This is a genomic window from Croceicoccus bisphenolivorans, from assembly GCF_001634625.1.
Classification (GTDB): domain Bacteria; phylum Pseudomonadota; class Alphaproteobacteria; order Sphingomonadales; family Sphingomonadaceae; genus Croceicoccus; species Croceicoccus bisphenolivorans.
Map to the genome: position 1 here is coordinate 57,498 of NZ_LRSE01000011.1, position 52,328 is coordinate 109,825.

General features: G+C 62.1%; 55 protein-coding genes (1 of these 55 only partly in view). 38 read left to right on the top strand and 17 right to left on the bottom strand.

Annotated elements, in window-relative coordinates; all coding sequences use genetic code 11:
• From A7A77_RS12495 to A7A77_RS12545, 11 genes are all read left to right on the top strand, one after another.
• Nucleotides 1-673, top strand: the 3' portion of a protein-coding gene (locus A7A77_RS12495) for an ArdC family protein (protein WP_066558649.1). 257 nt of this gene lie to the left of the window's left edge; 673 of the gene's 930 nt are visible here — the last part of the coding sequence; its start codon lies off the left edge, out of view; the stop codon is at nucleotides 671-673.
• 11 nt (nucleotides 674-684) lie between these two features.
• Nucleotides 685-1,125: a hypothetical protein gene (locus A7A77_RS12500; protein ID WP_066558652.1), complete on the top strand. Its 441-nt coding sequence runs from the start codon at nucleotides 685-687 to the stop codon at nucleotides 1,123-1,125.
• A gap of 220 nt (nucleotides 1,126-1,345) precedes the next feature.
• Complete coding sequence (locus A7A77_RS12505; RefSeq protein ID WP_066558654.1) at nucleotides 1,346-2,284, top strand: DUF2493 domain-containing protein; 939 nt, start codon at nucleotides 1,346-1,348, stop codon at nucleotides 2,282-2,284.
• 131 nt (nucleotides 2,285-2,415) lie between these two features.
• The gene (dmeF, locus tag A7A77_RS12510) at nucleotides 2,416-3,369 is read left to right on the top strand and encodes a CDF family Co(II)/Ni(II) efflux transporter DmeF (RefSeq protein ID WP_066558657.1); all 954 of its coding nucleotides are present in this window, start codon (nucleotides 2,416-2,418) and stop codon (nucleotides 3,367-3,369) included.
• Between the two features lie 123 nt (nucleotides 3,370-3,492).
• Nucleotides 3,493-3,867: a hypothetical protein gene (locus A7A77_RS12515; RefSeq protein WP_123880465.1), complete on the top strand. Its 375-nt coding sequence runs from the start codon at nucleotides 3,493-3,495 to the stop codon at nucleotides 3,865-3,867.
• A gap of 18 nt (nucleotides 3,868-3,885) precedes the next feature.
• Complete coding sequence (locus A7A77_RS12520) at nucleotides 3,886-5,184, top strand: TolC family protein (protein ID WP_245638473.1); 1,299 nt, start codon at nucleotides 3,886-3,888, stop codon at nucleotides 5,182-5,184.
• Between the two features lie 11 nt (nucleotides 5,185-5,195).
• Nucleotides 5,196-6,344 carry an efflux RND transporter periplasmic adaptor subunit gene (locus tag A7A77_RS12525; protein ID WP_066558662.1) on the top strand — a complete coding sequence of 383 codons (1,149 nt, stop codon included), beginning with the start codon at nucleotides 5,196-5,198 and terminating at the stop codon, nucleotides 6,342-6,344.
• Nucleotides 6,345-6,381: 37 nt separating this feature from the next.
• Nucleotides 6,382-9,645 (top strand): efflux RND transporter permease subunit, encoded by a 3,264-nt coding sequence (locus A7A77_RS12530; protein ID WP_156500560.1) that lies wholly within the window; start codon nucleotides 6,382-6,384, stop codon nucleotides 9,643-9,645.
• Nucleotides 9,646-9,667: 22 nt separating this feature from the next.
• Entirely contained in the window at nucleotides 9,668-10,039 is a 372-nt protein-coding gene (locus tag A7A77_RS12535) for a SpoIIAA family protein (RefSeq protein ID WP_066558670.1), read from the top strand.
• Entirely contained in the window at nucleotides 10,036-10,674 is a 639-nt protein-coding gene (locus tag A7A77_RS12540) for a cation diffusion facilitator family transporter (protein ID WP_066558672.1), read from the top strand. The genes A7A77_RS12535 and A7A77_RS12540 overlap by 4 nt, the downstream gene beginning before the upstream one ends.
• Nucleotides 10,671-11,624, top strand: coding sequence for a cation diffusion facilitator family transporter (locus A7A77_RS12545; protein WP_066558676.1), 954 nt, complete (start codon nucleotides 10,671-10,673; stop codon nucleotides 11,622-11,624). Before A7A77_RS12540 ends, A7A77_RS12545 begins: the two co-directional genes overlap by 4 nt.
• A 38-nt stretch (nucleotides 11,625-11,662) precedes the next feature.
• Here the strand turns inward: A7A77_RS12545 and A7A77_RS12550 are convergent, their stop codons facing one another.
• Nucleotides 11,663-12,061, bottom strand: coding sequence for a MerR family transcriptional regulator (locus A7A77_RS12550; RefSeq protein WP_066558680.1), 399 nt, complete (start codon nucleotides 12,059-12,061; stop codon nucleotides 11,663-11,665).
• A gap of 75 nt (nucleotides 12,062-12,136) precedes the next feature.
• Between A7A77_RS12550 and A7A77_RS12555 the strand changes: the two genes are divergently transcribed.
• Together A7A77_RS12555 and A7A77_RS12560 are read left to right on the top strand one after the other, a co-directional pair.
• The gene (locus tag A7A77_RS12555) at nucleotides 12,137-12,754 is read left to right on the top strand and encodes a cation efflux transmembrane domain-containing protein (RefSeq protein ID WP_066558686.1); all 618 of its coding nucleotides are present in this window, start codon (nucleotides 12,137-12,139) and stop codon (nucleotides 12,752-12,754) included.
• Nucleotides 12,755-12,849: 95 nt separating this feature from the next.
• On the top strand, nucleotides 12,850-14,802 hold the full coding sequence (locus A7A77_RS12560; protein ID WP_066558688.1) for a cytochrome c/FTR1 family iron permease: 1,953 nt from the start codon (nucleotides 12,850-12,852) through the stop codon (nucleotides 14,800-14,802).
• 17 nt (nucleotides 14,803-14,819) lie between these two features.
• Here A7A77_RS12560 and A7A77_RS12565 read toward each other — a convergent pair whose 3' ends face one another.
• The 15 genes from A7A77_RS12565 to A7A77_RS12635 form a co-directional block, all read right to left on the bottom strand.
• Nucleotides 14,820-15,296, bottom strand: coding sequence for a hypothetical protein (locus A7A77_RS12565; protein WP_066558795.1), 477 nt, complete (start codon nucleotides 15,294-15,296; stop codon nucleotides 14,820-14,822).
• 44 nt (nucleotides 15,297-15,340) lie between these two features.
• A complete protein-coding gene (locus A7A77_RS12570) occupies nucleotides 15,341-17,680 on the bottom strand; it encodes a heavy metal translocating P-type ATPase (protein ID WP_066558690.1) in 2,340 nt (779 codons plus the stop codon).
• A gap of 13 nt (nucleotides 17,681-17,693) precedes the next feature.
• Nucleotides 17,694-19,235, bottom strand: a complete 1,542-nt coding sequence (locus tag A7A77_RS12575) for a multicopper oxidase family protein (protein WP_066558692.1) — start codon at nucleotides 19,233-19,235, stop codon at nucleotides 17,694-17,696.
• A 58-nt stretch (nucleotides 19,236-19,293) separates the two neighbouring features.
• Nucleotides 19,294-19,680: a copper-binding protein gene (locus tag A7A77_RS12580; protein ID WP_245638474.1), complete on the bottom strand. Its 387-nt coding sequence runs from the start codon at nucleotides 19,678-19,680 to the stop codon at nucleotides 19,294-19,296.
• Nucleotides 19,659-22,826: an efflux RND transporter permease subunit gene (locus A7A77_RS12585; RefSeq protein WP_066558697.1), complete on the bottom strand. Its 3,168-nt coding sequence runs from the start codon at nucleotides 22,824-22,826 to the stop codon at nucleotides 19,659-19,661. The genes A7A77_RS12580 and A7A77_RS12585 overlap by 22 nt, the downstream gene beginning before the upstream one ends.
• Nucleotides 22,823-24,319: an efflux RND transporter periplasmic adaptor subunit gene (locus A7A77_RS12590; protein ID WP_066558700.1), complete on the bottom strand. Its 1,497-nt coding sequence runs from the start codon at nucleotides 24,317-24,319 to the stop codon at nucleotides 22,823-22,825. The genes A7A77_RS12585 and A7A77_RS12590 overlap by 4 nt, the downstream gene beginning before the upstream one ends.
• A gap of 8 nt (nucleotides 24,320-24,327) precedes the next feature.
• A complete protein-coding gene (locus tag A7A77_RS12595) occupies nucleotides 24,328-25,563 on the bottom strand; it encodes a TolC family protein (RefSeq protein WP_066558702.1) in 1,236 nt (411 codons plus the stop codon).
• A gap of 592 nt (nucleotides 25,564-26,155) precedes the next feature.
• The gene (locus A7A77_RS12605; protein WP_245638475.1) at nucleotides 26,156-26,800 is read right to left on the bottom strand and encodes an NAD(P)-dependent oxidoreductase; all 645 of its coding nucleotides are present in this window, start codon (nucleotides 26,798-26,800) and stop codon (nucleotides 26,156-26,158) included.
• On the bottom strand, nucleotides 26,688-27,143 hold the full coding sequence (locus A7A77_RS17525) for a DUF6692 family protein (protein ID WP_245638476.1): 456 nt from the start codon (nucleotides 27,141-27,143) through the stop codon (nucleotides 26,688-26,690). The genes A7A77_RS12605 and A7A77_RS17525 overlap by 113 nt, the downstream gene beginning before the upstream one ends.
• On the bottom strand, nucleotides 27,140-27,604 hold the full coding sequence (locus A7A77_RS12610; protein WP_008603933.1) for a DUF305 domain-containing protein: 465 nt from the start codon (nucleotides 27,602-27,604) through the stop codon (nucleotides 27,140-27,142). Before A7A77_RS12610 ends, A7A77_RS17525 begins: the two co-directional genes overlap by 4 nt.
• A 70-nt stretch (nucleotides 27,605-27,674) precedes the next feature.
• Nucleotides 27,675-28,091, bottom strand: a complete 417-nt coding sequence (locus tag A7A77_RS12615; RefSeq protein WP_008603934.1) for a potassium channel family protein — start codon at nucleotides 28,089-28,091, stop codon at nucleotides 27,675-27,677.
• Nucleotides 28,088-28,819, bottom strand: a complete 732-nt coding sequence (locus A7A77_RS12620) for a glutaredoxin family protein (RefSeq protein ID WP_009823997.1) — start codon at nucleotides 28,817-28,819, stop codon at nucleotides 28,088-28,090. The genes A7A77_RS12615 and A7A77_RS12620 overlap by 4 nt, the downstream gene beginning before the upstream one ends.
• A 130-nt stretch (nucleotides 28,820-28,949) precedes the next feature.
• Nucleotides 28,950-30,302: an APC family permease gene (locus A7A77_RS12625; RefSeq protein ID WP_009823996.1), complete on the bottom strand. Its 1,353-nt coding sequence runs from the start codon at nucleotides 30,300-30,302 to the stop codon at nucleotides 28,950-28,952.
• A 286-nt stretch (nucleotides 30,303-30,588) separates the two neighbouring features.
• Nucleotides 30,589-31,053, bottom strand: coding sequence for a DUF411 domain-containing protein (locus tag A7A77_RS12630; protein ID WP_008603937.1), 465 nt, complete (start codon nucleotides 31,051-31,053; stop codon nucleotides 30,589-30,591).
• The gene (locus A7A77_RS12635; RefSeq protein WP_066558708.1) at nucleotides 31,050-31,754 is read right to left on the bottom strand and encodes a methyltransferase domain-containing protein; all 705 of its coding nucleotides are present in this window, start codon (nucleotides 31,752-31,754) and stop codon (nucleotides 31,050-31,052) included. Before A7A77_RS12635 ends, A7A77_RS12630 begins: the two co-directional genes overlap by 4 nt.
• A gap of 133 nt (nucleotides 31,755-31,887) precedes the next feature.
• Between A7A77_RS12635 and A7A77_RS12640 the strand changes: the two genes are divergently transcribed.
• The 25 genes from A7A77_RS12640 (at nucleotide 31,888) to A7A77_RS12760 (ending at nucleotide 52,058) form a co-directional block, all read left to right on the top strand.
• Nucleotides 31,888-32,184 carry a hypothetical protein gene (locus A7A77_RS12640; RefSeq protein ID WP_009823994.1) on the top strand — a complete coding sequence of 99 codons (297 nt, stop codon included), beginning with the start codon at nucleotides 31,888-31,890 and terminating at the stop codon, nucleotides 32,182-32,184.
• Nucleotides 32,185-32,187: 3 nt separating this feature from the next.
• Nucleotides 32,188-32,622: a Spy/CpxP family protein refolding chaperone gene (locus tag A7A77_RS12645; RefSeq protein WP_066558710.1), complete on the top strand. Its 435-nt coding sequence runs from the start codon at nucleotides 32,188-32,190 to the stop codon at nucleotides 32,620-32,622.
• A 6-nt stretch (nucleotides 32,623-32,628) separates the two neighbouring features.
• Entirely contained in the window at nucleotides 32,629-33,189 is a 561-nt protein-coding gene (locus A7A77_RS12650; protein ID WP_066558712.1) for an RNA polymerase sigma factor, read from the top strand.
• A gap of 55 nt (nucleotides 33,190-33,244) precedes the next feature.
• The gene (locus tag A7A77_RS12655; protein ID WP_066558715.1) at nucleotides 33,245-35,053 is read left to right on the top strand and encodes a copper resistance system multicopper oxidase; all 1,809 of its coding nucleotides are present in this window, start codon (nucleotides 33,245-33,247) and stop codon (nucleotides 35,051-35,053) included.
• A complete protein-coding gene (locus A7A77_RS12660; RefSeq protein WP_066558717.1) occupies nucleotides 35,050-36,366 on the top strand; it encodes a copper resistance protein B in 1,317 nt (438 codons plus the stop codon). Before A7A77_RS12655 ends, A7A77_RS12660 begins: the two co-directional genes overlap by 4 nt.
• A gap of 24 nt (nucleotides 36,367-36,390) precedes the next feature.
• Nucleotides 36,391-36,909, top strand: coding sequence for a YybH family protein (locus A7A77_RS12665; protein WP_082836112.1), 519 nt, complete (start codon nucleotides 36,391-36,393; stop codon nucleotides 36,907-36,909).
• A 27-nt stretch (nucleotides 36,910-36,936) separates the two neighbouring features.
• Nucleotides 36,937-37,668, top strand: a complete 732-nt coding sequence (locus tag A7A77_RS12670; RefSeq protein WP_066558720.1) for a PepSY domain-containing protein — start codon at nucleotides 36,937-36,939, stop codon at nucleotides 37,666-37,668.
• A gap of 223 nt (nucleotides 37,669-37,891) precedes the next feature.
• Complete coding sequence (locus A7A77_RS12675) at nucleotides 37,892-38,563, top strand: DUF2231 domain-containing protein (protein ID WP_066558723.1); 672 nt, start codon at nucleotides 37,892-37,894, stop codon at nucleotides 38,561-38,563.
• A gap of 14 nt (nucleotides 38,564-38,577) precedes the next feature.
• The gene (locus A7A77_RS12680) at nucleotides 38,578-38,985 is read left to right on the top strand and encodes a hypothetical protein (RefSeq protein WP_066558726.1); all 408 of its coding nucleotides are present in this window, start codon (nucleotides 38,578-38,580) and stop codon (nucleotides 38,983-38,985) included.
• Nucleotides 38,986-39,267: 282 nt separating this feature from the next.
• A complete protein-coding gene (locus A7A77_RS12685; protein WP_066558732.1) occupies nucleotides 39,268-39,621 on the top strand; it encodes a hypothetical protein in 354 nt (117 codons plus the stop codon).
• Between the two features lie 71 nt (nucleotides 39,622-39,692).
• Nucleotides 39,693-39,962 (top strand): hypothetical protein, encoded by a 270-nt coding sequence (locus A7A77_RS12690; protein ID WP_066558734.1) that lies wholly within the window; start codon nucleotides 39,693-39,695, stop codon nucleotides 39,960-39,962.
• 273 nt (nucleotides 39,963-40,235) lie between these two features.
• Nucleotides 40,236-40,622 (top strand): single-stranded DNA-binding protein, encoded by a 387-nt coding sequence (locus A7A77_RS12695; protein WP_066558736.1) that lies wholly within the window; start codon nucleotides 40,236-40,238, stop codon nucleotides 40,620-40,622.
• 400 nt (nucleotides 40,623-41,022) lie between these two features.
• A complete protein-coding gene (locus A7A77_RS12700; protein WP_010240235.1) occupies nucleotides 41,023-41,244 on the top strand; it encodes a hypothetical protein in 222 nt (73 codons plus the stop codon).
• Nucleotides 41,245-41,817: 573 nt separating this feature from the next.
• Nucleotides 41,818-42,090, top strand: coding sequence for a helix-turn-helix transcriptional regulator (locus A7A77_RS12705; RefSeq protein ID WP_010240237.1), 273 nt, complete (start codon nucleotides 41,818-41,820; stop codon nucleotides 42,088-42,090).
• 9 nt (nucleotides 42,091-42,099) lie between these two features.
• Nucleotides 42,100-42,981: a replication initiator protein A gene (locus tag A7A77_RS12710; RefSeq protein ID WP_066558743.1), complete on the top strand. Its 882-nt coding sequence runs from the start codon at nucleotides 42,100-42,102 to the stop codon at nucleotides 42,979-42,981.
• A gap of 161 nt (nucleotides 42,982-43,142) precedes the next feature.
• Complete coding sequence (locus tag A7A77_RS18475) at nucleotides 43,143-43,670, top strand: DUF2840 domain-containing protein (RefSeq protein ID WP_425388571.1); 528 nt, start codon at nucleotides 43,143-43,145, stop codon at nucleotides 43,668-43,670.
• On the top strand, nucleotides 43,667-44,248 hold the full coding sequence (locus tag A7A77_RS12720; RefSeq protein ID WP_066558746.1) for a S26 family signal peptidase: 582 nt from the start codon (nucleotides 43,667-43,669) through the stop codon (nucleotides 44,246-44,248). The genes A7A77_RS18475 and A7A77_RS12720 overlap by 4 nt, the downstream gene beginning before the upstream one ends.
• A complete protein-coding gene (locus tag A7A77_RS12725; protein ID WP_047822807.1) occupies nucleotides 44,245-44,577 on the top strand; it encodes a DUF736 domain-containing protein in 333 nt (110 codons plus the stop codon). The genes A7A77_RS12720 and A7A77_RS12725 overlap by 4 nt, the downstream gene beginning before the upstream one ends.
• Before the next feature lie 43 nt (nucleotides 44,578-44,620).
• A complete protein-coding gene (locus A7A77_RS12730) occupies nucleotides 44,621-45,262 on the top strand; it encodes a lytic transglycosylase domain-containing protein (RefSeq protein ID WP_066558805.1) in 642 nt (213 codons plus the stop codon).
• A 234-nt stretch (nucleotides 45,263-45,496) separates the two neighbouring features.
• Nucleotides 45,497-47,245, top strand: coding sequence for a relaxase/mobilization nuclease domain-containing protein (locus A7A77_RS12735; RefSeq protein WP_066558749.1), 1,749 nt, complete (start codon nucleotides 45,497-45,499; stop codon nucleotides 47,243-47,245).
• 73 nt (nucleotides 47,246-47,318) lie between these two features.
• Complete coding sequence (locus tag A7A77_RS12740) at nucleotides 47,319-47,750, top strand: antitoxin Xre-like helix-turn-helix domain-containing protein (protein ID WP_054523324.1); 432 nt, start codon at nucleotides 47,319-47,321, stop codon at nucleotides 47,748-47,750.
• Entirely contained in the window at nucleotides 47,737-48,438 is a 702-nt protein-coding gene (locus tag A7A77_RS12745; RefSeq protein ID WP_054523325.1) for an RES family NAD+ phosphorylase, read from the top strand. The genes A7A77_RS12740 and A7A77_RS12745 overlap by 14 nt, the downstream gene beginning before the upstream one ends.
• A gap of 100 nt (nucleotides 48,439-48,538) precedes the next feature.
• Complete coding sequence (locus A7A77_RS12750; RefSeq protein ID WP_066558751.1) at nucleotides 48,539-50,533, top strand: conjugal transfer protein TraG; 1,995 nt, start codon at nucleotides 48,539-48,541, stop codon at nucleotides 50,531-50,533.
• Nucleotides 50,530-51,000, top strand: coding sequence for a CopG family transcriptional regulator (locus A7A77_RS12755; protein WP_066558753.1), 471 nt, complete (start codon nucleotides 50,530-50,532; stop codon nucleotides 50,998-51,000). Before A7A77_RS12750 ends, A7A77_RS12755 begins: the two co-directional genes overlap by 4 nt.
• A gap of 134 nt (nucleotides 51,001-51,134) precedes the next feature.
• A complete protein-coding gene (locus A7A77_RS12760) occupies nucleotides 51,135-52,058 on the top strand; it encodes a HEPN domain-containing protein (protein WP_066558754.1) in 924 nt (307 codons plus the stop codon).
• 23 nt (nucleotides 52,059-52,081) lie between these two features.
• On the opposite strand, the gene A7A77_RS18260 is transcribed toward A7A77_RS12760, so the two are convergent.
• Nucleotides 52,082-52,328 (bottom strand): hypothetical protein (locus A7A77_RS18260; protein WP_066558756.1); only part of this gene is annotated, 247 nt, incomplete at its 5' end.

Consider the following 52,328-nt stretch of genomic DNA (forward strand, 5'->3'; position numbering starts at 1 on the left):
CCGCAAGGGCGAGAAATCGACCATCGCGATCTTCTACAAGAGCTACACCAAGGAGGTCGAGAACGCCGAGGGCGAAGCGGACACCGAGAACCGGCGCGTGCTCAAGGCCTATGCCGTGTTCAATGCCGATCAATGCGACGGTCTCCCTGCATTCTATCATCCAACGCCGCTGGTTGCTGCGCTTGAGCCCGAAGGACGCGAAGACCGGCTCGATGCCTTCTTTGCCCATGTTGGCGCAGACCTGCGCCACCATGGCGCGCAAGCCTATTACGAGCCGCTGCGCGACCGGGTCACCATGCCACCAGCCGAACTCTTCGAAGCCTACGACCACTACTACGCGACACTCGCACACGAGTTGTCGCACTGGACGGGTCATTCTTCGCGGCTCGACCGCGACCTCAAGAACCGCTTCGGCAGCGACGCCTATGCTGCCGAAGAACTGATCGCCGAACTGTCCTCCGCCATCCTAGGCGCTGAACTGGGTCTTCCGGTCACCCACCTCGACCATCACGCCAGTTACATCGCGTCCTGGCTCAAGATCCTCAAATCGGACGAGCGCGCGATCCTCACTGCTGCGGCCAAGGCCGAGGAAGCGGCCAGCCTGCTCCTCGAACTGGGTGGTCACCAATCCAGCGAAAGCGAGCCCGACATTGATCTCGCTGATGCAGCCTGAGGAGCGATGAGATGGGACGTTCCGTCAGCTATCCAACCGGCTCCGTGGTTGCCTTTCGCCTGCTTGATGACGGCGAAGGCGACGATGTCGACTGGATCTACGAGTGCCTCGTCGACGAGGTCATCGATACCACGAAGGCGACCTTTCCTTCTTTCGAGCGCTTCGATGGATGGCGCGGTCGCGAGGACCGTATCCTCCTGCGCAACGCCTTCGCCGATTGCGGCATATCGACCTATTGTGGGCTCGCCGCGATCTGGCTCGCCGAGCGCGACGATGCCCGGTACTGGGAGGCCGATTTCTACAACCCTCGAACGGCGAGGGCACGGCACTGGCTTGGCCAGGTGTCGGGAAAGTTCATCGGCCTGTTTGGTGAGTTGCGCCTGGTCGGGCGGTTCTCGAATGGCGAAGCGATCTTCGAGCGCTCCCGATCCGCCTGCGACACCGGGCCCTGATCCTGCCTCATCCCTGACCGCCGGGAGAGGCCCTTGGGCCGGTCGGGGCGTGCCGCAACCTGCGGCCCGTCGGCCCGTGTTACCCGCACCAGCCTTAGGGCCGTAGGTTTCCCGCTACGCGGTGCGTCACGCCCCTTGTCCCGGCCCTGATCGGGCTCCGGCGGACAGGGCCGAGGCAATGGTGCCTCCTCTCCTTGTCCCCGCGATCAGGAGACACCCCATGTACGACAGCTTCATCGACCAATTGAACGGTCTCGATCTCTCGGGCCTTAGCATCAGGCCAACCCCCTTCAACGAGACCGACTTTCCCTGCGAGGATGCGATCGAGCAGACCCTCGCTGCAGTCTGGTCCGATCTTTTCGCGATGTTTTCCGACACGGCCCTGGAAGCCGATGCCGAGGATATTGCCTGGGGCATGGTCAATCTGTTCCACCGCGCCGCCAGCCGCAAGTCGGCTCAACTTGATCGGGCCAGCGACGAGATCCGGGTCCTCCTCGCATCAGCCGACGGGTCCGAAGTGCATTCGAGCAATCTTGAAGAGCAGGTTGAGCGCGCGCAGGCTGCCGAAGCCAGCATGCTTGCCTTTGAGCAGATGCGCGAGGCGGCGGCAGCACTTTACCGCGACGAGACCGGCTCCTCTTGGAAGCCCGTTTCGGGCTCGCGCACGAGCCATTCGCGCCACTTCACATCGGCCGTGATCGATGCCCGCGATTTTCTACGCGCACGCGCTGAGAACCGTCGTCACGCCTTGATCCCTGAAGGAACTCCAGTCGTCTTTGCGGGTGGTCGCCAGAGCTTTGAAAGCGCCGAGGACGCGCGCGCCTACGCCGAGAACATCTGGGCGACGCTGGACAAGGTTCGCGATGCGGTTCCCGATCTCTTCCTGGTCCATGGCGGCGACGGCAAGGGTGCCGATCGTCTGGCAGCGAGTTGGGCCGAGCGCCGCGAAGTCCAGCAGCTGACTTATTCGCTCGATCGTCGTCTCGGTGCCCGCGCCGGGTTCAAGCGCAACGAGCAGATGCTCTCGCTCAATCCGCGTTACGTCGTCGCCTTTCCGGGCAATGGCGTAACCGAACGGCTGGTGATCGATGCCAAGACGCGCCGGATCACCGTGGTCGATCGCAGGACCGTCACGTTCCGATCCAAGATTAAGGGATAATAGTCTGTTGGTCGCCGCAGCATTTCTATGATCGGTTGGCTGCGGCGATCATCACAGACAATCGTCGTCGATTGCCTTTTCGGTTGGAGAGGGGATTTCTTGGAAAGGGCATCTCGGGGTATCAGCCTCGCATGCATCACGCCGACTCCAATCCGCTCGCCCATGATCACAACTTCCTGAGCGCCTCGCACGACGCCCATGAGCGGCGCACGCGTTATGTCGTTGCCTTGACCGCCGCGATGATGGTGGTCGAAATCGTCGCTGGCCTGTGGACCGGATCGATGGCGCTTCTCGCCGATGGTATCCACATGGCGACCCATGCAGGTGCCTTGGGCGTCGCGGCCTTCGCCTACTGGTTTGCCAGGCGCCATGCGAACAACCCGCGTTTCACATTCGGTACCGGCAAGGTAGGCGACCTGGCCGGCTTCGCGAGCGCGCTTGTCCTCGCCATCTTCGCCATCGGGATCGCGGTTGAATCGGCCCAAAGGTTCGTCAGTCCGCTCACGATTGCCTATACCGAGGCGATCTGGATCGCCGTGCTCGGCCTCGTGGTGAACCTCGCGAGTGCCTGGCTGCTTGGTGCCGATCATCACCATGGGCATGATCACGACCATCATCATCACCACGACCATGCGCATGCCGACAACAATCTGCGCTCCGCCTATTTCCACGTGCTTGCCGATGCCCTGACCTCCGTCCTGGCTATCGTGGCCCTTCTCGCCGGCATGTACCTCGGCTGGGCATGGATGGACGCGGCAATGGGGCTGGTGGGTGCATTCGTGATCGGGCGCTGGTCATGGTCACTGCTGCGCGATACCGCTGCCGTGCTTGTCGACGCCGAAGCGGCCTCTGAACGGTACACAGAGGTGCGCGAGGCGCTCGAGGACCGGGACGCCGCGATCGGCGATCTGCACATCTGGCGGATCGGTCCCGGCAAGTATGCAGTCATCGCCTCGCTCATCGCCGATGATCCGCTCGCGCCCGACAATTATGCCAGCCGACTTTCAGAGCATGCAGAATATGTGCACGTCACGATCGAAGTTCATCGCTGCGAGCATCCGCATCCCGAGCTTCGCGCGGCCTGATCGCGCCGTTCTAACAGACCGAAACAGTATTCGAGGACTGTTATACTGTAACAAAAGACTTATACTTCATCGTGTTACGGAACTTGCAATCTTGATGCGGTTTGCTAGGAGCCGTTGGAATCCATGACTACAAGCTATCGTCGCCTTGTCCTGCACCCTTTCGTCGTCCTGCTCATGCTGGTCGCGATGGTGTTCGTGACGGCGGCGGATGCTGCTGCTTGCGGTGCCGAAGTGGCGCCCGGAAGCACGCCCGTTCTGGCTTCGCTCGATAGCGCGTCTGCGTCATCCGCAGCCGCCGATGAAGTGCCGGGCGATCCGGATGCGCCGGCCGAGCAACACGGCGTGTGTGGACACGGCCATTGCCATCACGGGGCGAGCTTTGCCGGCACCGTGCAGAAGAATTCGGTCCCTCACTTGGTCGTGGTTCCCGATGCGCCTCCCGCCGAAGCGCTCGCTTCCGAAATTGCCGACCGACTGAAGCGCCCCCCTCGCGCCTGACGACCGTCACCGCGCTGCATGCCGCAGCGCAGTTCGGATCGTCAGCAGAGGAATTTTCGAAAAATGTCAGCCATTCATTGGCGAGGGGTCCTCCTTGGAGGGCTGTTCCTCGCCGCTCAAGCCACGACCGTGGCGGCGCAGGAGCGTGAGCTTCTGACGCTCGAAGCTGCGCTCGCTCGTGCGGGCATCGTCGACAGCGCAGATGAGCCCCTGGATAATCCGCGCCTGATCGGACCGCGGGCCGAAGCCGACGCGGCGCGGGCCCTGGTCGACCAGGCGCGGCTGCGGCCCAACCCCGAAATTGCTTTCGAAGCCGAAAACATTGCCGGAAGCGGCGCATTTTCGGGATTGCAGGCCACCGAGTACACTTTGTCCCTGAGCCAGCGGCTCGAATTGGGCGGCAAACGAGGAGCGCGCGTCCGCGCCGCCCAGGCGGAGGCGCGCGTCGCGACCCTTTCAGGAGCGCTCTCGGTTGCTCAGCTCGGGCGATCGGTGCGCGAACGCTATGTGGAAGCCGTCGCTGCGGCAGCCCGATTGGAACTCGCGCGGGACATAGTCGAGCGCAACCGCGAGCTTGCCAGGATCGCAGGGGTACTGGTCGATGTCGGGCGGGAGCCTCCCTTGCGTTCGCTTCGTGCCGAAGCGGCACTTGCGGAGGCGCTCGCGGAGCTTGAAGCGGCCCTGGCTGCCGACAGTGCGGCGAGGAATGCGCTGGCCGCGCTTTGGGGCGAGGCAGCACCTGCTGCGGACGTGCCTTCGGTGTTCCCCGAGATCGAACCTCCGGCAACGCTGCTCGCCTCGCCTTCGGCCTTACGTCTCCAGATCGCCCGTGCCGAACGCGAGGCTGCAGATGCCGCGATCGCCCGGGAACGCTCTTTAGGCATTCCGGATCCGGCGATATCCGCCGGTGTCCGACGGTTCGAGGAAAGCAGAGACCAGGCGTTCCTCGTAGGCGTTTCGATCCCGTTTCCATTCCGTAATCGCAACCAGGGAAACATCGCCGCTGCCGAAGCGCGGCTTCGTGCCGCGACGGCGCGGGAAGCAATTGCCCGCACCGATTTCGAACTCGAGGTCACGCAGGCCCGCGGACAATTTCTTGCAGCCGAAGCGCGGGTCGAAACCCTCGCGGAGACCTCCTTGCCTCAAGCCGAAGAAGCCTTGCGCCTCGTTCGGATTGGCTACCGCAACGGCAGGTTTCCGCTGATCGAAGTTCTGGCTGCGGCCGAAGCGCGCGACACCATCCGTGAAGCTTTGATTCAAGCTCAGGAAGATCGTGGCCGCCTGGCGGCGACGCTGATCTGGCTCGGCGCACAATGAGGTATTTCCAAATGAACCGTAAACGTCTGGCCGTCTTAATCGGCGTAATCGTTTTAACTGCCGCCACAGTGCTTATGCTGTGGCCGGGTGACGGTGCAGACCAGCACATCGAGGAGACGCGCGAAGAGGCTGAGCTTCCCGAAGGACTTGTCTTGCTTGGCACCGAACAAATCGAAGCGTCCCAGATAGTGGTCGAAACCGTCGGCCAGGGATCGGCGGTCGAGCTGGTCTTCCCGGCCACCGTCGCGGCAAGCCCGACGGCAAGCGCCCGCATCGATGCCCGCGCGGCCGGCGTGGTGCGCAGTGTCGGCAAAACGCTGGGTGACTACGTGCGGCAGGGCGAAACGATTGCCCGCATCGAGAGCGCCGACGCGGCCGCCCTCGCAGCGCAGTTGAGCGCAGCGCGCGCGCGGGTCAGCGAACTGTCCGCTGCCTATGATCGAGAGCGCCGCCTGTTCGAGGCCAATGTCACCGCACGGCAGGATCTCGAGGCCGCACGAGCCAATCTGCAGGTTGCTCAATCGGAACTTGCGCGTGCCCGGGCGGCAGTCTCGGCGGCGGGTGTTAGCGGCGACGGGCGCTCCCTCGCGGTTACGAGCCCGCTCGCGGGCCGAGTGACCTCGGCGCCTATCGTTCTCGGGTCCTTCGTCGAGGCCGGAGAAGAACTCTATCAGGTCGTGAATCCGAGCGGCATGCAGGTCGAGGTTGCCCTCCCGTCGGCTGAAGCAAGCCGCATCCAGCCTGGCGACGAGGCGACGCTGGAATTCGCGGGCAATCGTGAAGTCGGCGCGCGCGTGCGCTCCGTCACTCCCTCGCTCGATCCCGAAAGCCGCAGCGCGACGGCGGTCCTGTCGCTGGCAAGGCCGATCCCCGGCCTGCAACCCGGTGCGTTCTTGCAGGCACGTATCCGCCCCTCGGGTGAGGTCGATACCGGCCGCATGTCGGTGCCGGAAAGTGCCGTCCAGACAATCGATGGCGCAGAGGTGGTCTTCGTTCGCACGCGCCGCGGGTTTCAAGCCCGTCGAGTGGTCACCGGTGCGCGTTCGGGAGGACGGGTGGTCATCGAGTCCGGTCTCGAAGCAAATTGGCGGATAGCCACCGCCAACGCCTTCTTGCTGAAGGCTGAACTCGAGAAGGAGGAGGCCGAGCATGGACACTGATCACATGCAGGACGCGGATCGCCCCCACCGCCATGGTTTGATTGGCATGATCCTCGACGTCGCCGTGCGCTTTCGCTGGGCGATGGTCGTGCTGACCCTCGGTGTGGCAATCTTTGGCGTGGTGAATTTGCTCCGCCTGCCCATCGATGCTGTGCCCGATATCACCAACGTACAGGTGCAGATCAACACCGAGGCACCAGCCCTTTCGCCCTCGCAAGTCGAGACGCAGGTCACCTATCCTGTCGAAACCGGGCTTGCTGGCATCGAGGGTCTGGAAATGACACGCTCGATATCGCGCAACGGGTTCAGCCAGGTGACCGCGATTTTCGAGGAAGGGACCGACATCTATTTCGCGCGTCAGCAGGTCAACGAACGGCTGACGCCCATAAGCGCTTCGCTGCCCGAGGGTGCCGAACCGGTGATGGGACCCATCTCGACCGGCTTGGGCGAAGTGCTCATGTATACCATCGAGTACGAATATCCTGACGGCAAGGAAGCGCCGCGGGGCGGAGCGGTCGGATGGCAGTCCGACGGGAGCTTCGTGACCGAACGTGGCGACCGGCTCGACAGCGATGTTGCCAAGGCTGCCTATCTGCGAACCATTCAGGACTGGGTGGTTGCACCGCTCATGCGGTCGGTCGACGGTGTGGCAGGTGTCGACTCCATCGGCGGCTTCGAAAAGCAATATCTCGTCCAACCCGATCCCGCACGATTGACCGGTTACGGTTTGTCGTTCGACGAGGTGATCGACGCGCTGGAAGCGGCCAATCTCGCCGAAGGGGCCAATTTCGTCGAACGGGCCGGTGAAGCCCTCCTCGCCCGGGTCGATGCGCGCCTCGGCAGCGTCGAGGATATCGAGCAGGCGGTCGTTTCCACCCGCGAGGGAGTGCCTATTCGCGTAGGGGACATCGCCACGGTCAGCATCGGCGGTGACCTTCGAACTGGCGCGGCGTCGCTGAATGGCGATGAAGCGGTCGTGGGCACCGTGCTCATGCGCGCGGGCGAGAATAGCCGCACCGTTTCGGCCCAGGCGGCCGAACGGCTTGAGGAAGTCCGCAGCTCCCTGCCGGAAGGAATTGTCGCGGAGATCGTCTACAACCGGTCTTCCCTGGTCGATGCGACGATCGCGACCGTTGAGAAGAATCTCGTCGAAGGCGCGCTTCTGGTGATCGCGATCCTGTTCTTGCTGCTGGGCAACATCCGGGCAGCGATCATCGCGGCGCTGGTCATTCCCTTTTCCATGCTGATGGCATCGATCGGAATGAACCGGCTCGGCGTTTCTGGCAATCTCATGAGTCTGGGTGCGCTGGACTTCGGCCTGATCGTCGATGGTGCCGTCATCATCGTCGAGAACAGCGTCGCGAGGCTCGCGGCCCGGCAGGAACACGAAGGCCGGCTTCTTAGCCTTGGTGAAAGGCTGACGGAAACGCGGCTTGCCGCGCAGGAAATGATTAAGCCGACCGTGTACGGCCAGGCGATCATACTCCTCGTCTTCGCACCGCTTTTGACCTTCACCGGGGTCGAAGGCAAAACCTTCTCGCCCATGGCGATCACGGTCATGCTCGCGCTCGCCTCGGCGTTCGTGTTGTCGCTGACCTTCGTCCCGGCAATGATCGCCATCCTGCTCAACAAAAAGCTGACCGAAAAGGAGGTCAAGCCGATCCGGATCGCCAAGGAGCGATACGGACCGCTGGTCCGCAGGGCGATCACCCGCCCCTGGCCGGTCATCGGCGTCGGCGTCGGCATCTTCGCGTTTGCGGCCGTCGTGTTCAGCTTCCTTGGGAGCGAGTTCACACCGCAATTGGACGAGCGTGACATCGCCGTGCAATCGCTGCGTATTCCTTCGACCTCGCTCGAACGCTCGCTCGCGATGCAAAGGCGGGTGGAGGACCAGCTCGAGCAGTTTGAGCAAGTCGAGCTCGTCTTTTCGCGGACGGGCACGGCGGAAGTGGCCAGCGACCCGATGCCGCCGAACGCTTCCGATGCGTATGTGATCCTCAAACCCCGTGAGGAATGGCCCGATCCAGACCTCGCCAAGGACGAGTTGGTCGCACAAATGGAGAGCGCCCTCAGCAGTCTCGTGGGCAATCTTTACGAGTTCAGCCAACCGATCGAATTGCGGTTCAACGAATTGATCGCAGGCGTTCGCGGAGATGTTGCCATCAAGATCTACGGAGACGATCTCAGCGCCATGACCTCGGCGGCGAACGAGGTCGCAGGCGTGCTGCGCAATGTCGACGGCGCAGCGGATGTCAAGGTCCAGCAAGTGACCGGGTTCCCCACCCTCGATATTGCCTTCGATCGGGCAGCGATTGCCCGTTACGGGCTCAAGGTCGAAGACGTTGCGCAATCGGTGGCGATCGCACTGGGCGGTCGGCCTGCGGGCCTCGTTTTTGAAGGCGATCGCCGCTTCGATGTGGTTGTCAGATTGTCGGACGCGGGCCGCGACGATTTCGACCAGCTCGGTGCTTTGCCGGTGCTTCTCCCGAACGGGGCAACCATACCGCTACGCTCGGTTGCCGAGTTCCTTGTGGTGGATGGTCTCGCGGAGGTTCGCCGGGAACAGGGACGCAGACTGGTGATCGTTTCGTCCAACGTGCGAGAACGCGACCTCGGGTCTTTTGTAGAAGAGGCCCAGGAAAGGGTTGCGGCGCAGGTCGAACTGCCCGCTGCCGCGTTTATCGAGTGGGGCGGTCAATACCAGAACCTCCAAGCTGCCCAGGAAAGACTTCAGATCGTTATTCCTATCGCTTTCGCGGTCATTCTCCTGCTGCTTTACATGGCGGTTGGGGGCTGGGTGCCGGCGCTCGCCGTATTCAGCGCGATCCCGTTGGCCCTGGCAGGCGGAATATTCTCCTTGGCCCTGCGCGGGATGCCATTCTCCGTTTCTGCGGCGGTAGGCTTTATCGCCCTGTCGGGCGTGGCGACCTTGAATGGCCTCGTGATGGTGACTGCGATCCGTCAGCGGCTCGACAGGGGCATGGCGCTCGATGACGCCATCGTCGATGGTGGATTGGCGCGCGTAAGGCCGGTTCTCATGACCGCGCTCGTTGCATCGCTCGGCTTCGTGCCGATGGCGATTGCGACCGGGACCGGCGCGGAAGTGCAGCGTCCCTTGGCGACAGTCGTCATCGGAGGATTGATCACGGCCACCGCGCTCACCCTCTTCGTCTTGCCCGCAATCTTGAAGCTGGTTTTCGGGACCAGAGAAGATGACCGGACCTGGCGACAGCGCTGGTGGGACCGGCTGCGGCGCAACGTCACAACCGATGAGCAGCGCGAGCTGAAGGACATCGCATGACCGATCGGGAAAGGAAAAAGCGGTGCTGGCACTGGAGGAAGAGAACGGACTGCTCTGGATATGCGCCGGAGGCAGGCTGGGGGATGAAGCCTATGAGCGCTTTGTTCCCCAATTCGAACATATCGCAGAGCGCGAGGCCGGTACCGTCCCGGTGGTGATCGAGCTCGCGCGTGACTTTTCGGGTAGGGACCTTGGAGGTCTCTGGCGCGATCTCAAGTTCGACATCCGGCATAAGGATTGTTTCGGCCGGATCGCCATAATCGGCGACAGCAAATGGGAAGAGTGGGGCACGAAATTGTCATCCTCGCTCTTCCGCGCCGAAATGAAGTTCTTCCCGCCAACACAGCGTAGTCATGCGGAAAGCTGGGTGCGAACCGTGGAGGACGCAGCATGAGTGGCGGACATGAGGTCGATGCCGGGTCGCCCGAAAAGCGCAAGACCCTGTGGGTTGTCCTGTGGCTTAACGTCGCTATCGCGATCGGCTTCTTCGCGGTCGGATATTTTGCCGATTCCAACGCGCTGTTGGCAAACGGCCTCGACAATTCATCGGACGCGATCGTCTATGCGCTGAGCCTTCTTGCCTTGACGCGCTCGCGTGTCTGGCAGCGTGGCGCGGCACGCTTCTCCGGCATCATGCTATTGGTGTTTGCCGCTGGCGTGATCTTCGATGCTGTCCGCCGGTTCGTCGAAGGATCGGATCCAGGCGGCTTCATGATGCTGGCGATGGCGGCGGTCGCGGCGATCGTGAACCTGATCTGCCTGCGGATGCTGCAGCGGACGAAGGAGAAAGACGTCAGCATGCGCGCCGCGACGACTTTCAGCTTCAACGATTTCATCGCCAATGGCGGCATCATTATCGCCGGAATCATTGTGATGCTGACGGGTGCCAACTGGCCCGATCTCGTAGTGGGCATCGCCGTGGCGTGCATCGCACTATACGGCGGCGTCCAGATCCTTCGGGATGCTCATCACGATATCCATGACGAAAAAGGAACCGAGCACGAGGGAGGCGATCAGTTTCGACTATGAGCGCGCAGCACGACCACAGCAGTAACTCCGGGCATAGCCACGGTGAGGGAAAACTGAGCGATCGCCAGTTGATCTTCGCGGTCGCGATAAATGTTCTGCTTACGCTGGCGCAAATCGTCGGCGGCATAGTGTCCGGCTCGCTCGCGCTCATCGCCGACGCAATGCACAACTTCAGCGACGCAGCCGCGCTTGGTATCGCGTGGTTCGCCCGCAAGATAGGCAGGCGCCCGGCCGACAAGCTGATGACATTTGGTTACGCGCAGGGGGAGGTTGTCGCCGCGCTGATCAACCTTACCACGTTGCTTATCATAGGCTTTTACCTCCTTGTGGAGGCGATCAATCGGTTCGCAGATCCGCAGCCAGTCGAGGGATGGACCGTGATCTGGGTCGCTGGCGTCGCTCTGGTGATCGACCTCGCCACCGCCTTCATCACGCACCGCGGTGCCAAGGACAGCATCAACATGAAAGCGGCGTTCCTGCACAACGTGTCGGACGCGATGGCGTCGGTCGGAGTGATTGTGGCCGGGGGCCTGATCCTGCTTTACGAACTCTACGTGGCGGACCTTGTCATAACCGTGATCATCGCCGGCTACGTGATCTGGCAGGGCGTGAGCCTTCTTCCACGAACTGTACGTCTACTGATGGGCGCAGTACCCGACGAGTTGGAGTTCGATCGGATCGTTGCCTTTCTCGAAAATCAGAAAGGTATCGAGAGCGTCCACCACGTTCATGTCTGGAACCTTGGTGAGCATCATCGTGCGCTTGAGACGCACGTCGTCTTATCGTCAACCTCGCTAGATGCTTTCGAGGACCTCAAGGTTCAACTGCGAAGCCTTCTTGCCGAACGGTTTGCAATCGGACACGCGACCTTCGAGGCGTGCAGAGCGCCAGACTGCGATAACGCGCTTGTCCCCCGAGCACCGCGTTCCCTCGATGACAAATTAAAATGAAATCCGCAGGCGCTGACTGTCGCGGGCTCCCCTGATCGTCAGGGGCCATGCGAAGCGGCAAGAGTATCGATTATCCTGCAATCGCTGATGGTATCCTGTTCACAGCTTGCGATCATGCGCGAGAGTTCATCGCGCATGATCTGCAGGGCGGCAATCTTTCGTTCTACCTGATCAAGATGCGCACGCGCCAAGGAATCGACCGCAGCGCAGGATCGATCGTCCTCGTTCGATAACTCGAGCAGTTCGCGGACATCCGGCATCGAAAAGCCGAGATCGCGCGCCCGGCGAATGAAGGTCAATGTCGCCGCCTCGTCAGGTCCGTAATCGCGATAGTTGGATCGGGTGCGGGGCGGGGCAGTTAAAATGCCTTCGCGCTCATAGAAGCGGATCGTCTCCGCCTTGACGCCGGTTTTGCGCGCGACCTCACCAATTCTCATACCATCATCCCCAATCGCTTGACCTTGTAGTGGCTACAAGGTGCATAGGCGGTCTTGAAACCAGGAGTCGAGTGGATGGCGAAGAATTGTTGCGATGCCGCCGATGTCGGCGATGCCCATAACAATCCGCAATGGCGCCGGATCCTGTGGGTGGCCCTCGCTCTCAACGCCATCATGTTCGCTGTTGAGATCGTGGCCGGGATAGCAGCTGATTCTCGCGCGCTTCAGGCCGATGCGCTCGATTTTCTGGGCGATTCAGCCAATTACGCCATCAGCCTCGGAGTTGCCGGAATGGCCATTGCGTGGCGCGCACGCGCGGCGCTCGCGAAAGCGGCGACCATGCTGGGCTTCGGAATTTGGGTCCTGGGCTGGGCTCTGTGGGGCGTCTTTGCCGGCGCCTCTCCGGATGCCGGCACGATGGGAATCGTCGGTTTTCTTGCGCTCGCAGTCAACCTCGCGGTCGCGGCGATGCTCTTTCGGTATCGAACCGGGGATGCGAACATGCGCTCTGTGTGGATCTGTTCGCGCAATGACGCGATCGGTAATATCGCCGTGCTGGCGGCAGCGATTGGCGTTTTCGGCACCGGCCGTGCGTGGCCCGATCTGGTTGTGGCGAGCATCATGGCAGGACTGGCGGTGTGGGGAAGTGCCGAGGTCTTCAAACAGGCACGTGGCGAACTGCGCTCTACCTGAACTCCAAAATATCCCCGCAATTGCGGATTGGAGAAAATAAGCTTCGCTCCTGCAATGCTATTGCGAATTAATTGCATCTAATATAGAGGCCCCTCATGCATCGCATCGTCTCCGCCACCGTCCATCCGGTAATGCGGCTCATTCTCCTGGCGCTTGCGCTGTGTCTGTCCGCCACCGCGAGCGCGGAAGAACCCGATGTGCGTACGACTTGGCGTCTGCTCGATTATATCGCTGTCGATTACTCCGCAGCGGTGTCGAACGGGCAGGTCATCGACGATTTTGAATACAGCGAAATGGTCGAGTTTTCTTCGACCGTCGGCGGTCAAATAGCGGCGCTCCCGGGTTCTTCGGCCAAACCTGGCCTCATCGCGATGTCGGTGGACCTGCGTCAGGCGATTGAGAAGAAAGCCTCGATCGAGCGCGTTTCCCGGCTGGCCCGTGCCTTGGGTGGATCGCTGTTGGAGGCGTACCCGGTTCCGCTGGCTCCCCGAAGCCCGCCAGATTTGTCTCGGGCAGCGTCGCTCTTTGCGCAAAACTGCGCCTCGTGTCACGGCGCTGCCGGAAGTGCGCCACCGGCCGCAATGCAGGCGCTTGATCCCCCGCCAATCGACTTCACCGATATCGACCGGGCACGGCAGCGCAGTGCGTTCGGGCTTTACCAGGTCATCACGCAGGGGCTGGAAGGAACGTCCATGGCCAGCTTCGCATCGCTGCCCGACGACGATCGCTGGGCGCTTGCATTCTATGCCGGCAGCATTGCTTTTGAAGATGTGGCCAGAGGCGAGCGCATCTGGCGTGAAGATGATGGCGTACGCCAGCTTGTCCCCGATCTCGAGACGCTCGCCGCGCTCACGCCGGAAAGTCTGGCCGACCAGATCGGCGAGGACCGCGCGCTCGCTCTCATGGCCTATCTTCGCGCCAATCCCGATGAGGTGGTACAGGCAAATGACGCAGGTTCGCTCGCCCATGTTCGCGATACGCTCGATCGCAGCCTGTTAGCCTATCAGGCTGGCGACCGTGAAGAAGCGCGGGAGCTTGCCCTGTCTGCCTATCTCGACGGGTTCGAACCCCTGGAGGCCCTCTTGGCAACGCGCGATGGCGGTTTGATGCGGGAGGTAGAACAGGCGCTCGGGCAATTTCGGGCCGGAATAGAGTCCGGTGCGGACCCATCCGAACTACAACAACAGAGGGCTCGCATCGATACTCTGCTGGCCAGAGCCGAGGGAGCGTTGGCTCCTGAGGCGGCCAGCGAAATCTCGACCTTTCTCGGGGCGTTCACCATTCTCCTGCGCGAGGGGATCGAAGCAATTCTGGTTGTGATCGCCATGATCGCCTTTGTGAAAAAGTCGCAGCGCTCCGAGGTATTGCCTTATGTCCATGGTGGGTGGATCGCCGCTCTTCTTGCAGGTGTCGCCACTTGGGTCGTAGCAACCTACTTCGTGAGCATCAGCGGTGCGAGCCGCGAAATGACCGAAGGTATCGGCGCGCTGCTTGCGGCTGTCATTCTCGTATCGGTCGGCATCTGGATGCACGGCAAATCCCAGGCCGAGGAATGGCGGCGCTATATCCAGGAAAAAATGGGCAAGGCGCTCTCGCGCGGATCGGCATGGTTTCTCTTCGGTCTCGCCTTCGTGGTCGTCTACCGGGAAGCGTTCGAGACTATTCTGTTCTACGCTGCCCTGTGGAACCCGCAGAGCAGCGGCATCATATTGGCAGGTGCCTTGTCCGCAGTCGCGCTGCTGGCGTTCATCGCATGGGTTATGCTGCGCTACAGCCGCAAACTGCCGATCACCCAGTTCTTCCGCTATAGTGCTATCCTGATTGCGATCCTTGCGGTCATTCTCGCGGGCAAGGGCGTGGGCGCTTTCCAGGAGGCCGGAGTTCTTTCCGCCACTTTCATTGCCGGCTTGCCGCGCCTCGCCGAACTCGGCTTCTTCCCGACTGTCGAGACGATCGGCGCGCAATTGCTCACGCTGCTCGCTCTGATTGCCGGATTTCGGATAAGTCGATCACCATCGGGACCGCAGCCGGCAGCTGTCGAGGGATAGGTGATCCCGGTTTGCGATCAGCGGGGTCCGGTGCCGAGACGGCGCGCGAGCCACAAGGAGGCTGTGGGAACCGCGACCCACATCACGATCGGTACCAGGCCGATTTTGGTTCCGGGCACCAGCGGCATGATTGCACTATAGGACCACCCCCATTCGGCACCGACCGCCAGCACTTCGACCATGGCGGTAATGGCCAGGCCGATTCCCAGGAACACGACAAAACGCGAGATCGGCCAGTCTACGAGCCACGGCGTTTTACCACTGCCGACAGAGGCGCCGAGATAAGCGGCAACCATGATCCCGGCATCGCCGAACGAGGCCAGGCCGCAGCGAGTTGCTGCCTCGGCAGGCGACAGACCGGCTGACTGGTAGAAAGGAAGCTGAAGCATTTCCCAGGCGAAAGCGATGAGAATTCCGAATAAGGCGATCCAGAGCGCTGGATGAGCACCGCGCCATTCGCGCGATTTCTCAGAGATTTGGTTTTGATCCTGCATCGTCTTATCCGTCGCTCTTGCCATCTCCGTCCCGTCCCCATCGCTCAGGTATCGAATTTGGGAAGAGCGAGGCCGCGCAGGCGCAGGGCGTTGCCGATCACCGATACCGAAGACAGGCTCATCGCTGCGGCCGCGATCATTGGGTTCAAGAGCAACCCGGTCCATGGATAGAGAACACCTGCCGCGACCGGAATGCCGAGCGCGTTATACGCAAAAGCAAAGAACAGGTTCTGCCTGATGTTGCGCATAGTCGCCCGAGACAGGACGAGCGCCTGAACAACGCCGACGAGGTCCCCGCGCACCAGTGTCACGCCCGCGCTTTCAATCGCGACATCGGTACCCGTTCCCATCGCAATCCCGACGTGCGAAGCGGCAAGCGCGGGTGCGTCGTTTATGCCGTCGCCGGCCATAGCGACCCGGCGACCCTCGCTCTTCAACTGCTCGATCTTGCGATGTTTGTCCTCGGGCGAGACGTTCGCTTCGACTTCGTCGATACCGACCTGGCTTGCTACCGCACGCGCGGTGGCTTCGCTGTCGCCGGTAAGCATCACGATTTTGATGCCGCGCTCATGCAGCGCGGCAATAGCGGTGCGGCTGGTTTCCTTGATCGGATCGGCGACAGCGATAAGGCCTGCCGGTGCCCCGTCCACGGCCACGAACATCACCGTCTGTCCGAGGCTTCGGCCTTCGTCCGCCGTTGACCGCCAGCCTTCTTCGAGCGCCCCTATACGCTCCATCATCTTTTCATTCCCGATCGCGACCCTGCGCTTGTCGACATTTGCCTGGATGCCTTCGCCGGTCACGGACTCGATATCGGAAGCGTCGAGAATGGCAGCGCCCCTGTTTTGAGCCCCTTCCACGATCGCGTGGGCGAGCGGATGCTCGCTTCCTCTCTCAACGGCAGCGACAAGGCTCAGCAATTCCTGTTCGTCGAACTCTGGCTGCGGTTTTACATCGACAAGATCGGGCTTGCCCCGGGTCAGCGTGCCGGTCTTGTCGACAACCAGCGTATCGATCTTTTCCAGCGTTTCGAGGGCTTCGGCGTTCTTGATCAGGATGCCGTGCTGGGCTCCCTTGCCGGTACCGGTCATGATCGACATCGGCGTTGCCAGGCCAAGCGCGCAGGGACAGGCGATGATCAGAACGGCGACCGCGTTGACGAGTGCGTAGGCAAGAGCCGGTGCGGGCCCCCAGATGGCCCAGACGACAAAACTCACGATAGCGACAAGGACGACGATGGGTACGAACCATCCGGTGACCTGGTCGGCGAGCCGCTGGATCGGTGCCCGGCTGCGCTGGGCCTCCGCGACCATCTGCACGATCTTCGAGAGCATGGTGTCCGCGCCGACCTGCGTCGCGCGCATGGTAAAGCTGCCGGTCTGGTTGACAGTGCCGCCGATCACCGGATCGCCCGCGCTTTTCTTGACGGGAATGGGTTCGCCACTGATCATGGATTCGTCGATGGCACTGCTTCCATCCTCGAGCGTGCCATCGACGGGGACCTTGTCGCCCGGACGCACGCGCAGCAGGTCCCCCGACGTCAATTCATCGAGCGGTACTTCGCGCTCGTCTCCGCGACCGAAGATCTTCATCGCGGTCGGGGGTGCGAGTTCGAGAAGCGCTCGCAAGGCGCTCGATGTCGATCCGCGCGCCTTGAGCTCGAGCACCTGCCCGAGCAGCACGAGGGTCGTGATAACCGCTGCGGCCTCGTAATAGACGCCGACCCGGCCCGTATGATCGCGGAATGCCTCGGGAAAGATGTCCGGGGCGAGGGTTGCCACAAGGCTGAACAGATAGGCGATGGCGACGCCGAAGCCGATCAGGGTGAACATGTTGAGGTTCATGGTCCGGACCGATTGCAGCGCGCGGGTGAAGAAGGGCCAGCCGCCCCAAAGCACCACCGGAGTTGCCAGCAGGAGCTGCAGCCACTGCGCGATAGCGGGTTCGATGACCTGATCGAACGGTCGCGACGGGATCATGTCGCCCATCGCATAGGCGAAGAGCGGCAGCGTGAAGAGCGCGCTCCACCAGAACCTTCGCCGCATGTCGACGAGTTCGGGATCGGGGCCCTCGTTCAGAGTGATCGTTTCGGGTTCGAGGGCCATCCCGCATATCGGGCAAGAGCCCGGCCCCGGCTGCCGGATCTCCGGATGCATCGGACAGGTGTATATGGTACCTTCCGGGACATCCTCGACAGCATCGAGGTGCGCCTTCGAAAGATACATCTCCGGATCCGCGCGGAACTTGTCGAGGCAGCGCGAGGAGCAGAAGTAATGGTCGCCACCCTCGTGTCGATCGACGAAGCGGGCGCCGTCCATCTTCACGCTCATTCCGCAAACGGGGTCGGTCGCCATACCCTCGATTGCATTGTGCCCATCGCTCATCTGTCGTTCTCCCCTAATTGGCCATCACCACGAACTGCCCCATCATGCCTGCGTCCTCGTGCTCGAGGATATGGCAGTGATACATGTAGGGAGTGTCGGGATCGGTATTTTCTTCGAACCGCAACAGCAGCCTGACCTGTTCACGCGGGTTGACGATTACGGTGTCCTTGAAGCCCGCCTCTTCCGCCCGCGGAGGCCGACCGTCCCGGTCGAGCAAGCGGAACTGCACGTTATGAATATGAAAGGGATGGGCCATCATCGATGCGTTGGCGATTTCCCATATTTCCCACTGACCCACCGGTACGCGCTGATTGATGACGTCCATGTCCATGGTTTCGCCGTTGATCGACATGCCCCGGCCCATCATGCCCATATCGAGCACGAAACGGCGGCTGCGAACGGCGAGTGAGGGGTCTGGCGCAGCAAGCGCGGCCAGAGTGGGCGGGAGCATTACTGGAGTTGACGCGCCTGAGGGGCGCATATCGAGGATCGAAAACGTGCGCCCCTGCCTCTCGCGATCGGCCCGGTTTCCCATCATTCCGCCGCCCATCATACCCCCGCCTTGCCCGCCCATCATGCCCATGGCGTTAGCAGGGCTGCTGGCAATCAGCCGGAGCGGGCGCCCTTCGGAAAGATCGACGATCACTTGTGCGCGTTCGCCTGGGGCAAGGGTAAGACTGCGAACCTCGCTTGGCGCGGCAAGCAGGCCGCCATCGCTTGCGATGAGTTGCATCGGACGATCACCTTCGAGCGAGAAGGTGTAGAACCGCGCATTCGATCCATTGAGAAGCCGCAGGCGCAGCGGACCGGCGGCGGCCTCGAAAACGGCATTGGCCGTTCCGTTCACATAGATGCGCTCACCCATCACCCCCATCATCCGCGAGTGCATATCGAGCGGGTAAACAAGGCGGCCCGCGCCGTCGATCACGCGATCCTGCACGACGAGCGGTATGTCATCTACACCGTACCGGCTCGGCAGATCGAGGCGATCCTCTTCCTCGTCGCGCACGTAGATCGGGGCAGCAAGTCCGGCATAGACCTGTGGTCCGGCCCGGCGATGCAGATGCGAATGATACCAGTATAACGAAGCGCGCTGGCGTATTTCGAAGGACGGGCTCCAGCGCTCACCGGGCCGTATGAGCTGGTGCGGCCCGCCATCCGCTGTGGCGGGAAGTTCGAAACCATGCCAGTGAACGGTCGCATCTTCGGCAAGCTTGTTGTCGATGTGAAAGCGAACCTGTTCGCCGCGGCGCATTTCGAGGGTCGGGCCGAGATAGGATGCGTCGATACCGAACGTCGGTGACGGCGTGCCTGACACGAATTCCTTCTCGCCCGGTGTCAGGGACAGGCGAAAGACACGCTCGCCCCGTTCGATCGTTCCGGCCTGTAGCCGAGGTATGGCAAGAGGATTGCTTGCTCCTCGCTGATCGAGCGACATCCTTCCTTGCGTGTCGCAACCCACCAGCGGCAGCGCCGCGAAACCCGTCGCCGCGAGGCCGGCGCTCTTGATGAAGTCGCGGCGATCCTTAAAGTCGGGCCTGTCGATACCTGGCATATTCACCTGTTTTTGCGTGGGAGGCACCGGCGCAACCGAGCGCCTCCCACCCACCGTCCTATCGCGGCGTTACCGAGGTAACGACGCTGCCTTCGGTTCCAGTACGAAATTCAAAGGCTATTCCCTCACCGACACTGACCTGTTCGAGGATTTGCGCGTCGGCTTCGAAGGTCATCGTCATCGCGGGCCATCCGATACTTTCGACCGGACCATGCTCGATGGTCACCGTGCCAGCCTCGGCATCGATGGCTGTAACCGTTCCCTCCGCGCTGGCGCTCTGCTCGCCGCCGGTCTCCTCCGCCATCGGCATTTCGCCTGACATGGGCATGCTGTCCGAGTTCGCCATGTCGTCTGACATCATGGTCTCTGAGCTGTCGTCTGCAGCGTCGCAGGCTGCAAGCGCCAGCGGTGCCGCGAGCAGGATCATGTAGGTTGGGGTACGCACTCTTCTTCTCCTTGAGGGTTGGCCGGTTTTTCCGGACGGGGGCGCCGCAACAACAGATAGGCGGCGGGAAGCAGGAACATGGACAGGAGCGGGGCGGTGATCATGCCGCCAACCATCGGCGCGGCGATGCGGCTCATGACTTCCGAGCCCGCGCCGGTGCCGATCAGGATCGGAAAGAGACCCGCAAGGATGACTGCGACGGTCATCGCCTTGGGCCGCACGCGCAGGAGCGCGCCTTCCCGGATGGCCTCGTCTACTTCTTCGGCGCTCAGATCACCGCGTCGCCGCTCCAGTGCGGCTTTCAGGTAAATCAGCATCACTACGCCGAATTCGGCGGAGACGCCGGCAAGCGCGATGAAACCGACCGCAGTCGCCACCGACTGGTTGTAGCCCATCAGATAGAGCAACCAGTATCCGCCCGTCAGCGCGAAGGGCAGCGTGCCCATGATCAGCAAGGCTTCGTCCCAGCGCCGGAAAATGAGATAGAGCAGCAGGAAAATGATCGCAAGCGTCGCGGGAACCACGACCTTCAGTCGCTCATAGGCGCGCGTCAGATATTCGAACTGGCCCGCATAGGACAGGCTGACGCCGGCAGGAAGATCGACACCCGCGGCGACGACCTCCTGCAGATCGGCGACCACCGAAGTAAGATCGCGGCCCCGGACGTCGACGTAGATGTAGCTGGTCAGTCGGCCCTGTTCGCTCTTGAGCATGGGCGGACCGTCGCTGACGGCGATACGGGCGACAGTGCCAAGCGTGATCTGTTGGCCGGACGGCGTCAGAACCGGCAAGGCCCTGAGTTCATCGACGCTGTCCCTGATTTCGCGGGGATAGCGCACATTGATCGGATAGCGCGCCAGCCCCTCGACGGTCCGTGCGACATTGGCGCCGCCTATTGCACCAGAGACGATCTGCTGGATGTCGGCAATGTTGAGCCCGTATCGCGCGGCAGCCATCCGGTCGATATCGACATCGACATAGCGACCGCCCGACAGGCGCTCGGCCAGCGCGGAACTCACGCCAGGCACGGTCTTGGCGATACGCTCCACATCGAGTGCAACGCGTTCGAGTTGATCGAGATCGTCGCCTGACACCTTGACCCCGATCGGGCTCTTGATCCCGGTCGCGAGCATGTCGATCCGGTTGCGGATCGGCGGCACCCAGACATTGGCGAGGCCCGGCACCTGAACGACCCGGTCGAGTTCCTCGACCAGCAGATCGGGCGTCATTCCCTCGCGCCATTCTTCGCGGGGCTTGAAGCGGATCGTCGTTTCGAACATCGTCAGGGGCGCCGGATCGGTTGCCGTATCGGCGCGCCCCGCCTTTCCGAACACCGTTTCCACTTCCGGGACCGACTTGATCAGGCGATCGGTGCGCTGCAGCAGCGCCGACGCCTCGCCGGGCGAAAGCCCGGGCAATGCACTCGGCATATAGAGCAAATCGCCTTCATCGAGCGGCGGGAGGAACTCGCCGCCAAGCCGGGTGAAGGGGATCGCGGTGGTAAGGAAGATTACTGCCGCGATAGCCAGTGTCGCCTTGGGGCGCCGCATGACCCAGTCGAGCCCCGGACGATAGATTTTCGTCAGCCAGCGGTTGAGAAAATTGGCATCCTCCGAAGGGATCCTCCCTCGGATCAGCCATCCCATCATCACCGGCACCAGAGTTACCGAGAGAATGGCCGCGGCAGCCATCGCATAGGTCTTGGTGAAAGCGAGCGGTGCGAACAGACGCCCCTCCTGCGCCTGGAGGGTGAAGACCGGTAGGAACGACAGGGTAATGATCAGCAGACTGAAGAACAGCGCCGGCCCCACTTCCTTCGATGCATCGGCGATGATCCGCCAGCGTTCCTTCACCGCGAGCGCGGTATCAGGATTATCGTGTTCCCATCGCTCGAGATGCTTGTGCGCGTTCTCGATCATGACGACGGCGGCATCGACCATCGCACCGACTGCGATGGCTATTCCACCCAGCGACATGATGTTGGCATTGACGCCCTGGAAGCGCATCACGATGAAGGCTGCGAGCACGCCCAAAGGCAGGGTGATGATCGCCACGAGTGCCGAGCGTGCGTGCCAGAGGAACAGCGCGCATACGAGAGCCACGACAATAAACTCTTCGATAAGCTTCGTGGTGAGGTTCTCTATCGACGCATCAATGAGCTGGGATCGGTCGTAGGTCGTGACGATCTCGACGCCTTCGGGAAGGCTTGCCTGCAGCTCGTCGAGTTTCTGTTCCACGGCCTGGATCGCGCTTCGCGCATCAGCTCCCTGGCGCAGGACGATGATGCCGCCGGCAACTTCGCCTTCGCCATTGAGCTCGGCGATGCCTCGGCGCAGTTCGGGTCCTACCTGGATTGTCGCTACGTCGCCAAGCGTGACCGGAATGCCGCCGCTCGCAGTGCGTAGTGGAATCTGCCGAAAATCCTCGAGGTCGCCGAGATAGCCCGAGGCGCGGACCATATATTCGGCTTCGCCCATCTCGACGATCGAGCCGCCCGCTTCCTGGTTGGCGGCCTGGATTGCGCTCACGATCTCGGCGTGAGTCACGCCGAGCGATGCCATCCGGTAAGGTTCCAGCACGACCTGGTATTGCTTGACCATTCCGCCGACGCTGGCGACCTCGGCAATGCCGGGAATCGTCTTGAGCTCGTAGCGCAGGAACCAGTCCTGCAGGCTGCGCAGTCCTGCAAGGTCATGTCCGCCGGTCCGGTCGACCAGCGCATATTCGTAGATCCACCCCACACCGGTTGCATCGGGTCCGAGCGTGCTCGTGACGCCATCGGGCAGGCGGTTCTGCACCTGGTTGAGATATTCGAGCACTCGCGAGCGTGCCCAGTAGAGGTCGGTACCGTCCTGGAAGATGATATACACATAGCTGTCACCGAACATCGAATAGCCGCGGACGGTTTTCGCCCCCGGCACCGAGAGCATGGTCGTCGCCAGGGGATAGGTGACCTGGTCCTCGACGATCCGGGGGGCCTGCCCCGGATAGTTTGACCGGACCACAACCTGCACATCGGACAGATCGGGCAACGCGTTGACCGGCGTCGTGCGCACCGCCCAGAAACCGGCCAGCGTCACCGCGACGGCGGCGAGAACGATAAACAGGCGGTTGGCGATCGAGGCATCGATTATCCGAGCAATCATTGTCCGGCCCTCGTGATAGACTCGATCCGGGGGCCGGCATCCTCCTGGGTGAAGGTGAAGCGCACCCTGCCTCCCGTCTCGAGGCCGCGCATTTGCGCCGCGCTCTTCGTGCGGAAGGTCATGGTCATCGCGGGCCAATCGAGCCGGGGCACAGGACCATGCCGCAGCGTCACCGAACCATTGGCGATCGCTTGGATCGTGCCGGTGGCACTGAAGGTCGCTGGCTCGTCCCCGCCGCTGTTTGGCGCGTCCTCCGACTGATCGATCGGACGGACGTCTAGCCCGGTGAGGCTTGCTTCGGAATCGAGCAGGAACTGACCCGATGTCACGACCTGTTCGCCTGCCGACAGACCGGCCAGAACCTCGGTCCTGCCACCCGCTTCGCGGCCGATCCGGACCTCGGCGGGCAGGAAACCGCCCCCGTCCTGTCTTACCATCACGATGGTTCGACGTCCGGTCCTGATAACCGCTTCGGATGGGACCAGCAGCGCGCGGTGTGCGTCCGGGGTCAGCGAGACCTGTGCGAACATGCCCGGCTTAAGGTGACCGGACGCGTTGGGCAGTTGCGCACGAACGGTGATCGTACGGCTTGCATCCTCCGCGCTCGGCAGGATAGCGACAATGGGCCCGGAAAAGCGTTCCTCGGGGAATGCGGTCAGCGTCGCGCTGACAGGTTGCCCGACGCGGACAGTCGCCGCCTGCCTTTCAGGCACCGCGGCTTCGAGCCAGATCGGTGAGAAACCGGTTATCTCGGCGAGCGTCTGTCCGGCCATGACTGTCATTCCCGGACGCACGCCGAGCGATGTGATGGCACCTCCAATCGGCGCGGTAACGGTGATCGTGGACTGCGGACGTCCATTGCGCCCTACCGATGAGATCAGGCCTGGAGGCATGCCCAAAAGGCGCATGCGTTCGCGCATGGCCTGCGCAAGTTCTTCATCACCGCTGTTCAGGACGGCCAGATACTCCTGCTGCGCTCCGCCCCATTCGGGAACCAGGATATCCGCGAGCGGCGCGCCCCGTCCAACGACATCGTCGGGCGCGCGGCCGTAGGTTCTTTGTACATAGCCTCCGGCACGTGGCTGGACGATCGCGACGTCGCGTTCATTGTAGGCCAGAACGCCTGTGACGGTTATTTCCGGCTCGAGGACGCCGTACTCGGCTTCAGTGGTGCGGATGCCGAAATTCTGCACCAGGCCGGGATCTATCCTGACGCCTGCAGTGGCCTCCTCGCCCGCGCACTTGGGCACCAGCTGCATATCCATGAAGGGCGAATTGCCCGGCTCGTCGAAGTGCTGCCCCGGCACCATCGGGTCGTACCAGTAAAGGACCTCCTCGCATTCGGTCGCACTGCCGCCCGCGTCGCTTGCACCACCCTGGCCTTCGCCGAGCTGCGAGAGACCATAGCCGGCGGCAAGACTGATGAGCGCGACCGTGCCTGCCATCATCCAAGATTTCTGGCGCGGCGACAGCCTGTCCCACGCGGCTCCCATTGCGGCTCTCATCGGCCATACTCCCCATAGGTCAGTCGCAGGTTCGCGGCGGCTTCGACGGTCGCTTCCTCGCGTTGCAGAATGTCCACCCGCAGCACGGCGAGCGTTTTGATGGCGTCGATGACGTCGAGCAGTTCCGCGCGGCCCGCGGCAAAGCTCGCGCGCTCGAGGTCCACGCGGCTTTCGGCAAGGGGAAGCAATTCGTCGGTCGCGCGCTGCCATTGTCGATAAGCGCTGCGCCATGCCGCGAGATCGGTTTCGAACCGGGCTTCGAGTTCACGCAGCCGATCGGCTCTGGCCGACTGTGCCGCAGCCGCTTCGGCTTCGGCGGCGGCTATACGCGGGTTTTGGCGCCGGTCCGCGAAAATCGGGAGCGTGATCGAACCCATCACCGAGATTGCATCGCCAAAATCGGGATCGCGCCGTCCATAGCTCACATTGACGCCGAAATCCGGACGCCTTTCCGATCGCGCAAGATCGCTTCTCGCTTCCGCTTGGCGGACCTGCGCAAGCGCCACGACAAGCTCCGGATTGCTTTGGAGCATGGCCCGCAAACCTTCGGGATCGAGATCGGCCGAAGGGATGGTTCCGGTCGCGGTAGCGTTCGGCAGAGCCGTATAGCGCGACAGCATGGCCTGAGCGGCCTCTCGGTCGGCTTCGATCCTGGTCCGCATGTCTGCGACTTCGAGCACGGCACGGCGTACTTCCAGACTTTCGGCGGGCCTGGCCGAACCGGCGGCGACAGAACTGCGCGCGAGTGGTACGAGCCCCTCGATTTCAGCGAGTGCATCGTCGGCGACGGTCAGAGCCCGTTGGGCATAAGCCAACGAGATCCATGCCATTCCTGCTCCGAGGCGCACCCTGTAACGGGTTTGACGCAACTGTGCTGCGGCAAGATCGATGTCGGCGTCCGCTATTCCAAACCGGGCCCGACGTTTCGCGAGATTGGGGATCTCCTGTTCGATGCCGACTTGGATCTGCGTTGGGAGCTGGCGATTCAGCTCGAATGCAGCCGGCCCGCTTAGCGGCAGGTTCTGGATGCCCGCGCGTAGGCGCGGGTCTGGCAGTTCATCGGCAGCGTCGGCGATCTCGCGCCGGGCGTCCAGTCGCAGCTCGCTTGTTCGAACCTGCGGCTGGTCGCTCGTTGCTGCTCGTAAAGCTTCCTCATAGCCCACCGACTGGGCATTACTCGCCGGCGCAAGGGCCAGCAGGACCGGAAGCGCGGTCCAGCTTATTCGTTTCATGATCGTTCATCCGCAAAAGGAGCGCGTCAGGCACGCGTTCCGGATCACCGGCCCGCGTCGAGCGCAGGCCGTTCATCCAGAGGCAGGAGCGCGCAGGCTTAAGCCTGCACGCGGGTCATGCCGGAAATTGCGGAGGTGGCGGTTCTGGCCCCAGCCTTGGGGCGGCGAGCGAATTGGAGATCAAACCGCTGAATTGAGCAGCCTGCGCCGGTAAGTCTTCGGAAAGGGTCGCATCAGCGCCGGGAGCGAGCGGCGCAATGCACCCGAGCGCCACCAGACAATCCAGCCGAAGGTTCTTGCAAGGTGCGCTGCCGTCATCTTCCGTGGAAGTCGCGCCCGCCATCGTTTCCATCTCTGCGCAGGCCGGATCGCCTGCGTCGACGACCTGAGGAAGAGCAGAAGCATGCGCGGCCGACTGGACGAATAGCCCGCAGGCGATCAATAACAGTCCTAGGGTACGCAAGGCTCGCATCACACTCACCTAGAGCTTTGCCGCTTTTAAGACAAGGTCATGCAGCCTGCGGAGAGTCTCAAAATTATCGTGACCCCTCCCGATTGTCGCCGTACGTGTCTCGAACATGCCGCCTCCTCCTCAGTCGATTCCCAGTTCGGCTTTCAGCGCTGTCATGCTTTCGAAGCGGTCTTCTTCTGGGCGGGCTATTGCGGGCTTGGCGTTGACCCAGGTGTTCTCGCAGACGAATTCGAGCATCGCTGCCGCAAGATCCGCGTGCCGGCAACGAAAGCAACCTTCGGCAAGGCGCTCGTCGGAAATGACGGCTTCACCGGTATAGGGTTCGTCCAGGAGCCAGCCCGGTCGCGCAGCCGTCCATTCCAGGCCTTTCGCGCGCTCCAGAAGATCTTCCATTGCGCGCATCTGTTCGAGAATATTGTGCAAGGCTGGTCTTGCCGTGAGCTCGAACCATGCAGGAACGCTGGGCTGCGGCTCTACAAACGCCGCCGATATCACGACGATCCGGGAAATGCCGGTCGTCGACATCGCTTCCACCAGCTTGCGGGTTCCCTCCGTATAAAGCGGAGGCGGATCGATCGCCGTAGATGGACTAAACCCTATACCGAGTGCGGAAATAACAGCACGGCAACCTTCGAGCTCGCTGCTGAAGTCGTCATTGAGAACGTCGCACTGGAAATACTCGACATTGTCGACCCTGTCCGATGGTTCGGGCAGGGTGTGTTCGAACGCTCGTACCGCGATGCCCTTGCGGACGAAGCTCACCATTCGCATACTCACCCGAGGCGCTTGCTGTGACAGGGATCAGCTTGCCGTTGATCTTGATCGCGCCGCCACCGCTGTTGTCGTAGACGAACGACGGAAACGCGACCTCAGTCAGGCGAAACTGACACGTGTTCTCGGCTCCCAGCGTGGCGAGGTCCGCGTCGCTCATGGTCTCGGGCAGCATGAGGCCGGGGCTGAGGTTGGCAAGAGCGCTCGCAGCACTCTCTATCGGCGCCGCAGTTGCCGGGGGATCGAGCTGTGCTTCGCGATCATTGCCGACCGCGGTATTGGTGTTGCAGGCCGCCAGAGGGAGGGCTGCAAGCGTCAGGATTGCGATCTTGTTCATTGCTGCATCTCCTCGGGCAGGCGTTCTTCGGTGCGCGGACCGTTTTCCTCGATGTCCTGGATGAGATATTTCATCTCGGCGATCTCGCGCCGCTGCGCGACGATGATGGCCTGCGCGAGTTCGCGAACCCGCGGATCCTTCAGGCTCGCCCTCTCGCTAGTCATGATCGCGATCGAGTGGTGCGGGATCATCGCGGCCATGTATTCGGTATCGTCCACCGTGGTCTGGCTGCGTACGAGCCATAGCGCGAGCGCGAAGACGACGGCTCCGACACCCAAGATGATGAAGTTCTTGGTCCGGTCCTTGTACATGCCCCACATGAAGAGAAGCATGACCACCATCATCATCGCGCCCATGACGAACATCATCCAGAAGCGCGTCTCGCTCCAGAAAACGTCGTCCATGTCGAAGCTGTTGGCATACATCAGGAAGAACATGATCACGGTCGAGGTCGATACCATTGCCATGAACCGCCAGTAGTTGCCGCCCCCTCCACCTTTTTCGTGTGCATCGTGCCTAGCTTCAGCCATATCAATTCTCCTTTTCGCTCATGGTTTGATAGACATATTGGGCGGTGCAACTGATCATCAGGAACCCGGTAAGGGCGGCGATGCCGGAAATGGCGCGCATGTGCCCGGCGGGCAGAATATCGCCGAGACCGACCGTCGAGATCGTGATCAGCGCGAAGTAGTAATAATCCATCCAGCTGTTGATGACGTCCTTCTCGAGCCCGCCAAGGCCCCAGACGGAAGCGAGATACATTCCGCCCGCGAATATGCCGGCGATGACCAGATGGCTGAGAAGAACGAGGCTGGAGCCTGCAAGCAGCCGGAAATGGCGTGGGTCCTTGCCTGGCGGAGAAACGGCTTTCGCCCCGCGCAGCATCAACATGTGGAAGTAGAGAGAGATCGCGAACAGCGCGAAACCGAGAAGCAGTGCCCAAATCATAGCGAGACCCAACCCAGGGCCTTGGCACCCATCCAAAGACCCATACCGATCATGAACAGGTTCTCGGTCAACGATACGAAGCCGAGCGGCACGTTGCTGCTTCCGCCGACGCAAGCGCATTTCAACTCGCGCTTGTCGATGTAGACCGCCTTGAACACGCTGACCGCGCCGACCGTCCCTATGAACAGCGATACCGGAACCGAGACGATCGGAAGCGCGTGCGCGACCATTAATATTCCAGCCAAACCCTCACCGAACGGATATAGAAATCCATATCGTACCCAGCGTCGCGCCAGCAGATCGTAGTTGAGGAACATGGTCGAGAAGCTGCGCACGTCCTGCAACTTCTGGATCGCGAGCAAGGCCATCGATAGGCTGACAAACCATTCGACCGCTTCCACCGTGAAAATCGTGTCGAAAACGTACCAGCTAATTGCCAGACCCAGGAGGAAAGCGACGCCGAAAATGGCAATGACGGGCTGGTAGCTGGTCTCGTCATCACCGGCTTGCGTTCTTTTCTTGCCGACATGCTCACGGACATCGTCGTAACCTCCGATGCGCTTCCCGCCGATGAAGGTTTGGGGGGTGGTTTCTACCCCATGCTGCTCTTTGAACGCATCGGTCTCCTCGCGCGTTTTCAAATGGTGGTCGTCCACCTCGAAACCTTCGCGTTTGAGCAAATCGACCGTTTTCAATCCATACGGACAAACGTGGTCCGGCATGACCATTCGGTAAACGGTGGCAGTTTTAGTCGTCACGATATGCTCCGTCTTGAATTTCTTTTGATCCGCGAACTTGGCGCCTCGATCCTCGTTGGCTTTTGGTCGCTGCCTTTGCGCTCGTGTTCTACTAACGGGGTCACCGCCTCTCTTCCGCCGGTCTTTCTGAAGCGGAGTCCATCGCTTGCGAACGCCTGGACAAATAGAACCATTCGGCGATGAAAACGGCGGCAATGCCTGCGACCGCATAGGCGACGACCGCAGGGTCGGTTTTGAGCTTGGCGAAGGCAAAAGCTGTCAGGACTACGCTGTCCGCCACGAGTGCCGACCATAGCACCCAGGCACGCGCACCGATCTCTTCCCGCAAACCGCGCAGCACGCCCCAATGCACAAGCATGTCCATTACGAGATAGAAAAATGCTCCGAGCGAAGCGATCCGCGACAGATCGAACAGGACCGCGAGCGTGCCGGCAATCACTACGGTATAGACCAGCATGTGACTGCGGATCGGTCCGCTCATGCCGAAATGGCTATGCGGGATCATCTTCATCTCGGTCAGCATCGTCAGCATTCGCGAAACGGCGAAAACACTGGCGATGACACCCGAGGTCGTGGCTGCGATCGCGATTGCGACTGTGAAATAGAAGCCAAGCTCTCCGAGCGCGGGGCGCGCAGCTGCCGCAAGAGAGTAATCGCGCGCCTCGGCTATTTCTGAAGTGCTGAGGCTGGCGCCGACCGCCACCGCGACGAGAAGGTAGACGACCACGCATACTGCGATCGAAATGATAATGGTTCTGCCGACATTCCGATGCGGATCGATGATTTCGCCGCCGCTGTTGGTGATGGTGGTGAAACCCTTGAAAGCGAGGATCGAGAAAGCGACCGAAGCGAGCAACGCGTCGAGGCCCGAAAGCGCGACCGGCTCTGCGAAGGCACCGCCTGAAAATCCGGTGGCCCAGATCGCCGCAATTGCGAACAGGGCGATGCCGCCGATCTTGATTGCCGACATAATGAGCGAAAACCCGCTGACCGATTTGTTGCCGGCAGCATTCACGAAATAGGCGAAAACGATGAGGGCCAGTGCCGCGACGGAGACCAGAATGCCGCTGCTTTCGAGCCCAAAGGGCCGCAAGGCATAGGTCGCGAAGGTCCGAGCGACCAGGCTTTCGTTGATGACCATCGACAGCGCCATCAGGAGCGATGCCGATGCTGCAACGACGCCCGGTCCGTAAGCCTTCTGAAGGATCATCGCGATGCCGCCAGAGGAGGGCCAGCGGTTCGACATCTTGATGTAGCTGTAGGCGGCAAGCGAGGTAACCAGCGCGCCGACTATGAAAGAAAGCGGAAATAACGGTCCAGCCAGTTCGGCAATCTGGCCGGTCAGTGCGAAGATACCTGCGCCAATCATGACGCCGGTCCCCATCGCGACACCGCCCAGCAACGTTATCGAGCCCGCATTCTCGCTATGTTGATCGTCGCCATCTGTCTGCAAGTCTTTCCCCTGTCTATGTCATCCCGTCCGAGAAGCATCACGACAAGCAGTACGTTGGGCAGAGGTTCACCCCTTAAAAAGATCCAGCATTTCTGACCGAGCTTTTGACTATCGCATTTCTCCTATTTCGTGCGTGCTGCAATCATACAAATTGGAAGGGTCCGGGACTGTGGGGGCAGCCAGCCCGGACCCGGCGAGAAGTTCGACAGGCTTCTGTGTCGCTTCCCGCAATTAGTCCTCATCGCCTGCAACCTTTCATGCCGACGCATGGAGTGGCTTCACCCCCTTACGGAAAGGACGCGAAGACGCTCTGTCCGGTTGGGCCAAAGGCGATGACGTCGTAAGGCTGGATCCGGTTTCCGGCCTCCATGCCGGGCGATCCCAGAGGCATTCCCGGAACCGCGAGGCCGGCAACGCCGGCGGGCCGTTCGCGCAAAAGCTTGGCGACGGCTTCTGCAGGCACGTGACCTTCGATGATGTATCCATCGACCTCCATCGTATGGCATGACCATAACTCTTGGGGTACGCCCCGCGCGGTCTTGATCGCCGCCATGTCGTTGCTGTCGACCGATGCCACCTTCGTGTTCATCCCGTCTTCGACATGGCCTGCCCAGTTGAGACAGCACCCACATCCTGGATCCCGGAACATCGTATAGGTCGCTGCCTGAGCCACGTTCGAACAGGCTGCCAGCACGAGCAAGGCCGCGCCGCTAATCGATCGCCGGAGCAGCGAAGGCTTTTTCAAATTCATTGTGCAATTCCTTTCTTGTATCCGCGCCATAGCGAGATCGTCCCGGTTGCCGTCGGGAACCGTTGGAGCAGGCATGGCTCGGTGAAGATTTCGGCGAACAGTTTTTCGACTTCGCCGTCGGCGCTGGGCTGCGTGTCGCTTATGCCGTCAAGAGACTGGACGGTCGCCCGGAAGAGGCTCCGCATGAGTGGGCTATCCTGCTTCATATAATCGGAGATCAACACGGTTCCGCCTGGCACGAGCAAGCTTTCGATGGTTTCCAGGATTGTCTGCTTCTTGCGCAAGGGGACCTGGTGCAGGACGAGGCTGCTGACGATCTTGTTCGGCTGCCACCCTGCGGGTAGCTTGAGGCTTTCGAGAAAGCCATTGTGCCATTTCACGAGATCGGCTCCCGCGCCAAACTTGCGCCGCGCAAGCGCGAGCGCATCCGGGTCGGGTTCGACACCGATCAGACCCGCTTCCGGACAATCCGTCATCAAGGCCTTGAGAAGAGTGCCGGTTCCGCTGCCAACATCGATCACCCGGTCGCCGGGGACAAGGTGCAGCTCTTCGACAATCCTTTGGCACCAGAGATGTTCGCGGGTGAACAGACCGATCGCCCGGTCGTAAAGCGGCGTCAGAAAGCTCTTGCCAAGAAGAGGCGTAAATTCGCCGTGATCTTCAGGTGCGGTGATATTGCTCACGAGTTGGTTTCCATTCATCCCGGCTTCGACCCGATTCTGACAGACCCGTCTCGATTACGTATGGTGGTGGACATTCCCTCAAAAAAAGAAGTTTAAGGGATTGTGCAGGCGAGCGCGTATAGGACACGTGCAACCCACAGGAGTTTTTCGGATGCGTGACAATCACTCTCTTGATGCGGTGCTCGGAACCCTTTCCGCCACCGGCACCAGCGAGGTCCCCGCCGACTTCATGGATGGCGTTTGGCAGCGCGCCGGACAGCTTGGCGAAATCGCCGACCGACGCCGCCGGACGGCTCTGTTCGTCGGTCTGTTCGTCGTCGGGCTTGGAGCTGGCGCCGGAACGAGCGGTTGGCCCGGCGGCTATGGCACGTCTTCCGCGTCATTTGGCGAGAGTCTTATCCTCGGCGAACAGCTGTCCCCATCGGCGCTCCTCCATGTGGAGCAATAGGGTTTGAAGACGACGCATATCGTTCTCGCGGTGCTTCTCGCAGCACTTGCAGGATGCCTCGGCGCGATTGCCGCGGACCGCTGGGCCAATCACGAGGCTGGCTCCGGCCTCCACGATTTCGTGCACGACGAGCTCAACCTGACGGCCGACCAGGAGCAGCGTCTCGATGCGCTCGAGGCCCGTTTCGCGGTCGAAAGGGCGCGGCTCGAAGGATTGGTGCGCGCAGCCAATGCCCGGCTCGCCCAGGCGATGGAAACCGAGCATGAGTACGGTCCCGAGGTCTCGGCCGCGATCGACGAGGTGCATGCACGCATGGGCGATCTGCAGAAGGCAACGGTGCGCCATGTCTTCGACATGCGCGAAATTCTCGAACCCGAGCAGCAACGCCAGTTCGACCGCAAGGTCTCCGACGCCCTGACCCGCGACCCGCGCGACTGAAGCGCCATGTCGGGGGCGGGCGACAATCCGGATGAGGCCCTTGTTTCGCAGGCGAGGGCCGGAAGCAAGCGGGCTTTCAGCAAACTCGTCGAGTATGAAACGGGTCGGCTTCTCGCGCTCGCGACACGCATGCTTTCCTCTCCTTCTCAGGCCGAGGACGTTGTTCAGGACAGCCTGGCCTCGGTGTGGCTGACGCGCCATCGGCTCGATCCGGACAAGCCGATCGGACCCTATCTGACAACCGTCGTCCTCAACCGCTGCCGGGACCGTTTGCGCAGGCGCAAGGTCGCAGGCTTTTTCGGACTGTCAGGCGATGCCGAACTCCATTCCATCGCCGACGATTTGCCGGGTCCTGAAACGTCGGCCGTTTCCAGGGAAGAGCTCAATCTCGTTCAGGCCGAGATCGCGCGAATGCCTGTAAGGCTGCGCGAAGCCATCGTGCTCGTGACCATCGAGGGGCGTAGCCAGGCCGAGGCGGCCGATCTTCTCGGAACGACCGAAAAGGCGATCGAAACCCGCGTATACCGCGCGCGCAACAGGCTGAAGGAGCGCTTCGAAAAACTTTGAGGGGTTGGGTGGGCGCGCGCGTAAGTAACGGTAAACGCCAAGTCAGGAGCCCTTTATGATCGCCGTCAATCGACGCAAGTTTCTCGGAGCCGGAGCAGGAGGAATGGGTCTGCTCGGCCTTGCCGGGGCGATGCCTGCCTGGGCACGGGGCGCGAACATCCTCGCAGGTAACGCCCGCAAGGGGCTGGACGAGATATCCGGCCCCAATATCGACCTCACCGTTGCCCGATCGGCCTTCGCGACCGGCAACAGGCGCGGCGGCGCGATCGCCGTCAATGGCACGATCCCCGGTCCGCTGTTGCGATTGCAGGAAGGCACGACCGTCCGGCTCAATGTCCATAACCAGCTCGAGGAAGATACCTCGATCCACTGGCACGGTCTGCTCGTGCCGTTTCAGCTCGATGGAGTGCCTGGCGTGAGCTTTCCCGGCGTCAAACCGGGAGAGACCTTCACCGCCGAATTTCCGGTTCGCCAGTCGGGTACCTACTGGTGGCACTCGCATAGCGGCCTGCAGGAACAGGCCGGGCATTACGGCGCGATCGTGGTCGACCCCGCCGGACCCGATCCGGTCCAGGCCGACCGCGAATATATCGTGGTGCTGAGCGAATTCAGCGAAATGTCGCCCCACACGATTTTCGACAAGCTCAAGAAGGGCGAAGGCTACTTCAACTACAACCAGAACACCTGGACCGACGATTACCCGCTTTCGGGCGAGGATCGCCGGATGTGGGCGAAAATGCGCATGATGCCGACGGACATCCTCGACGTGTCGAGCGCGGCTTATACCTATCTTCTGAACGGCCATGGCCCGCTCGACAATCTGGAATACCTCTTCCGCCCGGGCGAACGCGTGCGGCTGCGCTTCATCAATGCCGGCGCCATGACCTTCTTCAATATTCGCATTCCCGGCCTGCCGATGACCATCGTTCAGGCGGACGGGCAGAACGTCGAGCCGGTGGAGGTCGACGAGTTCCAGATCGGTGTGGCCGAGACATACGACGTCGTCGTGACGCCGGGCGCGCAACAAGCCTACACGCTGGTCGCGGAGTCGATGGACCGCTCGGGCATGGGTATTGCCACACTCGCGAGCGCACCCGGCGCTCGCGCCGCCATTCCGCCGCTGCGCGATCCGCCGCTTCTGACCATGGCCGACATGGGCATGAGCGGCATGGACCACGGCTCGTCTGGCGATGCCGGCATGTCGGGCATGGACCACGGAAGTGGCGGCGACATGGCGGGGATGGATCATGGTTCGTCCGGCGAATCCGAGATGGCAGGCATGGCCGGCATGTCGGGGATGCAGATGCGCGACACGTCGCTTCTGCCGCCCGATGTGAAGGTCGGGCCCGGTCTCGACATGGTCTCGATGAACCCGGTCGACCGCATGGGCGATCCCGGCATCGGTCTCGCCGATGTGCCGCATCGTACGCTCGACTATCGCAAGCTGCGCGCTCTGACGCCGCACCGCGAGGGCCGCACGCCGTCCCGGCGAATGGAAATTCATCTGACCGGCAATATGGAGCGCTACATGTGGTCGTTCGACGGCAAGAAGTTCTCCGCCGTCTCAGACGAGCCGATCCGTTTCGCCTATAACGAGCGCGTGCGCGTGAAGCTCGTCAACGACACGATGATGGCGCACCCCATTCACTTGCACGGTCATTTCTTCGAGCTGGTCAATGGCGCGCCGGCCGATCGTCAACCGCTCAAGCACACGGTAATCCTGCAGCCGGGTGGCAGCGCGCAGTTCGACCTGACGGCGGACGAGCCGGGCGACTGGGCCTTCCACTGTCACCTTCTCTACCACATGCATGCCGGGATGTTTCAGATCGTCACGGTCGCCAATCCCGACGGGAGCGAAGCATGAAAATTCGTATTGTCAGCCTGCTCGCATCGGTCGCAGCCGGCTCAGTTCTCGCCTCCCCCGCGGCGGCCCAGCATGCCGGTCATTCGCCGGCGGAACCGCAGCAGAGTGTCGAGGCGCAGGCTGACGCGAAGACAAAGTGCGAGGAAGAAGCCGAGCGCCATCGCGCGATGGGGCATCCGGTTGCAGATGGAGCATGCGAACCGGCTGCCGAGCCTGAAGCCGCGATGGACCACTCCGAGATGGATCACTCAACCATGAATCATGGTTCGATGACCGCTCAGGACGGTCATTCGGGCATGACGATGCCGATGGACGCTGCCCGTCCACAGGCATCGCCCGAAAGTCATGAAGGAATGGATCACGGCTCGATGCCGCAGGGCAAGCCTGCCGAAGGCGGGATGGATCATTCGCAGATGAATCACGGCGAGATGGGACAGGCGGAAGCCGCCAGTTCGTCGATGGACCATGGGCAGATGGATCACAGCCAGATGAACCATGGGCAGACGCCTTCGCAGGACATGCAGGGCATGGACCATTCGGCGATGCAGATGGGCGCGGACGATGATATCCCGCTGCTGCCGCCTCCTCCAGAAGCCGGGAGCGGCCCCGCGCGCGCGGCGGTCGCCATCTGGGGCGAGGAAGCCATGAACGAAGCGCGCCGCGAGCTTGTCCGCGAGACCGACGGAGGAATGCGCTTATGGTTTCAAGGCGATCGGCTCGAATACCGCGCCCGCGAGGGGAAGGATGGATATCTGTGGGACATCCAGGGATATTATGGCGGCGACATCGACAAATTCTGGTTCAAGTCAGAGGGGGAGGGCAGCTTCGGCGAACCCATAGAAGGCGCCGAGGTTCAGGCGCTCTGGAGCCGCGCCATTGCGCCCTTCTTCGATTTCCAGGCGGGTGTTCGCCAGGACCTCACCGGTCCGGAGCGCACGCACGCGGTTATCGGCATACAGGGCCTCATGCCGTACCGTTTCGAGGTCGATGCTGCGGCCTTCGTGTCCACCAAGGGCGATGTGACCGCGCGGATCGAGGGCGAACTCGACCAGCGCATCACGCAGCGGTTGATCCTCCAGCCCAGAGCCGAACTCGCGCTTTCTGCGCAGGACATTCCCGAGCTGGGCATCGGTGCCGGTCTTGATCGGATCGAGGCGGGCCTGCGTCTACGCTACGAGTTCGCGCGCGAATTCGCGCCCTATGTCGGCGTTTCCCAGGAATGGCGCATCGGCGACAGCGCGGATTTTGCGCGGGCCGCCGGAGAGGATCCGAGCGTCACCAATTATGTCGTCGGTGTGCGATTCTGGTTCTGAAATCTCAAAAAGGATAGAACTTCCATGACCAAGACTTTGACACGCATCGCGGCGACTGCGCTTGTTGCCACGCTGATACCGCTGCCAGCCTTCGCGCAGCAGATGGACCACTCTTCCCATGCGAACCATCAGATGCACGCGATGGACGCTTCGGCGGACGATGTCGCGGGCGCTGAAGAAACCCTCAAGGCCTATCGCACCGCTCTTGAAGCGCGCGACGCGCAGGCAATGCGCGCGCTCTTCGCCGAGGACTCGGCGATCTTCGAGAATGGCAAGGCCGAAGGAAGCTTTGCCAATTACATGGAGCATCATCTCGGACCCGAGCTCGACGCGATCGTGAGCTTCACCTTTACCGACCCCACGCTGACCGTCACCCGGATGGGGCACATGGCCCATGCCTATGAGACGTATGGATATCGTATCGAACTTACCGATGGCCGGGTGATCGAGCGCGACGGCGTGGCGACATCGGTGCTTGCTCACGATGCGGACGGGTGGAGAATCGTCCAGTACCATTCCTCGTCGCGCGCGCCGCGCAACTGATTACGGCTTTCGAAGAGGTAGCACCGGTTGGCAACGCCGTCGCTGAAGCTGCGCCTGCATGTGCTCGGCAGCAAGATCCACAAATGGCTGGCGATTTTCGTCGGTGTCCAGGTTCTCTTGTGGATGGGAACCGGCGCCCTCATGTCGTTTCTCGACCTGGAAGAAGTTCGCTCCGAACATGTCGTTTCGCGTGAACGAGAGGCGCTGCCCGCCGATGCCCCGCTCCCGGCCTGGGTCGCAAATGACGGTACTCTTGCAGCGGTGACGACACGTTCGCTCGACGGCGATGCCGTGACCGAGGTCCGAAAGGTCGACGGTAGCGTGAGCCTCCACGATCCGGTGACAGGGCGCAAACTCTCCCCCATCTCTGCTGCGACGGCAAGATCCATCGCGTTGCGCGCATGGACCGGACCGCGCACGACGATCGAAGGCGCGCGGCTCGTTCACGAACCGGTGGGGACCGAGTTTCGCGGACCATTTCCGGCCTGGCAGGTCACCTATGCTGACGAGGCTTCCACGCGCCTCTACATCGATGCCAGCAGCGGCACGCTCGGGGCGGCGCGCAGCGATACATGGCGCCTGTTCGATTTCATCTGGGGCCTGCACATCATGGATTGGACCGAGCGCGATCGCATCAACAGTTGGTGGCTGCTCCTGTTCGGTATTGGCGGCACGATCATATCCCTGTCGGGTTTCGTCCTGCTGGCGAACCGGATGCCGAGGCTGCGTCGTCGCACAAAGAAGAGCAAGCTCGCCTGAGCCCATGGGGCTTATTCGCGTGGGCGCACTGGGCCAGGAGCCCCGAACGGGGCCAGGAGCCGAATGCGTTCGACGATTGCGATCGAGTCGTCAGCAGACGTGATACGGCGGACGCACATCTGTCGCACCAATACCATCAAATTAATGTGAGGGGCAGGCGGCTGCCGTGCGTATCAGGCACATAGGTCGCACTGCAACTGCCGGGCCGGGAGATATACGAGACATGAAAGCCCCCTCATTTTTGGCGCTGCTCGCCGCAAGCCTGCTCTTCGTCGGACCCGTTCAGGCTCATGGCGACGAAAAACACGGCGAAGAGGCGAGCGCCGCGCCTGCTGCCACCAATGGCGATGTGCACGACCAGGCGGCCAGGGCGCAGATGGGCGAGACTGCGGATGCTGGCGAATCCTCCGGCCCGCACGATGAAGCGGGCGGAGGTCATGACGAGGCCGGTGGCCATGCGGATGAGGGCCAAGCCGGCGTCATGGCCGTACTGGAGAAGCTGCATCCGGCAACGATCCATTTCCCGATCGCCTTGTTTCTCATGGCTGCGGCCACCGAAGTGTTCGTGATGCGCCGGAAAGGAGCGGGCCTGGAAAGTGCGGTGCGCGTGCTTGTCTACGGCGGGGCCATCGGCGCGGTGGTCGCAGTCCTGTTCGGATGGATTCACACCGGCCTGTGGTTCGGCGGCGACACCGTCATGCAGGTGCATCGATGGAACGGTATGCTGATTGCCGTTCTCGGTATTGCGATGGCCTATCTCGCGAGCAGGCCGAGCCAGAGCCGCGCATGGTTGCGCGCGTCGATATTCTCCATGGCGGCGCTCGTTCTCATCCAGGGCTTCCTTGGCGGCGAGCTCGCGCATGGGCCGAACCACCTCGGTATTTCCTGGCTCTGAAGGAGTTGAAGAGCATGCGTAATTCCAGATTGAATGTAGCGATCGGGTTTCTCGCGATCGCGCCCTTGATGTCCGCTCTTGCTGCCTGCGACGAGGCGCAGGACAGCACACCGATCACCGAGGTTTCGCCTATGGGCGAAGCTGCGGTGGTGGCTGGCACGGCACCCGAGGCGGGTCTTGCCGATCCGGCAGCCTCTCCCTCCGAAGATGAGGCAGCGACCGCTCGGGAGGACGCTCTTTCGACAAATGGCGCCGCCACGCCCGCCTCACGGCACGCTGCCTCTCCCGCATCACGCGCAACTGCCACACTCGCAGCGCCAGCAGCGCGCACGCAACCCGCGAGCGAAGCGACCCAACCCGCCGATCCCCATGCGGGCCATGACATGTCCTCGATGGCCGATCACGACATGAAAGGTATGTGATCGGACGCGTTTTCCGTGACCCGGCTATTCAGGAGATACCCTCGGCAAGAAATCGCAACGAACAACGCAAGATCAGGAAAGGACGGCCCCGCCTCCCCCCGAAGCCCTGCGGGTCGCAGGTGCCCCCAAGGGGTCGTTCAGGAACCCCGCGTGAAGACCAACCCGCGCGGGGTTCCGTTTGCCCGGCTTCGCTGTCGCCGTGCCAGGCGCGTCCCGGTAGGGCTTTGTGCTATGTGAGCAGCATGCAGACGATCGCCTCGTTGGTTATGAAAGGAACCGCATATGTCGGAAACGGGCAAAGCCGGTGCGCTGTCGCGCTGGGAAGACGAAGGCGGGGCACTACCCTGCGGGCCGCAGGAAGCGCTCGCTGCCGATTGCGAAAAATGGGATATTCCGCCGCTTTCCGATGCCGAGGTCATCCAATTGCGCATCAGGGTGATCGCCCTTGAGAACATGGTGCTCGGTCTTCTGTCGAAGGCCAGCGCCGACCAGCTGGCAGCAATCGAAGAAATCGCGGAATTCATTTCCCCGCGTGCCGATGCGAAGCCGCATCCGCTTACCCTGCATGCTGCCACCCAGATGGAGCACTTCGTCGAGCGCGCCCGGCGGTTTCGCGAGCACCCCACCGCCGATTGAGCGACATATCACCGGCCCACGAATGCTGGCCTTCCTCGCTGAGGCCCGGTCGACGATCTGGAAAGAGTGCGATGGACCTCGATACGCTTCTCATCCGCTATTTCGGCACTGCCGACGCTGGAGCGGTTGGCGCGGAGACCTTGGCCTCGGGGATCGAGCATTGCCGGGTGGATCTCGGCCTCGAGCAGGACCGGGGCAAGCGATTTGCACTGTGGTCGTTTCTTCACATGTTCGGGGCCGCCCCCGATCTCGATGTGGCGTTCGAGAACGAGGAAGACCGGGAAGCAGCCCGCACCTTCATGGATCTGCTGGCGGCATCGGAAAGCGACGGCGAAAGCTGATTGCAGCGGGATCATGTGACCCTTCGGACCCGCACCCGATACCCATCCGGCTTTCTTCGCGAACAGTCCTGAACCAGGTCAGCCGAGGAGCCGCAACCCGTTCCTTTGCCGGCCGTGTTGTCGCGCTTCGCGCGCCTGCCCGCACCACCCGTCATGAACAGGTTTCCCTTCGGCCCTTCAGGCCTGCGGTGCAGTCCTCCCATGACCTGTTTCTCATCGACGTTCGCAAGCCGGAGATGGTCTCCGGTTTGAGGAACTGAAGGAACTTATCTCATGACCAATATCGCAATCCTCACCGGCCGCATCGCCCGCGATCCGGACACCCGCGAGACCAAGGGCGGCACCAATGTCACCGGCATCACCGTCGTCACCGATCGCCCCGCGCGCGACAAAGACGGCAAGACCTACAAGGACGAGAACGGCTACACCGCCAAGGACAGCGAATTCCACCGTGTGACCTGTTTCAACGGCCTCGCCAAGACCGTCGGTCAGTACTGCTCGAAAGGCCAGCTGGTCTCGGTCCAGGGCCGCATCCACTACACGCAGTGGGAAGACCAGGACGGTGTGACGCGGTATGGCTCGGAGATCCTTGCCGACAAGGTCGATTTCCTCTCGCGGGCCAATGGCGGCGACAACCAGGACGCCCCTCCGATCGACTGATCCGGCGCCATCGAACCAGCCAAAGGAGGCTCTGCCGGAAACGGCAGGGCCTCTTTCGCTGTTCACCCTTCCTTTCGCTCGGTCTTTTCTCCGGGGAATAGCCAGGCGCTGCCCGGAGGGCCCGACCCATTATGGCAGCGATCATCTGAAACGGTCGTTTGAGGTGGACTGGATTGGCCTGGCTTACCGCATTTCCAGCATGATGGTCCCGCGCCGCCCGCATCAAGGACGGCAGGGGCCCCACCATTTTGTCCGCCGCCGGATTGCATCCGGCACCGGACAAAACCGTTTCCCCCTGCGCCGCTTCGCGGTCGCCCTGTCAGGCGATCCTGTGACCCGGTCTGCCCGGGCCCATCGGCCAACCTCCTGTCGTCTCGCGACAGATTTCAGGAGGATTATCATGACCTATTTCACGAAATGCACACTGCCTTCGCGCAATTATTTCGAGGCTCTGGAAACAGCTGAGCAACGGGCCTTGCACAGCTTCTTCGACCAGCATGTTATCGAGGATGACGAACTCGGATATCGCGCGGTCGACGAAGGCGACTACAATGCGCTGCCCCCGCATCTTGCGATCCGGGTCGTTCATACCGTCCATGGCGGAATGCTCGACGAATTCTGAGGCATTCTGCAGGGCAGGGACCGGCAGCGGTTCCTGCCCTTTTTTCGTGTCTCTTATGGGCTGAGCTACAGGTTCAAGTTTCGATCCAGCAGCAATCGGCGGTTCTCCAAACATCGGCTTGGCCAACTGGCGATCGGGATAAATGGAGCGGGGCTGGGGACGCACTCTGTCCCGCGCATCTGGCGATACGCTCCTGAGGGTGCGGCATTACGTGTTTTTGGGGCCCCGCATGCACTTGCGAACCGGCAGCGGGTCGGGCGAGCGGGAAGCTACGGCCGCGACAGGTCCCGCTTGCCTTGCTTCCCACAGGCCCTTGGCCACTGCCTCTCTCGCAGGTGCGGTTCATTGCTCTGAGCCTTCGGCATTGCAGCCGAAAGTCTGCCGAGCGGCGCAATAGCGTCGGGCCCTGCACGGATGCCGCCCTTCCTCGATGCTGCCGAGCTCATGATCGGTAGGGGCGACAAATCCGAACGCAGCATCGTGTCGCTCCCCCCATCGCCAAGGCATGCGCCATCACCCTCCGCAATCAGCGGCAGTTAGCCGCAGCCACCCGAGCCTCTTGGAGCTAACCCCATGCCCGCCGTTCCCGATCCGGTCCGTCCCCGCTACCTGCGCACCCCAGATGCCGCGGTGCATCTGGGGCTTTCGCCGCGCACGCTCGAAAAGCACCGATGCTATGGAACAGGGCCGGTCTACCACAAGCTCGGCGGCCGCATCGTTTATCGGCCCGAAGATCTCGATGCCTGGGCCGAGCAGGGCTTGCGCCGTTCGACCAGCGATCCGGGCAAGGGCGTCGTTCATCCTGCCAAGCGGATCGACGGCTACACCGGTCCGGTCCGGCGCTGAGGCGATACCATGCGCTCCTTGAAGACATCGGACGGCGGGGCCGGACAGCTCGACCTGTTCGTCGGCGCGGGCAGCGACATCGCCGCGCGCGATGCGCAGGATCTGATGGCCTGGCCTTTCTTCAGCCTCGCCAAGTCGAAGCGAGTGAAGCCGATCGACTTTCGCATGGGCGAGGTCGCCATTCTGGTCGAAGCGACCGCCGAACATGGCATGGCCACCATCTGGGACGCCGATGTACTGATCTGGGTAGCGAGCCAGATCGTCGAGGCGCGCGATGCCGGCAAAGCCACCTCGCGCCTTATCGCGGCGACGCCCCATGAAATCCTTACCTTCACCCGGCGCGGAACCGGAAAGGCTGGCTACGAGCGCCTGAAGGCGGCGCTCGACCGCTTGCAGTCGACCAGCATTGCCACCTCCATCCGGCAGGCCGGGGCGCGACGCCGCCGACGATTTTCCTGGATCAACGAATGGCGCGAACGGCTCGACGACAACGGGCGCGCGCTCGGCATCGAAATGATCGTGCCGGACTGGCTCTACGAGGGCGTGCTCGATCGTGCGCTCGTCCTGACCATCGACCCGGCCTATTTCGCGCTTACCGGCGGTCTTGAGCGCTGGCTCTATCGCATCGTACGCAAGCATGGCGGGAAGCAGAAGGGCGGGTGGAGTTTCGACATTTCGCACCTGCATTTGAAGTCCGGCGCGCTCTCGCCATTGAAGCGTTTCGCTTTCGAAGTGCGGGCCATCGTTCGCCGCCAGTCGCTCCCCGGCTACAATCTCGCTCTTGAGCACCAGTTCGGTCGCGAGCGGCTCCTGTTCGTCGCAACGCCTGTCGATCCCTTCGCGGCCGCGCGGCGCCGCATCGGGCTGCCCCCTGTGGAAAAGGGCGTGTGATGTTCGGACTATCGGGAACCATGACGTTCGGACGATCGGGAACCCGATGCCCGGACTATCGGGAACCGGGAGCCTGCGCGACTCGCCGGAAACGCAGCGCTTGCGAAGCCCTTAACAATGCTAACAAGGAATCTTCCAGATTCCTGCTAACGCCGCCACGCCTGTGCAAAAGCGCAGCGCGCGTTTCGCCTCCGCCCACGGAAAGGGGCGGCGCAGGGGCCGGTGATCCGCCACTCACGCATGTCACGCTGGTGTGGCGCGGCGGCGTGCAGGAAGACTGGCTTCGGTTCGGCAAGCCCTTCGCAGAGCGCATCCTCGACCGCCGGACGCGTATCGAAAGCTATGCTCCGGGACAGGTCTTTGCCCTGGTTCGGTGGGCTTCGAACGATTACGGGACCGTCCGCTCGACGCTCACGATCGCCCAAGCCGCCGGTTTCGGCGAGCCGTTCACCACTCTGCCGCAGGTCGATCCTGGCGCGCAAATCCTGCTCTCGGTGCGAAGCTGGCCAAAGGTTCGCCAGGTCTTTGCGCTGATCGATGCGATCGAGGACGTTGGCATCGATCCCTGCGATGTAGCTCCCGACCACTGGCATCATGTCCACAACAGGCTGGCAGGGGGCATGCAAGTACGTTCCTATTCCCCTGCGCGCCATCGCGACTGGCTGCGGCGGCGAAAGCTGCAATCATGAGGCGGCGCACCGCCTTTCTGGCAGGCATGGTCGCGGCAGCGACACTGGCCAGCATCGCAATCCCGCTCTCGCGACTTTTGGTCTGGAACGTGACGGCCAGCGTGCCGGTTGGACTGTACTCAATCGGCGGAAAGACCGGTCTCCAGAGGGGCGACCGCGTCGCGATCGATCCTGCTTTCAGGCTGCAGAAATACCTCGCCTCGCGCGGCTATCTTCCTGCGGGCGTTCCGCTCATCAAGGAGGTTGCGGCGCTTGGCGGGGATACGGTCTGCCGGCGCGACCTGCTCATCGAGATCAATGGGACACCTGCGGGCTCGGCGCGTCGGCGCGACAGCCTTGGACGCGAACTGCCCGTCTGGAAAGGATGCCGGACTATCGCTGCGGATGAACTGTTCGTGATGAACAGGCGCGCCCCCGGCAGCTTTGACGGGCGTTATTTCGGCCCGGTCGCACGCGCCGATGTCATCGGGCGCGCGCGGCCCGTCTGGACCAACGAAGCGGGCGACGGGGACTATGTCCTGCTCGCCTCGCCCGCCGACGTTCCCATTCCCAACGTAAATGATGGAGACGCACAATGACCTGTATCGGCACTTTTGCAGCCACACCCGACGGCTTTGAAGGGCGGCTGCAAACCCTGACCATCGACGCACCGCTGACCCTGGTGGCCGCCGACCCCGGCGACACCGAGAACGCCCCTGACTATCGCATCATGGCAGGTGAAGGCGAGGAAACCTACGAGGTGGGTGCAGGCTGGAAACATGTCGGCGACAAGGCAGGCAGTTTTGTCACGCTCGTCATCGACGATCCGGTATTGCCTCGGCCCCTGCGCGCCAATCTGTTCAGTTCTGACGACCAGAACCATGTCCTTATATGGTCGCGCGGCGCGCGCCGCCCGGCAAAGGGCTGATTCCGTGCTCCGCCTGTATCTTCTGCAGGGACTCCTGGCCACCATGTGGGCGGCGAGTCCGGCACAGGTTTTTGCGCAATCGGAGCAGTTTGTCCGAGCTTCCCAGCGCGTCGAGATTGCAGCGCATGTCAGCGAAGCATCTCAGCAATTCGGCATTCCCGAGCAATGGATCTACGCGGTGATCCGGGCCGAAAGTGCGGGCCGGGTGCGGGCCGTTTCCAGTGCAGGAGCGATGGGTCTCATGCAGCTCATGCCCGGAACCTGGGCGCGCCAGCGCGCCCGGTTCTCGCTCGGGCAAGACCCGTTCGACCCACGCGACAACGTTCTGGCCGGCACGTCTTACTTGCGCGAAATGTACGATCGCTACGGCGCGCAAGGCTTCCTCGCTGCGTACAATGCGGGTCCTGGACGCTACGAAGACTGGCTTGCCGGACGACGTTCGTTGCCACTCGAAACGCGCCGCTATGTCGCCCGGATTGCGCCGCTGTTGCAGTCCGAGCGCATGTTTGCGGCGGCGCCTCTACAAGCCGGGAATGTTCCGGCTGGCGCCTTGCAGCCTCCCGGCGCAGCGCGAAAAGAGTTGGACGAGGTGGCTATTCCCGGCCCCGCGGCGAACCCCTTCGCGCGACCGGAACAACCCGCGCACGATCTTTTCGCGCCCGTCTCGACGGCTTCCTCCCAATGAAAGCGAGCCTCGCACCTTCGCGCAGCCATGCGTTCCCTGGCGAAAGCGGGCGAAGGACGGGAGGCTTGCGCACCAAAGGAAGGGAGGGATGGCGAGATAAAAGCAGCGCCGTCGGTCGGGCTGCAGGTGGTTGGTTTCGCGGCAAATTACGCGCCGTCTCTGCTGTAAGTCTGCAGGCGCTTGAACCGAAATCCTTAGGCTTTTCAATGCTGAAAGCGCCGTCTTCCGATTTTCTTGTCTGTGGCTGACGACGAATTCGACATCAGGCCGGGTCGGTCGAGAGACAGCGATGCGCGCGCCTATCGCAAGGCCGGTTCGCTGGTCGGACGCGTGCTGCAGGCCTCGCGCCGGTCAGGCTATACACCGCTCGGGCGAGGCCGGTCGGGCGGCGGAGCCGGTCATCTGGGGCGCGGCAAACATGCTGTGTTGCGAGGCAGCCCTCATGCTTTCCAGCGGCGGGTCATCATCAAGGCGCGCGTCGTTCGGCATGGCGGCAGCCGCTTCCGCTCTGCACCGCTCGCCCGCCACATTTCCTATCTCGAACGCGATGGCGTCACTCGTGACGGATCGGACGCCCAGTTGTTCGATGCCATGTCGGATGAGGTCGATGGCGATGTCTTCGCCGCCCGCTGCGAAGACGACCGGCATCACTTTCGCTTCATCGTGTCACCGGAAGATGCCAGCGAGATGGCTGACTTGCGCGCCTTCACGCGCGAACTGCTCGAAGATATGACGGGCGACCTCGACACCAGCCTCGACTGGGTGGCGGTCGATCACTGGAATACCGACAACCCGCATATCCATGTTCTGGTCCGCGGCGTTGCCTCGGACGGCAGGGATCTGGTGATCGATCGCTCCTATATCAGCGAAGGCATGCGTGGCCGTGCCCAGGAGCGCGTCACTGTCGAACTCGGGCCGCGCAGCGAGCGCGACATCCAGCTAGCGCTTCGCCGCGAGGTCGATGCCGAGCGCTGGACCTCGCTCGACCGCCGCCTGCAAAAGCAACGCGACGATCTCGGCGTGGTCGATTTGTCCCCCGAGGTTGATGCGCCAGGACGCAACAATCGCGCATTCCTTATTGGCCGCGCACGAACGCTCGAACGCATGGGATTAGCCGAGCGGATCGGGGCGGCGCGCTGGACCTTGGCCGCAAATTGCGAACCGACCTTGCGCGCGCTCGGCGAGCGCGGCGACATCATCAAGACCTTGCACAAAGCGATGAGTGGACGCGGCGCAAAAGGCGCCCTTGCATCCTTCGCGCTGCACGGAGAAGACGAAAACCGCCGGGTCATCGGGAGGTTGGTCGAGCGCGGTCTCCATAACGAGCTGACGGGCGAGGCCTATGCGATCGTCGAAGGAATTGACGGCCGCGCACACTATCTTCACTTTCCCGATCTGGACCAGACGAGCGATGCAGCACCCGGCGCCATCGTCGAGACAAGCGGGTGGACCGACCGCAAGGGGCGGCGGCGCGAAAGCCTGCTGGTGCGTTCGGATCTGCCGCTCGAACGACAGATTGACGCGCGCGGGGCGACCTGGCTCGACCGGCAGCTGCTGTCGCCTCGAGCCGAGCCGCTGGGAGGCGGCTTCGGCAATGAAGTCCGGCAGGCTCTTGACGAGCGCCGTGACTGGCTCGTCGATCAAGGTCTTGCGAAGCGACATGGTAAGAGCGTGACGCTGGTTCGCAATTTGCTCGGAATGCTCCGCAAGCAGGAACTGGACGCGGCGGGTAAAGCGCTGGCCGCGCGCCATGGTCGTCTGGCGAATCCGGTAACGGAAGGCGATCACATTTCCGGCATCTACCGCGAGCGCATTTCGCTGGCCTCGGGTCGCTTCGCCATGATCGATGACGGAGTGGGTTTCCAACTCGTGCCCTGGAGGCAAGACCTCGAGCGGCATCTTGGAAAAGAAGTCGCTGGCAAGGTCCATGCGCGAGGCGGTGTCGACTGGAACTTTGCGCGCTCGCGCGGGCCCGCGGTTTGATGGGCACCTGCATCAAAACGGAAATCTTGACAACGCATCACATGATGCTTATAAGCGCATCAGGAGATGCGATATGGTTAGTGCAGCAATTCAGCATGCCGAAGCTCCCAGCGGGCTTCAGACCTTTACGAGCGACGGTGATCGCAGCCGCCTGACTAGCGCTGCGGTCAAGGCCGTGCTGCGCCTCATCGAGGCCTGGGGTGCGAGCAACGCCGAAGGCGCCGCGCTGCTCGGCGTGTCCGAAAGTACCTGGGACCGGATGAAAGCCGGAACCTGGGAGGGCTCGCTCGGTCAGGACCAGTTGACCCGCGCGTCGGCGCTGATCGGTCTGTTCAAGGGACTGCACCTGCTGTTCGCCAACGACATGGCCGATCGCTGGCCAAAGCTCGAAAACAGGGCGCCGGTGTTCGATCGCCGCTCGCCCATCCGGGCAATGATCGAAGGCGGCATTCCGCGCATGCTGGAGACCAGACAATATATCGACGCGCTTCGTGGCGGGCTCTGAGGAGGCAGGCGAGCCGCCGCAGATCCGCGAAGCATTCGAGCGGACTGTCCGGCTCGTTTCCAGCGCGCGTTTACGTGACGCGGTCATGGCTCCGCTTGCTGACAATGATGAAGAGCTTGCGCTGCTCGCTGAAATCGAGGGGGCGACGAGTTCGCGCCTGATCGCCGAAGAGCGCGGGTTTGGCGGGCTGACAGCCGACGAGCTGGTTCATGGCGTGCCGCATGCCAGGTTCATTAATGCGAGCTTTGCTTACGCCAAACCGCGCGAGCCCAATCGCTTCAACCCCGCGAACCGCGGCGCATGGTATGCCGCGCTCGATGTCGAGACCTGTATTGCCGAGGTCGGCCATCACCTGACACAGGCGCTCGCCGATGCCGGCGATTTCGATGCCGTTGTCGAATATGGCGAGATGATCGCCAGCATGGCGGGCGTCTTTATCGATCTGCGCGAGCAGCCCGGACACCCGGCCCTCGATCCGGACAAGACGAAAGGCTATCCTGTCGGCAATGCTCTAGCGGCGGAGGCACGCGCCGCCGGTCATAACGGCATTATCTATCCCTCTGTGCGCCATGCGGATGGGACTTGCATCGCGGCCCTGTGGCCCAACGTCGTGCAATCGGTCGCGCAAGGGGCGATGTACCGCCTGACCTGGTCCGGCAACCCGGACTATAGTCGGGAAGCAATCTAGCCGTACGCCGCTTTTGCTACGCCAACCTGCGATCACGCAGCTTCCGACTTGAATATGTAATGCAAAGCCGCCGTGCTGTCCTTCACGAAAGGAGCCAGCCTTGTCGGCAACCCGGATATTGTGGGGTCAGATACTCGTCGTCTTCACCCTAACGCTCGCAGGTGTGTGGGCGGGCACCCAGTGGACGGCGCACGCGCTTGGCTATCAGGCGCAGCTGGGCGCGCCCTGGTTCAGTATCTCCGGAGCGCTTGTCTATCCGCCTTATGCCATCTTTTGGTGGTGGTTCAGCTACGAAGCCTATGCGCCGCGCATCTTCGAGACCGGCGGAATGATTGCCGCATCGGGCGGTCTCGTGTCGGTGGCGGTCGCGATCGGCATGTCGGTCTGGCGCGCCCGAGAGATCAGGAACAGCGCGACCTATGGCTCGGCGCGCTGGGCGACCCGTTCCGAAATTTCACGCGCGGGCCTTCTGGCAGGCAAGGGCGTCATTATCGGCCAGCATGCCAATCTCTATCTTCGTCACGACGGCCCCGAACATGTGCTCTGCTTCGCGCCGACCCGCAGCGGCAAAGGGGTCGGCCTTGTCGTGCCAACGCTCCTGACCTGGCCGCATTCGGCGATCGTGCACGATATCAAAGGCGAGAACTGGGAGCTGACAGCTGGTTTCCGTACCCGGTTCAGCCGCACGCTTCTGTTCGATCCGACCAATGAGGCATCGGCGGCCTATAACCCTCTGATGGAAGTGCGACGCGGCATCAACGAGGTGCGCGACGTGCAGAACATCGCCGACGTGCTGGTCGATCCGGAAGGCTCGCTTGAACGGCGCAATCACTGGGAAAAGACCAGCCACGCGCTGCTCGTCGGGGCCATTCTGCATGTGCTTTATGCCGAGCCTGACAAGACGCTCGCCGGGGTGGCGAACTTCCTCTCCGATCCACGCCGATCCATCGAGGCGACACTGACCGCAATGATGCACACACCGCATCTGGGGGAAGACGGCGTCCATCCGGTTGTCGCGAGCGCGGCGCGAGAATTGCTCAACAAGTCGGAGAACGAACGCTCGGGCGTGCTCTCGACCGCCATGTCGTTCCTCGGCCTGTACCGCGATCCGGTTATCGCAAAGGTCACGCGGCACTGCGAATGGCGCATCGCGGACCTCGTGGCACAGGGCCGGCCGGTCACGCTCTATCTCGTCGTCCCGCCGTCAGACATCAGCCGCACCAAGCCGCTCATCCGGCTCATCCTCAACCAGCTCGGAAGACGCCTGACCGAGGACCTGCAGGAAGGTGCCAGTCGCGAGCGGCTTCTCCTTATGCTCGACGAGTTCCCGGCTTTGGGCAGGCTCGACTTCTTCGAAAGCGCGCTCGCCTTCATGGCGGGCTACGGCATCAAGGCCTTTCTGATCGCCCAGTCATTGAATCAGATCGAGAAGGCCTACGGACAGAACAATGCCATTCTCGACAATTGCCATGTGCGGGTGTGCTTCGCGACCAATGACGAGCGAACCGCAAAGCGCGTTTCGGAATCGCTCGGGACCGCCACCGAAACCCGGGCTATGCGCAATTATGCCGGACACCGCCTCTCGCCTTGGCTCGGTCATTTGATGGTGTCGCGCTCGGAGACGGCGCGCGCTCTTCTGACCCAGGGCGAGATCATGCAGCTTCCCGATACCGATGAAATCGTGATGCTCGCAGGCGTGCATCCGATCCGTGCCAGGAAAGCGCGTTACTACCGCGACCCCCGGCTCAGCAAACGGGTGGAGCGTCCACCGACGGTTGAAAAGCCGGAGTTCGCGGCGGACCAAAGCGAATGGCACGGGAGACATGTGACCGCGCCTTCGCAATTGGAGAAATTGCCGACCGCGTCTGAAGAGTACGAGGTCGATGATCGCCAGTCCGATGGCGGGATCCGCCAATCGCCCGAATTGCCGGAATACGAAGATGTGGCGCCGCCGCCAGTCGAGATCCCCAACGAATTTGAGTTTGACGACCGAACGGACGACGATCAGGCAAACCGCAATCGCAGAATGGCCCAGCGGATGCAGGCCAATGCGCGGCGCGCTGCGCTCGATCCCGGCGACGGGATCGAGCTATGAGCAAGGGCAACCGTATCAAGCATACCTTTCGCCTGCTGCCGGCCCTTTCCAGGCAGCTTGCAGACTATGCGGGTCGCAAGCGCGTTTCGCAGGCTTCGGTGGTGGAGGCCGCGATCGGCTCGTTTCTCTCTCCCGATGGATCGGAACGCATGGAAGCGGCCTTCAGTCGACGCCTTGATCGCATAAGCCGACAGATCGGCAAGCTCGACTATCATATCGAGGTCGGGAACGAGGCATTCGCGCTCTACCTCAGGCGATGGCTGGCGGTGACCCCGGCCATGCCGTTTGAAGCCAATGCCGCTGCGCGTGCCGATGCAGAAAAGCGGTTCGACTTCTTCGTCGAAGCGCTCGCGCGGCGCATGGAAACGGGCAGGCATCTCGCTGACGATCTCATTCGCGCGGCTTCGGAACCAAGGCTGGATGAGATTGAAAATCCGGACGGAGACGGCCCTGAGCCTCCGGCGTAGCCCTGACAAAGACCTTCGATAGTCCGGCAGGAAACCCACATGAATAGAGCAGAGGAACGCTTTCTTTCATGCGCCGGCGCACCTGCAGGAATGCGAGGGTGCAACCATTCCAAGTGCTTGCTAAAGGTCCAGTAATGCGCACCGAACTCGATCACCTGCCTCCGCAAAAGCAACGCGAACTTGAGCGCGTGGTGCAGCTGATTTTCGAAGAGTTCGATGATGCCTTTGCCCTGGCGAAGCACGAGTGGAAGAAGGCCGGCCGCATTCTCAAGGTCATTCTCTACGGTAGCTATGCCCGCGGCACTTGGGTCGACGAGCCGCATACGGCCAAAGGCTACCAGTCGGACTACGATCTGCTCATCATCGTCAACGACAAGCGGCTGGTCGACCGGGTCAAGTACTGGTCGAAGCTCGATGACCGGCTGATGCGCGAGTACGGCGTGACCAAATCGCTCAAGACGCCGGTCAATTTTATCGTCCATACGCTGCAGGAGGTGAACGACGGTCTCGCGCACGGACGCTATTTCTTCATGGATGTCGCGAAGGACGGGATCGCGCTCTACCAATCCGATGACACCGAGCTCCACACGCCGAAGCCCAAGACTGCCGGTGAGGCGCTGGCGATGGCGCAGGAGTATTTCGACGAGTGGATGCCTGCTGCGTCAGGTATGCTGGAGACCGCCAAATTCAGCGTCGATCAAGGACGACTGAAGGATGCTGCTTTTTTAACTCATCAGGCAGCTGAGCGGCTTTACCACTGTGTATTATTGGTCTGCACCTTCTACACGCCGCATGTGCACAATCTTGGTTTCCTTCGCACCCAGGCCGAGCGCATTGACCCACGCCTGACCTATGTCTGGCCGCGCGACACGCGCCGCGATCGTGCGCGCTTCGAGAAGCTGAAGGAAGCGTACGTCAAGGCGCGCTACTCAAAGCATTACCGTATTACCGAGGAAGAGCTCGATTGGCTTGGTGAACAGGTCGAGGAACTCGGCCGGGTCGTGCACGAGGTATGTTCTCAAAGGCTGGCTGAGCTCCAGATAAGGTCCGAAAACTGATCAGGGCTTGAAGCCGAAGTACATCACTCGGTGCTTTTTTCTGGTCGCGGTCGAAATAGCTCCAACTCGTCATGGACCCCGTCGTCCGCATTCACCATGAACTCGCGGACTCTGGCTCCCGTCAAGCCCTCCACTCCCATCTCGCGTGTAAGGTAGGTGGCGAGCCAGTCTGCTAACCGGAACATATCGCGGGAGCGTGGATCGGGGGAGCAGCAAAACCTCAGCAATTCGTGCACTAACCTGTCAACGGCGGCGTAAAAGTCGTCCATT

What these genes read in the sequence shown, in the direction of transcription:
- A7A77_RS12740 (WP_054523324.1), top strand. Translation starts at nt 47,319, where the DNA reads ATGGTTAGTGCAGCAATTCAGCATGCCGAAGCTCCCAGCGGGCTTCAG.
- A7A77_RS12705 (WP_010240237.1), top strand. Translation starts at nt 41,818, where the DNA reads ATGCCCGCCGTTCCCGATCCGGTCCGTCCCCGCTACCTGCGCACCCCA.
- A7A77_RS12500 (WP_066558652.1), top strand. Translation starts at nt 685, where the DNA reads ATGGGACGTTCCGTCAGCTATCCAACCGGCTCCGTGGTTGCCTTTCGC.
- A7A77_RS17525 (WP_245638476.1), bottom strand. Translation starts at nt 27,143, where the DNA reads ATGAACAAGATCGCAATCCTGACGCTTGCAGCCCTCCCTCTGGCGGCC.
- A7A77_RS12755 (WP_066558753.1), top strand. Translation starts at nt 50,530, where the DNA reads ATGAGCAAGGGCAACCGTATCAAGCATACCTTTCGCCTGCTGCCGGCC.
- A7A77_RS12560 (WP_066558688.1), top strand. Translation starts at nt 12,850, where the DNA reads ATGCATCGCATCGTCTCCGCCACCGTCCATCCGGTAATGCGGCTCATT.
- A7A77_RS12615 (WP_008603934.1), bottom strand. Translation starts at nt 28,091, where the DNA reads ATGATTTGGGCACTGCTTCTCGGTTTCGCGCTGTTCGCGATCTCTCTC.
- A7A77_RS12610 (WP_008603933.1), bottom strand. Translation starts at nt 27,604, where the DNA reads ATGGTATCGACCTCGACCGTGATCATGTTCTTCCTGATGTATGCCAAC.
- A7A77_RS12630 (WP_008603937.1), bottom strand. Translation starts at nt 31,053, where the DNA reads ATGAATTTGAAAAAGCCTTCGCTGCTCCGGCGATCGATTAGCGGCGCG.
- A7A77_RS12675 (WP_066558723.1), top strand. Translation starts at nt 37,892, where the DNA reads ATGAAAGCCCCCTCATTTTTGGCGCTGCTCGCCGCAAGCCTGCTCTTC.
- A7A77_RS12590 (WP_066558700.1), bottom strand. Translation starts at nt 24,319, where the DNA reads ATGGGAGCCGCGTGGGACAGGCTGTCGCCGCGCCAGAAATCTTGGATG.
- A7A77_RS12640 (WP_009823994.1), top strand. Translation starts at nt 31,888, where the DNA reads ATGCGTGACAATCACTCTCTTGATGCGGTGCTCGGAACCCTTTCCGCC.
- A7A77_RS12685 (WP_066558732.1), top strand. Translation starts at nt 39,268, where the DNA reads ATGTCGGAAACGGGCAAAGCCGGTGCGCTGTCGCGCTGGGAAGACGAA.
- A7A77_RS12720 (WP_066558746.1), top strand. Translation starts at nt 43,667, where the DNA reads ATGAGGCGGCGCACCGCCTTTCTGGCAGGCATGGTCGCGGCAGCGACA.
- A7A77_RS12710 (WP_066558743.1), top strand. Translation starts at nt 42,100, where the DNA reads ATGCGCTCCTTGAAGACATCGGACGGCGGGGCCGGACAGCTCGACCTG.
- A7A77_RS12730 (WP_066558805.1), top strand. Translation starts at nt 44,621, where the DNA reads ATGTGGGCGGCGAGTCCGGCACAGGTTTTTGCGCAATCGGAGCAGTTT.
- A7A77_RS12700 (WP_010240235.1), top strand. Translation starts at nt 41,023, where the DNA reads ATGACCTATTTCACGAAATGCACACTGCCTTCGCGCAATTATTTCGAG.
- A7A77_RS12760 (WP_066558754.1), top strand. Translation starts at nt 51,135, where the DNA reads ATGCGCACCGAACTCGATCACCTGCCTCCGCAAAAGCAACGCGAACTT.
- A7A77_RS12595 (WP_066558702.1), bottom strand. Translation starts at nt 25,563, where the DNA reads ATGAAACGAATAAGCTGGACCGCGCTTCCGGTCCTGCTGGCCCTTGCG.
- A7A77_RS12525 (WP_066558662.1), top strand. Translation starts at nt 5,196, where the DNA reads ATGAACCGTAAACGTCTGGCCGTCTTAATCGGCGTAATCGTTTTAACT.
- A7A77_RS12635 (WP_066558708.1), bottom strand. Translation starts at nt 31,754, where the DNA reads ATGAATGGAAACCAACTCGTGAGCAATATCACCGCACCTGAAGATCAC.
- A7A77_RS12620 (WP_009823997.1), bottom strand. Translation starts at nt 28,819, where the DNA reads ATGGTCATGCCGGACCACGTTTGTCCGTATGGATTGAAAACGGTCGAT.
- A7A77_RS12725 (WP_047822807.1), top strand. Translation starts at nt 44,245, where the DNA reads ATGACCTGTATCGGCACTTTTGCAGCCACACCCGACGGCTTTGAAGGG.
- A7A77_RS12545 (WP_066558676.1), top strand. Translation starts at nt 10,671, where the DNA reads ATGAGCGCGCAGCACGACCACAGCAGTAACTCCGGGCATAGCCACGGT.
- dmeF (WP_066558657.1), top strand. Translation starts at nt 2,416, where the DNA reads ATGCATCACGCCGACTCCAATCCGCTCGCCCATGATCACAACTTCCTG.
- A7A77_RS12555 (WP_066558686.1), top strand. Translation starts at nt 12,137, where the DNA reads ATGGCGAAGAATTGTTGCGATGCCGCCGATGTCGGCGATGCCCATAAC.
- A7A77_RS12540 (WP_066558672.1), top strand. Translation starts at nt 10,036, where the DNA reads ATGAGTGGCGGACATGAGGTCGATGCCGGGTCGCCCGAAAAGCGCAAG.
- A7A77_RS12575 (WP_066558692.1), bottom strand. Translation starts at nt 19,235, where the DNA reads ATGCCAGGTATCGACAGGCCCGACTTTAAGGATCGCCGCGACTTCATC.
- A7A77_RS12660 (WP_066558717.1), top strand. Translation starts at nt 35,050, where the DNA reads ATGAAAATTCGTATTGTCAGCCTGCTCGCATCGGTCGCAGCCGGCTCA.
- A7A77_RS12695 (WP_066558736.1), top strand. Translation starts at nt 40,236, where the DNA reads ATGACCAATATCGCAATCCTCACCGGCCGCATCGCCCGCGATCCGGAC.
- A7A77_RS12605 (WP_245638475.1), bottom strand. Translation starts at nt 26,800, where the DNA reads ATGGTGAGCTTCGTCCGCAAGGGCATCGCGGTACGAGCGTTCGAACAC.
- A7A77_RS12565 (WP_066558795.1), bottom strand. Translation starts at nt 15,296, where the DNA reads ATGCAGGATCAAAACCAAATCTCTGAGAAATCGCGCGAATGGCGCGGT.
- A7A77_RS12680 (WP_066558726.1), top strand. Translation starts at nt 38,578, where the DNA reads ATGCGTAATTCCAGATTGAATGTAGCGATCGGGTTTCTCGCGATCGCG.
- A7A77_RS12550 (WP_066558680.1), bottom strand. Translation starts at nt 12,061, where the DNA reads ATGAGAATTGGTGAGGTCGCGCGCAAAACCGGCGTCAAGGCGGAGACG.
- A7A77_RS12655 (WP_066558715.1), top strand. Translation starts at nt 33,245, where the DNA reads ATGATCGCCGTCAATCGACGCAAGTTTCTCGGAGCCGGAGCAGGAGGA.
- A7A77_RS12505 (WP_066558654.1), top strand. Translation starts at nt 1,346, where the DNA reads ATGTACGACAGCTTCATCGACCAATTGAACGGTCTCGATCTCTCGGGC.
- A7A77_RS12520 (WP_245638473.1), top strand. Translation starts at nt 3,886, where the DNA reads ATGCCGCAGCGCAGTTCGGATCGTCAGCAGAGGAATTTTCGAAAAATG.
- A7A77_RS12690 (WP_066558734.1), top strand. Translation starts at nt 39,693, where the DNA reads ATGGACCTCGATACGCTTCTCATCCGCTATTTCGGCACTGCCGACGCT.
- A7A77_RS12665 (WP_082836112.1), top strand. Translation starts at nt 36,391, where the DNA reads ATGACCAAGACTTTGACACGCATCGCGGCGACTGCGCTTGTTGCCACG.
- A7A77_RS12570 (WP_066558690.1), bottom strand. Translation starts at nt 17,680, where the DNA reads ATGAGCGATGGGCACAATGCAATCGAGGGTATGGCGACCGACCCCGTT.
- A7A77_RS12650 (WP_066558712.1), top strand. Translation starts at nt 32,629, where the DNA reads ATGTCGGGGGCGGGCGACAATCCGGATGAGGCCCTTGTTTCGCAGGCG.
- A7A77_RS12585 (WP_066558697.1), bottom strand. Translation starts at nt 22,826, where the DNA reads ATGATTGCTCGGATAATCGATGCCTCGATCGCCAACCGCCTGTTTATC.
- A7A77_RS12515 (WP_123880465.1), top strand. Translation starts at nt 3,493, where the DNA reads ATGACTACAAGCTATCGTCGCCTTGTCCTGCACCCTTTCGTCGTCCTG.